Genomic DNA, 49,530 nt, shown 5'->3' with positions numbered 1-49,530 from the left:
AATTCTGACCTGTCAGGCTTAAAAACCTAACAGGTCTTTTTTTTAAGAAACTGCCAAATTAAGTTAGAAAACTAATTCCATTTTAATATCACTACGTTTATAAGGACTATTAGGTTCTATAGGAATTTCAATAAAACCATATTTTCTATAAATATAAATGGCGTTTTCTAAAACTGAGTTAGAATAGAGTATAAGCTTTGGTAAATTCATTGATTTTGCAAAATCAATGCTATATTGCATTAGTTTTTGCCCTATTTTAAAACCTCTGTGTTCTGGAGAAACAGCCATTTTTGTTAGTTCGAATAAACCTTCATTTCCAATTGGCATTAAAGCAACAGTACCAACAATCTGATTGTTTAGTTTTGCAAAAAATATATGACCACCTTTGCTTATTATATAGGTTTCTGGTTTGCTTAAAATACTTTCATCATAAGGTTCTACATGAAAGAACCTTTGTAACCATTCAATATTTAAATTATAAAAATTTTTAGCATATCTGTTTTCAAAAGAAACAATTTCAATGTCTTGAGATATTTTCATTTGTATATCGTTAATTATGGTTGTGCTAAAGCTTTTTTTACTAAGCTTATTTTCTAGAATATTTAAATGCTCGATTAAAGATGAAGAGCTTTCTAAAGTATATTCTTTTATTATTTTATCAATACTCTTCCATATAGGTTTTAATTTCTCTAAGGTTTTATTTCCTTTATTTGAAGGATATATTATTTTTTTACGTTTATCTAATTTATCATCTTTATAAATGATTAATCCTTTGGCACTTAGTTTATTAATAGATTGTGTTATTGCTGGTTGTGTAAATTGTAAAGCGCGTTGAATTTCTGAGTTTGTTACACCATCTTTATTTGCTATTATTTTAAACATGGGAAATAGGTAGGGGTCGAAATCAATATTAAAATGATTGTATACTAATTGAGTTTCTTTCATCATATATTCACTCACTCTTTTTAGTCTAGAGCCTAAACCTAATTCTCCGTACCCTCGTAATGCATCCATAACAATAGTATTTATATAAGTGCTTATGTAAAATTATGTATTAAAACATAAACGAGCAAATATTTTAAATTTTAATGAAATCTGTAATTAAATAGGTGATAAGTTTTCCAATTTGATTTGAGGTTTTCTTTTTTGGAGCAGCTTCACAAATGTGTAAATAAGTTGCATTCTTATGATTTGCAAAAAAACTAACAAATTGTCTAGTTTTGTTAACACTAAAACCACTTGATGTCATAGCACTACTTGGTATATTTTCAATGGCATCACAATCTATTTCAATGCCAAATGGTTTTTTATGAATATGATTTAATGCGCGATGCATTTCATCATTAAAGTTAATCTTATTTCTAATTTCTATATCTTCAAACGTATTGTAATATATAGTTTTAGTTTCATTGAGAGATTTAAAAATCGCATCAGAGGTATAATTTTCATGCAATCCAAAAACAAAATAGTTTTTAAGAAAACCTTCCGCGAAAGCGTAACTAAATCCATTACCACTATGTCTGCCTTCTTCTGGTCTAAAATCTGAATGCGCATCAAAATTAACTACATTAATAGGTTTATTTAAAGCCAACGATGTGCCTTTTATATTACCATAAGCATTGTTATGTCCGCCGCCAATAACGATGGCCTTTTTACCAGAAGCAATTATTAATTGCATGATATGTGTTACATAATCATCGATACATTCCACAATTTTTCTGGCTTTTTTAATATCGTTTTTTTTATTTTGATTAAGTTTTGAAATTTCTAATAATTCATCAGAAAAATCTAAATGTCCTAAAATTAAAACGGTGTTTGCCTTTGTAAATGCGTTACTCTGTATATTTAACAAAACTTTTAAAGTAGCTTCCCAAGCGCGCGAAGCACCCAATTTTCCTAGATTTGCAAACACACCAACATCTTCAGGTAAACCAATTATTATATGTGTAACATCCAAACTTTTAAGTTGTTCGTATATATTGGAAATGCAGGGTAACATTCTAACATGTTCGCCAAATTTGGATTCGCCAGAGCGTTTATTTAATAATTTTTTACGTGTAGTATTGTTAAATAAAACGAGTTTATCCATGTGATGATTAACTTTAATTTGAAATATTAAAATTAATCAATATTTATTAAAACGTTAGAAAATTAGAGTATTAAAAATTTAGTGTAACACAAAACATAAACAATTAAAACAAGTAAAAATTATGGAGAATAGCAAAACTAGTACAGGATTAAAAGTGGCTTTAGGTATCGCTTTAGTTTTATTTTTAGGAACATTATTTTACACTTTCAATTTAAAAAGTGAAAGTGATAAAAATAACAAGGAATTAACTGAACAAAAACAGTTAGTGATGAATGATTTAAATGCCATGGCTAAACAATACGACGAGGCTATTGGAGAAAATAAAGTAGCAAATAATAATTTAATTGAAGCTAGAACCCGTATTCAAGGATTGATAGATTCATTAAAAATATCTGAAACAAACGTAAAAAGCTTGTGGAGATACAAACAAAAATATGCTTCACTTCAAAAAGAAATGGATGTATTGTTAGCTCAGAACGATTCGTTAAGAGTAGAAAACTCATACTTAGCAACATCTTTAGATAGTACAAGAGTGCGTTTAGAAGAGCGTACTATGTTTACAGATTCTTTATTAGTACAAAATACAGCTTTGGCAGAAGTGGTTGAAAATGCAGCAGTTTTAAATACTGTAGGCCTAAAAGGATTTGGAGTTATTGAAAGAACCTCTGGTAAATTAATTCCAACTGAAAGAGCTAGTAGAGTAGATAAAATTAGAGTATGTTTTACAGTAGCTAAAAATGCTTTAGTACAAGCTGGAGATCAAGAATTATACGTACAGGTTATCGATCCTAAAAACAATACATTAGGTTCTAACGAGCAAGTTCAGTTTGGAGAGAAAACACTAAACTACAGTATAATTAGTAAGTTTAACTACGAAAACGGAAGCCTTAATATTTGCGAGTTTGTTGCATCTAAAGGAAAAGAAAGTTTTGAAAAAGGACGTTATACAGTAAACGTTTTTAACGAAAAAGATTTAGTTTCTAGCTCAGAGTTTACCTTAAAGTAAACTATATTATATAACACTTAAGAGCAAAACCTCAAGTTTAATACTTGAGGTTTTTTTATTGAAATAATAAATACACATAAACAAGTTTATTTGCAAATTATAGATAAACTAATTATTAATAGAGTAGAAGGCATTATATTAGGTTATACTAAATATCATGATAAGTAAATATGCATAAAAATTTTACTTTTTTAAATTCTATTTCAGACATATCAGAAGGCACTTTTTCTGAAATTCAGAAAATAACTACATTTAAAAGAATAAAAGCTGGGACTCAAATTGTAAAATTAGATGATGTGCCTTCAAAAGCATATATGATCGTTTCTGGAATTGTTCGTTGTTATTTGATAACCGAATCGGGAAAAGAATTTAATAAAAGCTTTTATTTACCAGTAAGTTTTGCAGCATCTTTAACAGCTTTAATGAAAAGAAAGCCGTCATCGTTGGTTTTTGAAACTTTAACAGATTGCAAAGTTTATGAGATTGATTATTATAAAGTAATGGGTTTGTGCGAAACTAATTCAAAGCTAAAAACATTATATACAAAAATTTTAGAGTTTCAATATATAAAGTACGAAAAGCGATTGATAGATTCTATATCGTTAAATGCCACAGAGCGTTATCTTCAGTTAAAAAAGCAAATACCAGATGTAGATAAGCTGATTTCTCAGTATCATATTGCATCATATTTAGGAATAACTTCAGTACAGTTAAGTAGAATAAGAAAAAAAATAAGTAGCTAATTAACAAATGTTAATTAATAAGAATATGTTAAATTATATATTTGACTCGATTTCTTTTGTTAATTGTAAAATACAAAGGATTAATAGCTAACCAACCAAAAAAACAGGTATAACTACCTGTTTTTTTATATAATATATTTAATGAAGTTTTATTTTAAAGTCCCTACCATATCTTCAGGTTTAACCCAAGCATCATAGTCTTCGGCTGTTACGTAACCTAAATTAATGGCTTCTTCTTTTAATGTCGTTCCGTTTTTATGAGCTGTATTTGCAATTTCGGCTGCTTTATAATAGCCTATTTTGGTATTTAAAGCCGTAACTAGCATTAAAGAGTTATTCAATAATTTAGTTATTATTTCATGGTTTGGTTCTATTCCAACAGCACAATTGATATCAAAACTTACACACGCATCTCCAATTAGCTGAGCAGATTGTAAAAGATTTGCTGCCATAACTGGTTTAAAAACATTTAATTCGTAATGACCTTGCATTCCACCAACGCTAATAGCCACATCGTTACCCATTACTTGCGCACAAACCATAGTTAAAGCTTCACATTGTGTTGGGTTTACTTTTCCTGGCATAATAGAACTACCTGGTTCGTTAGCTGGAATTATAATTTCTCCAATACCAGAACGTGGTCCAGAAGCCATCATCCTAATATCGTTTGCTATTTTATTTAATGATACCGCTAATTGTTTTAAAGCACCATGAGTCTCAACAATGGCATCATGCGCTGCCAAAGCTTCAAATTTATTTGGAGCAGTTACAAAAGGTAATTTTGTAAATTCTGCAATAAATTCTGCTACACGTTTGCTATAACCTTTTGGTGTGTTTAAGCCAGTGCCAACTGCTGTACCTCCTAAAGCTAATTCGCTTAAATGCGGTAACGTATTTTCTAAAGCTTTTATACCATGGTCTAGCTGTGCAACGTAACCAGAAAGTTCTTGCCCAAGTGTTAGTGGTGTAGCATCCATCAAATGAGTTCTACCAATTTTGACAACATTTTTAAAAGCTTCTGATTTTTTACTTAAAGTATCACGCAATTGTTTTACACCAGGAATAGTGGTTTCAACAACCTTTTTATAAGCTGCAATGTGCATTCCTGTAGGAAAGGTATCGTTCGATGATTGCGATTTATTAACATCATCATTAGGCTGAATTGTTTTTTCTCCTTCTCCAATAGTTTTTCCAGCTATTTGATGCGCTCTATTTGCAATAACTTCATTTACATTCATGTTGCTTTGTGTACCAGAACCTGTTTGCCAAATAACAAGTGGAAATTGATCATCGTGTTTGCCTTCTAGAATTTCGTCGCAAACCTGTGCTATTAAATCACGTTTTTCAATAGGTAATACTCCAAGTTCACAATTAGTATAAGCTGCCGCTTTTTTAAGATAAGCAAAACCGTAAACAATTTCTAGTGGCATCGAAGCTGGAACTCCAATTTTAAAGTTATTTCTAGAGCGTTCTGTTTGTGCTCCCCAAAGTTTATCAGCAGGTACTTTTACCTCGCCCATAGTATCTTTTTCTATTCTGTAACTCATGGTAATAATGATTTAATTTTAAGACACAAAGTTAATTGTTTTCGTCTGGTTATTATTATGATATTTGTTAGTTTTTACAACTTCTTTTTAACATATAAATAACGAATATTTTTGCTTATTTAATTTAAAATCTACTAATTTAGTAGGATATAAAATATAATTAAAAAAAATACAATTATGGCAACAATTAGATTAGGAGATGAAGCACCAAATTTTACAGCACAATCTTCAGAAGGAACTATTAATTTTCACGAATGGTTAGGCGATAGTTGGGGTATTTTGTTTTCTCATCCAGCAGATTATACTCCAGTTTGTACTACAGAATTAGGAACGGTAGCAAAATATAAAGATGAATTTAATAAACGGAATGTTAAAGTTGTAGCACTAAGTGTTGATGGTGTGGAATCGCATCATGGATGGATTAAAGATATTAATGAAACCCAAAACACAACAGTTAATTTTCCAATTATTGCTGATGAAGATAGGAAAGTTTCAGAACTTTACGATATGATTCACCCAAATGCAGATAGTAAACTTACAGTACGCTCTGTTTTTGTAATTGATAATAATAAAAAAGTAAAACTTATTATAACATATCCAGCGTCAACGGGTAGAAATTTTGATGAATTGTTGCGTGTTATTGATTCATTACAACTAACGGCATATCATAAAGTAGCAACACCAGCCAATTGGCAAAACGGTGATGATTGTGTAGTTGTGCCTGCAGTTGCTACAGAAGATATACCAAGTATATTTCCAAAAGGATATAAAGAAGTGAAACCTTATTTACGAATGACGCCACAACCTAATTTAGATTAGTTAAAAAGGCTGTTGATAATTTTTAATTTTGATATTGTATAACACAGCTCTTTATTATATCTTTGCGTAATATTTTTTAATAAGACACTTACAAATTATGTTTGATTTTGACCAATATTTAGGATTTTTAGCTTTTTTAACCATTTTAACAATCGGTTTTTGGTTAATGATATTTTTATTAACTTTTGTAATTCCTTATTGGATTGGAGGTTCATTAATTGAAAGATTAAAAGAAATTAGAGAAGAAAAGAAAGCGAAGCGTAATGCTGCTTAAAACATAATCATAATGTATATATAATAAAAAAGGAAGCTAATTTAGCTTCCTTTTTTTTGTTTAAGATTGTTTTTTACATATCCACATCTCCGCCACCAAAATCACGATTACGTTCGCGTTGTTTCTGTTGGTTAAACCTATAAGTAAAAGATAAATTATAAGTACGTCCACCTCTAAATTGAATTTCTTGATCAGAAGTAAACGTATCTGTAATAATATGGTTTTTAAAAATAGCACTATTTAAAACATCCCTAACATTAAATGCTATTGAAGCGTTATCTTTAAATAAATCTTTACTAAATGCCATATTTGCAGAAAAACGTCCTTTTCTATTATTTTGAGCATCATCGCTAGGGCCTCTATAATTCATATTGGTTTGCCAATCTATTTTGTACGGTAATGTTAACTTATTACTTAACCGCACAGACCAATTTAAAGCATCTGAACTTAAATCGATACCATTAAATTCGCCTTCTCTTTTTAATTTAAAAAGATTAAAATCAGTATTTACACGCCATTTACGTGTAGGACTATAGTTTAAATTAAACTCAAAACCAGAACGATTATCTGTTGCTAAATTTACTGGACCTCTTTGTATTACTGGAAATGCTTCATTATCAATAATAACGATTTCTCCAGTTTCTCTACTAACAAAAGACATGACATTTGTAGAATGCTCATAATATACGGCGGTGCTTAAAGTAAACTTTCCAAACCTATTTAAGTAGCCTAATTCAAACTTGTCAGAATAGGTAGGGTCTAGATCTGGATTACCTTGAAATACATTGGTTAAACTAGAGCGAGACGGAAAAGGGTTTAGCATAAAACCACGTGGTCTTCTTAATCTTCTATTATAACCTAGCGATAAGCTTTCGCTATCACTTAATTCGTAATTTAAGTTTGCTGTAGGAAATAAACCTGTGAGGTTCTTCTTTTTAAAATCACCACTTGTTGGTTGGTCTAAAGTAGTTCTTGTGTTTTCTAATCGTAATCCTAATAAATATGAAAACTTCTCAATTTTACTACCATATTGTGTGTAAACAGCAGTTATATGTTGTTTGAAGTTAAAAAGATTTGAAAGATCATCATTTATTTCGAATACCCCAGTATTAGGATTTAATAATTCTACTGTATAATCTGTTGAGCGGTCGCTAAAATCGCCACGAAATCCTATTTCTACTTGACTCATTTCGCCAATAGGTAATGTGTAATCAGATTGTAATAATACTTTGGTTTGATTATCTAGAGTCGTTACTAAATCGGTATCTGTACCATCAACATTTATTAATGAGTTATCGTCTTCATTAGAGTCTTCATATTGAAAATCGAAGGTTAATTTATGATCGGTTTTATCAAAATCTTTTGTGAAATTTAATGAGTATTGAATAGTTTCTCGATCTTCTATTTCAGGGTCTAATCGAACACTTTTACTAGTTGTGCCATTAACTTTATTAAACTGAACGAGATTATTAACCGAGTTGTTATCGCTGCCGCCATTACTGTAAACCACAGATGTTGTTAACGATGCCGAATCGTTTATATACCATTCTACACCTGCGTTTGTATTAAATCCTTTTCTTATATCTACCCAATCCCTTTTTTCATCTAAATCGGGTGTGTTAATATCATTATACTTTACGTCGTTATACCAGCGACCAATAGATTCTCTGTAGCTATAAGATGTAGTATTAAAAAAATTAACATTGCCCGTTCTGTAATTAATATTCCCAGAAATACCAGCAGCATCTGGATGACCAACATTTCCAGTAATCGCACCATTAAGTCCGAGTAGTTTACTACGGCGTAAAATAATATTTAAAATACCAGCAGTACCTTCGGCTTCGTATCTAGCCGATGGTGATGTAATAACTTCTACTTTTTCTATAGATTCGGCTGGTAATTGTTTTAAAGCATCGGTAGAATTTAAACCCACTAAGCCAGATGGTTTACCATTAATAAGAATACGTACATTATCGTTACCTCTTAATGCTACATTGCCCTCTGCATCTACAGAAACTGATGGCACATTATCTAAAACATCACTTACAGTTCCGCCACTAACCGTTAAATCTTTACCAACATTGTATATTTTCTTATCAAGTTTAATTTCTACTGTAGTACGTTCAGCAATAACTTCTACTTCTGCTAACGATTCGGCATCTATTTCTAATAAGAATGACCCAATATTTTCATTAGTAGTTATCTTTTTATTTAATATTTTTTGAGTTTTAAAGGCAATATATTCGATAGATATATCGTAGATACCAGTTTTCACGGGAATGCTAAAATCACCATTAGCATCTGTAATACCTCCAGTTACAATTTTGTTTTCTTTTTTACTAAAAAAGGCAATAGTAGCATATTCTAAAGGTTCTTGGGTTTCTTTATCAATAACTTTTCCAGTAATTACAACTTCCTTAATAATTGAAATAGATGACGTGCTTGGAATTTCTATATTTTCAGGTTGCGAAAAGCCATTTGCAACACATAAAAAAAAGGAGAGGGCAAAAATAAATAATTTGTTCATGGTTAGGTTTTACCGTTTTAGACAGCAAAAATAACCTATGGTTTAAGGTGAATAGGTTAAAGCTTTGTTAAAAAGCTTTAAGCATTTTAACTATATAATATCTAATATTAATTCTGGAGGTCTTCCAATTACAGCTTTGTTTCCGTTTATTACAATGGGGCGTTCAATAAGTTTCGGGTTTTCTACCATGGCTTGAATAATTTCGGCATCCGTTAATGTTTTTTTCTTAAAGTTTTCTTTCCAAATGGTTTCATTTTTTCTAACTAAATCTATTGGATTTATTTTTAATAACGCTATTATTTCTTTTAACGCTTTCTCGGAAAGATTATCATCTAAATATTTAACAATTTCGAATTCTTTACCTGAATTTTCTAGTATTTCTAACCCGCAACGCGATTTACTGCAGCGATTGTTATGGTATATTTTTATCATTATAAATTGATATTATAAGTTTTTAATTGTTTAATGAGTTGCTTTGGGGATTTAAAATGAATACCATTAATACCCAAATTATTGGCAGCCTCAATATTTCGTAAATTATCATCTATAAAAATAGAATGCTCTGCTTTTATATCGAAACGGTTTAGGGTTAAATGATAAATGGTATCAAAAGGTTTTCTAGTTTTTTCTTCGCCTGAAACTATAATACCTTCAAACCAATGTAGAAAATCAAACTTTTTTAAAGCAATAGGAAAAGTTTCTGCACTCCAATTTGTAAGTGCTACAACTTTATAATTGTTAGATTTTATGAGCTTATCGAGAATCTCCACCGTTTCAGAAATAGCATCACCTAACATATCTTCCCAACAGCCGTAAAACATTTTAATTTCGCTTTCCCATTCAGGAAAAAGAGCAATACGTTCTTCTGTAGCTTTAGCCATTGGGTAACCTGCATCTTGATTTTCGTTCCAATCGTTGGTGCAAATATTATCAAAAAACCATTGCATTTTTTCACGATTACCATTAAACACGTCTAAATAAACATATTCTGGATTCCAATCGATTAAAACACCACCAAGGTCGAAAATTATAGCATCTATTGTTTTCATAAAGTTGAAGTATCTTCTTCTTTTTGTCCCATCATCATTAAATACGCTTTTAAAAAGGCATTAATATCGCCATCCATAACCGCATCTACATTTCCAGTTTCATGAGCAGTTCTTACATCTTTTACTAGTTTATAAGGATGCATTACATAATTTCGAATTTGACTTCCCCATTCAATTTTCATTTTACCTGCTTCAATATCATCGCGTTGCGCAAGTTGCTTTTGTAATTCAATTTCATATAACTGTGATTTAAGCATTTGCATTGCACGAGAGCGATTATCGTGTTGTGAACGTGTTTCTGAACATGATATTTGAATACCTGTTGGTTTGTGTGTTAGTTGCACTTTGGTCTCCACTTTATTCACGTTTTGTCCACCAGCACCACTAGAACGTGCGGTTGTAATTTCAATGTCTGCAGGATTTATTTCAACTTCAATTGTGTCATCCACAAGCGGATAAACATAAACCGAAGCAAAACTGGTATGGCGTTTTGCGTTGCTATCAAAAGGAGAAATGCGTACCAAACGATGCACACCATTTTCACCCTTTAGCCAACCAAAAGCATAATCACCTTCAATTTCTAAAGTCACCGTTTTTATACCTGCCACATCACCTTCTTGAAAGTTAAGCTCTTTAACCTTAAAACCACTTTTTTCGGCATACATTAAATACATACGCATAAGCATACTTGCCCAATCACAGCTTTCCGTTCCGCCAGCACCAGCAGTAATTTGCAATACAGCACTTAGGCTATCACCTTCATCAGAAAGCATATTTTTAAACTCAATATCTTCTAATAGAGTGGATGCTTTATCAAAACGTGTTTGAACTTCTTCTGCAGTAGCTTCATCTTCTTTATAAAATTCATAAAGTACTTCTAAGTCTTCAACAAGTGTTTTGGCAGTATTATAGTCTTCTATCCACTTTTTCTTTACTCGAAGCGATTTCATAATCACTTCTGCAGCTTTTGAATCGTTCCAAAAATTGGGATCGAAAGTTTGTTCTTCTTCGTTTTGTATTTCTATAAGTTTTGCATCAACGTCAAAGATAGTGCCTTAGTTTGTCAAGGCGGGTATTTAGATTTTTAATTTGATCGGAAGTAATCATTTGTTAATTTATTTTGAACAAAAATAGAATTAATAAATCTATATTAAAACACAAATTTTGGTTAATAGGAAAATTCTACGTTTCAACGGATATATTTATTGTTTTAATTATTTATAAATTATATTTGATTGCTATTAATTTTAGACTAACCATTTTTTTGTAAAAATATCTCATTTCATTTTTTCAGAATATGATTACTTAAAAACTATATTTTCTTATGTTTTTAATTATAGTGATTAATGCTAGGTCTTAAAAATAAAACTATCCATTGAAATTAAGTATTATAATTCCTGTATATAATGTAGAACAGTATATTACTGGTTGTATTCAAAGTCTCTTAAATCAAGGTTTAAGTGATAATGAATATGAAATTATTATAGTTAATGATGGCTCAAAGGATAATAGTATAGGCATAGCTAAACAGTTTCAATTAAATCATACTAACATATTTATATTAGATAAAGAAAACGGAGGTGTTGGAAGTGCCAGGAACTATGGGCTTAATGCTGCTAGAGGTGCATATATTTATTTTATAGATCCAGATGATTACTTAGCAAACAATACTTTGAAGCCAATCTTAAATTGTATTGAAACTAGCAATTTGCAGGTGTTAACCTTTATATCAAAAGGCACTGTTCAAACAAATTTGCATGAGTCTACAACAAATATTAATAAGGATTATAATATATCTAAAACAAAAGGTACAGAATATATAGCCAGTAAAGGTTACAAAAATGAAGTATGGTGGTATGTAACTAGTAAAGAGTTTTTGGACGCTATTGATTTAAGGTTTATCGAAGGTCGCTGGATGGAAGATGCCATTTTTACTGCTAGTTTGCTAACAAAAGCAACTAGTGTTGCACATTTACCAATAGATGCACATAGGCATGTTAAAGTAAAAGGATCTGCTATGACAAGCAAAGAACCGAGTCATTATTTAAAAGTTATTTATGATAATGCAAATGCAGCATTAATGTTTAAGCCACTTATAGACGGAATAAAAAAGAATAAAGAAAATGAAGCCTGTATTGAACGTTTAAAAACTCGTCAACAATCATTTGTTTTTTTTTTAATGATTAGAATATTAAAATCGACTATTAAATTAAAGGAGGTTAAAAAAATAATAACTAGTATGCGTGAAATTGGAGCATATCCATTGAATTCATTTTTAGGAAAAGATTATAGTGGTTTTATTTACACATTGTTAGTTAAATTATTTAATATAAAAGGTATGTATTATGTATTATTTATAACATTTAATCCCATATTAAGGTTAAAAAAATAGAATTAAATTGATTATAGAATTTATATGAACAACATTTTAATAACGTCTGGCGGTAGAAGAGTTTCATTGGTTAGAGCTTTTATGAAAGAATTAAAAGCCATTTTTCCATCAGCAAAAGTGTATGTGGCTGATTTTAACCCAAATCTTTCTCCAGCGGCACAAATTGCTGATAAATCAATAAAAATATGTAGAGTTGATGATGCAGATTATTCAGATTATTTATTAAAAGCATGCATTGAAAATAATGTAAAACTTGTTATACCTACCATAGATACTGAATTATTAATTTTATCACAAAACAAAGAGAAGTTTTTAAGACATAATATAACTATAATAATATCAAACAAAAATTTGATAGAGGCTTGTATAGATAAAATAAAAACACACACTTTATTTGAAAAACTAAATGTTAATGTTGCTAAAACATATTCTAAGAGTAATTATAAGCTTCCAATATTTATAAAGCCATTAAATGGTAGTGGTAGTAATAATAATTTTATTGTAAAAAGTAAATCACAAATTTCTGAATATCAATTAAAAAACGATTCATTAAAGTTTTTTGAATATTTTGATGCTGAATTATATGACGAATATACCTGCGATTTATATTATGACAAAAACAGTAATTTAAAATGTGTTATACCGCGTAAACGTATTGAAACTCGTGCTGGAGAGGTAAGTAAAGGTGTTACAAAGAAAAATAGATTAATAACCTTTATAGATCAAAATTTTTCGTTTTTAGAAGATGCAATAGGATGTATTACTGTCCAGTTTTTTTTACACAAAAACACGAATGAAATTAAAGGGATAGAAATTAACCCTAGGTTTGGAGGTGGTTTTCCATTATCATATTTAGCTGGAGGAAATTATCCAAAATGGATTATTCAAGAATATATGTTGCATGAGGAATTAAATTACTTTGATGCTTGGGAAGAGAATCTATTAATGCTACGATATGATGATGAAATTTTAATAAAAAATCATGAAGATTAATACAGTAGTTGTATTTGATTTAGACGATACACTCTACAAGGAAATAGATTTTTTAAAATCTGCTTATAACGAAATTTCATTAAAAATTAGTAAAGTGGTTTATGTAGAATCATCAGCTATTTATAATCAAATGCTCGCATGTTTTTATAATAAAGAAAATGTATTTGAATCTATAATTAAAAAGTACAATTTATCAATTAGTATCAATGAGTTACTTGATATTTATAGAAATCACAAACCAGAAATAAAATTATCTAAGGATAGAGTAGAAGTGCTAAATGAATTGAAGTGTAGAGGTATAGTGCTGGGACTTTTAACTGATGGCAGAAGTAAACAACAAAGAAGTAAAATTGAAGCTTTAAAGTTAAACACCTGGATATCAGAAATATTAATTTCAGAAGAATTTGGCAGCGAAAAACCAAACGCTAATAATTATAAATATTTTGAAAACTTGTTCGGCAAAGCAAAATACTATTACGTTGGCGATAATGTTAAGAAAGATTTTATAACGCCAAATAAACTTAATTGGACAACGATATGTTTAAAAGATAGTGGTCAAAATATTCATAAGCAAAACGATTCGCTTTTAGGTAAAGAATATCTAGCTATATATACAGTTAGTAACTTTAAAAGAATATTAGATTTAATTTTTAATTAAAATAGTTTTATGGCGTACTTATAATACCCTTTCTTTCAAGTAATCTCAAAGGATATAATAATATATATAATAAATATTTATGGTTAAATATATATATAGCTAATCTAATTTTTGGATGACTAAACTCTTTGTTTAATAAATTTGTATCCATGGGGTATGCATTAACAAGTTTTAATTTATTTATTACTTTATTAATGTCGTTAATAGTATAATTTGAAGAGACTATTTTAAAAAACATGTACATAGTATTAGCACTAGATCTGTATTTTATGTTTTCTATAAATTTTGCGCTATAAATCTCAGGTAAACTACTAATTTTAGTAATTATTTGGTTTAAGTTAAGAATTAACTTAACGTAAGACTTAACTAATTTATTTATGTGTTTTTTGTTTTTATTTCTCATAGTTGAAGACGGACTTGTTATATATCTATGAGCATCTAACGGAATATGAGCAAACCGTTTGGCATTTAAAAGAACTTTTATAGTAAAAATGGCATCTTCTAAAAATACACCTTCTTCAAATGCAACACCAATCTCTAATAAATACTCTCTTTTAGTAATATACCACCAAGGCTCTAAACGATGATGCCTGTTTTCTGTAATATAGTCTATTCCATTGGTTATGCTTATTTCAGAATTAAGTGCTTCATTGTTTAATTTAAAAAGGTTATAGTTTTCAGTAATGATAGTGTTGAAACCAATTAAGTCTAAATTATATTTTTCAAGATAATTTAGCAATAAACTTAAAGAGTTATTTGCAATGTAATCATCTACATCTAAAAAGTATACGTATTCTCCTTCTGCCAATTTTAAGCCATAATTTCTAGCAACGCCTTGACCTTGATTTGGTTGTTTATGAAAGACAATATTTTTAGTAGATGCCTTTAACCGTTCTATTATTTTTGCAGTGTCGTCTTTTGAACCATCATCAATTAGTATAATTTCATATTCTGAAACTTTTAAGTTCTGATTTATTAAATTTGTTAAACATCTCTCAATATGTTCTTGGGCATTATAGCAAGGTATTATAACACTTAATTTCATTAAATTAAATTTAAAAAACTAAAATAGTAATATTAATTTTTGCAATGTTAATTTTTAGATTAAAAGCATGTTTTTAAATTAAATTATTGATTTTAATTAAGTGAACTTTTAAAATTTACTATATTGCTTTAAAATAAAAACGTATATATTGTTAAGTTATATTTTTAAAAGCAACTCTTCTGCATTATCTAAGAATTTAAAAATAATTATTTTTTGTTTTCCTATATTATTAGTTTGTTTTCAAGCTTTTTTGTTTGCTTATCCTCCAGCAAGAGATTTTGGTATATGGTTAGTTTTAGAAAACAACCCAATAGAATTATTAACATTTATTGTGTTCTTATTTGGTGGTGTTTATGGCGTTTGGTTGTCTTTTAAAATATCTAAATCTGAAAAAAAATATGTGGTTTTATTTTATTCTTTTTTCTCTGCCTGCTTATTATTATTAGCAATGGAAGAAATTTCTTGGGGACAGTCATTTTTTCATTTTGAAACTCCAGAGAAATGGAAAACCATGAATTATCAAGGAGAAACCACTTTGCATAATTTGAATTTTATGCAATCCAGTAGAGATAACCTTTTATTAATTTTTGGAGTATCTGGACTTGTAGGAATCATTTTAAGAAATCATTCCAAATTCCAGAAAATTGGAGTTCCAGTAATCTTATTGTCTTGGTTTTTAATGATAGTGTTTCTAGCATTCCTCGATGTTTTTGTGGATTTTGTAGAAATTAATAAACAGTTATCGAATGGTATTGAAAGATTTGCTGAAATCACAGAATTGCTTATTGCCGGAAGTTCGTTTTTGTATTTATGGTTAAAACAAATTCAGTTAAAAAAACTTAGCTTGGTTGATTAAGTTATCTAATACATTAAACTATAAGCCTTTATAAGTAAAATGAAAAATAAGTTTAATTCATTGCTTTCAAGTAGCGATTATAAAATATCAAGAAAGCTAGCAGCAATTTTATTTTTTTTGCCAATTGTATTGACTTTTATAATGACTTTACTAATAGCACTACCAAATTGTAGAAGGCTATATTTTTGGTTATTAGAGGAAAATAACCCCGTTGAGTTATTAACTTTTCTATTATTTTTAATTGGAGGATGTTATGGAGTGTATTCTTCACTTAAAATCTTCAAATCGGTAAAAAAGTACGTTTTTGGTTTTTATATTTTTTTTTCAATTTGCTTAATTATTCTAGCAATGGAAGAGGTTGCATGGGGGCAGTGGTTTTTCTTCTTTGAAACTCCCGAAGAGTGGAAAAAAATGAATTATCAAGGGGAGACAACGCTTCATAATATTGGAGCACTACAATTTTATAATGATAATCTTCGACTTATCTTTGGAATATCAGGATTAATAGGAATATTTCTAAGAAGATTTTCCAGCTTCAGAGCTATCGGTGTACCAACTATTTTAATAGTATGGTTCATTATAATTACTTTCCAGTCTGTACTTGATGTCATTGTTGATTTGTCACAAATTAATAATAAGTATGGTTATATTATAGAACAAGCTTCAGAGTTTATTGAAATGCTAATTGCAGGAAGTGCTTTTCTGTATTTATGGTTAAATTACCGATTCTTAAAAATAACCACTACTGCATCATAACTTTGGCATTAAACACAAGTATTTAAAAAGAGCTTAATTTAACTCAATATGTAACGTGTTTTGGTCTGTTTTAATATGGCAAAGAAGCGCATAAATAAATAAATTAACACCAAACATCTCCATAAATTCTTCACAGCTAGCTAATAAATAGTATTTAGTATTTAGTTGCCTAGTGGTAAAGTGAATATTCGATTCGATTAACTCGAAACCAATAGCTCCAGTTACAAAAATAGCTCCAGATATAATAAACAAATAGCGAATTCTTTTATCTAAGCCCATCAAAAACCTAGCATATATTAAAAAAATTAATACAGCACCCAAAAAATATGGAATTACCCAAGCAAACCAGAATATTCCTGTAGTATTCAAACGGTTTTGAACTACCCAACTTAATTTCTCATGTATTTGTAATATTTCATCTATTGCTAAAAAAGTAAAAATTAAAGATAATCCCAACCACATATAAGATTTAAGCTTATTAACTTTACTGTTATTAAAAATGAAAAATAATAATAGGGCAGATGTAAATAATGCAACAAACGAATAAAGTGTTGGTATGCTAGCTTCTTCGTTAAAGTTAAAATACACAGATAGTTTGCTAATTATTCCACTAGAACCTAAGTGAATTCTTAATAAAATATCAAATAGATTTAATATCAATAGCAAAGAAATAAATAGAGTTAACTTTTTAAAGAAGTCTTTCAGATTAATATTTATAGTCATATAAATTATAGTTAAAATTTAGTGTTTTGAAGTAAATAGCAAATAAACTTAAAATAAAGATTTACTATAACACTAATTTTTAGACCAAATTCTTTTATTTTCGTTGGGGATGTCATTTTATATATGTTGTCTAAAAAATTATATAGAAAACTTTTATTTGTATTGTTTAGCTAATTACCTAATTTATGTTTGAGTTATGAAGTTGAGTATTTTAATTCCAGTGTATAATGCAGAAGCCTATATTGAAAGATGTCTCAATAGTTTGATTAAGCAGAATATTGATAAAAATGAATATGAAATCATAATAATTAATGATGGTTCTACAGATAATAGTTTTAAGATTATTGAGAATTTTGCAGAAAATCATACAAATGTTTTTCTTCATTCTCATAAAAATAAAGGGGTATATCAAACCAGAAATGAGTTATTAAAACTTGCAAAAGGTACTTATATATACTTTGTTGATGCAGACGATTACTTAGCATTTAATTCGCTAAATATAGTGTTAGACCATGGCTTAAAAAACAAATTGGATATTATAGGGTTTGATGTACTTTTAACCAAGGCTTCGGATGCGTATGATGTTGAAACTTTGCCTAAAGATTATGAATTTCCCAGAGCTATAACTGGAACACAATTTTTAGAAGAAAATGTAAATATTAGATTTGAGATTTGGTGGTATATAATAAGGAAAGATTTTTTAGAAGCTTCAAATATTAACTTTTCTAGAATAAATTTAGCAGATGTTGTTTTTACTGTACAACTATTTTTAAACGCTAAAAAAGTAACATACTTACCTGTTTCTGTGTATCGATATTTTCAATCAGAAGAATCAACGATGCGAACTGAAAATTCTGAATCAAAATTAAAAATCATTGATAATTTTGAAGAATTAATTATAAGTTTTAGTTATTTAATAAATAATCTGAATGATTACAATGTTTTGAATGCTAGTGTTATAAAGAGTAATATGGAGCAAAGAAGAGATGTTTTTACTTTTTTTACAATAACCAAAATGATTAAATCAAAGTTAAGTCTAGAAGCTGTTAAGCAAAAAGTTCAAAGTTTTATAATTAATGATGCTTATCCAATAAAATCCTTCAATAACAACAAAGGTTATAATACTTTTAAGCATAGAGTTTTAGTTGCTTTATTTAACAAGAAAATTATACTTTTTGGAATTGTAAAAATCAATAAAATTTTAGCCTAAAAAATTGAATATAAAGTAATTATTATAAATGACAATAGACCTAAGAAGCGACACTGTAACAAAACCATCAAAAGGTATGTTAGGTGCTATGATGCAAGCCCAAGTTGGAGACGATGTTTATAAAGAAGACCCAACAGTTAATGCCTTAGAAGAGCGCATTGCAAAAATGTTTGGAAAAGATAAAGCATTGTTTTTTCCAACAGGAAGTATGGCAAATCAAGCGGCAATAAAACTACACACCAACCCAGGAGATCAGGTGATTTGTGATAAATACGCCCATATTTATAATTACGAGGGTGGAGGGGCCTCATTTAACAGCGGTGTGTCTTGCAAGTTAATAGATGGTAATCGTGGTATGTTTACAGCAAATCAAGTTTTAGCTGCTATAAATCCGCCAGATTTTTACCATAGTCCGTTAACGTCTTTAGTAGAAATTGAAAACACAACAAATAAAGGAGGTGGTGCATGTTGGGACTTTAATGAAATTTTAAAAATCAGAGAAGTTTGTGATGTGAATAAACTAGGTTTTCATTTAGATGGTGCGCGCTTATGGCATGCTTTGGTAGCAAAAAATGAAACACCAAAACAATACGGCGAAGTATTCGATACTATTTCGGTATGTTTAAGTAAAGGTTTAGGCTGCCCAATAGGGTCGGTTTTAATTGGTAATGAGACTATTATGAGTAATGCCATTAGAATTAGAAAAATATTTGGTGGCGGCATGCGGCAAGTAGGTTATTTAGCGGCAGCAGGACTTTATGCTTTAGATAATAATATTAAAAGACTAAAAGAAGACCACAAAAAAGCCAAAGAAATAGGCGAGGTATTAAGTAAATTATCAATGGTGAAAACCGTTGAACCTATTGAAACAAATATTGTTATTTTTGAATTGAATCAAGATGTTGATGAAATTAATTTTACACAGAAACTAGCTGATAAAAGCATCAAGATTATAGGTATGGGTAGCGGCAAATTACGAATGGTTACACATTTAGATTATACAGATGTGATGCATAATCGTTTTTTAGAAATTTTAAATTGTATCTAATTTAAAAGCGCAGTGGTCTAAAAATCTTTATTTGAACAAATCCATCCCCGGAATATTAGGCATACCTTCTTTAGCAACCGCAGCTAATTCAGCTTCATTTATATTGGTCGCTTTTTCAATCGCTTTATTCAAAGTTAAAACAAGGTAATCTTCAAGTTGTTCTTTATCTTCAAGCAATTCATCAGCAATTTCAATAGATTTAATAGCTCTATTTGCCGTCAATGTTACACTTAGCAATCCGTCGTTGCTTTTTTCATCAATTAAAACCGTGTTTAAACGCTTTTTAGTGTCTTCAACTTTTTGCTGGGTTTCTTTAAGTTTTCCCATCATACCCATCATATCTCCAAACATAATTTTAAGTTTATTAATTAAGTTACAAAGCTATTTAATTTTTCTATTTTTCTTCTGTAAAATTTAATTTTGTATTAAAAAGCAACAAAATTTAATTTCACATTAGTAACCACTGTGTTAGTTCATAATTTTTTTTCATTTAGTTTTTGTTAATGTCTAAATGAAAAAAAATCATGTACTTTTGAAACCTTAATTTTAAGAATAAATACACCTTCAATTGAAATCAGATATAAAAGCTCCAAAAGCTAAAAAGATACCAAAATCATTACAGATTCATAACGATACTCGAATTGATAACTATTATTGGTTAAATGATAAAGAAAACCCCGAAGTAATAGACTATTTGAATGCTGAAAATGCCTATACAAAACATGTTATGCAGCATACAGAGGAGTTTCAAAAGGATTTGTTTGAAGAAATGAAAGGACGCATTAAAGAAGATGACACCAGTGTGCCTTACAAACTTAATGGGTATTGGTACATAACCCGTTTTGAAAAAGGAAATGATTACCCCATTTATTCAAGAAAAAAGGAGAATTTAGAGGCAACCGAAGAAATTTTGTTTGACTGTAATAAAATGGCTAAAGATTTAGCTTATTTTAATTTAGGAAGCATTGCTATTAGTCCAGATAATAAATTAGCTGCTTTTTCAACCGATACAATAAGTAGGCGACAATACAACATTCAAATTAAAAACTTAGAAACAGGTAAAATTTATGCTGATAAAATTTTAAATACCACTGGCAGTGTAACGTGGGCAAACGATAATAAAACCTTGTTTTATGCTATAAAAGATGAGGTTACGTTGCGTTCTCACAAGATTTTTATGCACAAACTACATACCGATACCAAAGAGGATATTGAGGTTTACCATGAAACCGACGAAACCTTTAACACCTTTGTTTACAAATCAAAATCTAAAAAATATATTATTATTGGATGTTCTAGTACTTTGAGTTCAGAATACCGAATTTTAAATGCTAATATGCCTTATGGTAAGTTTAAAATATTTCAAAAAAGAATACCAGATTTAGAGTATAGCATAGCACATTATAATGATAGCTTTTATATCATTTCAAACGCTGATAAAGCTACTAATTTTAAACTATCAAAAACTAAAGAGACTTCGACTGAAAAAGAAAATTGGACAGATGTTTTGCCACATAGAAAAGATGTTTTAATTGAAGATATTGAGATTTTCAAAGACTATTTAGTAGTTAACGAACGTGAAAACGGATTAAATAAATTGCGTATTATAAACAGGAACGGTAAAGAAGATTATTATTTGCCTTTTAATTCTGAAACTTACACCACTTATATTGGTAATAATCCCGATTTTAATAGTGATACTTTACGCTATGGTTTTAGTGCGCTCACTTCACCAAATGCAACAATCGACTATAATTTAAAAACCAAACAAAGTCAAATTAAAAAAGAACAAGACGTTTTAGGCGGAAAATTCAATAAAGAAAATTATGAATCTAAACGTATTTGGGCAACTGCTAGAGATGGTGTAAAAGTGCCTATATCATTAGTTTATAAAAAAGGCATCAAATTCGATGGTAATAATCCGTTACTGCAATACGCTTATGGTTCTTATGGCTCAACTATCGATCCGTCTTTTTCAACCATCAGATTAAGTTTGTTGGATCGTGGATTTATTTATGCTATTGCTCACATTCGAGGTGGTGAATATTTAGGGCGACATTGGTACGAAAACGGAAAGCTTTTAACCAAAAAGAATACGTTTACTGATTTTATTGACTGCTCTAAATATTTAATTGAAAAAAAATACACATCCAAAAAGCATTTATACGCTTATGGTGGATCAGCAGGTGGTTTATTAATGGGAGCTATTATTAACATGAACCCAGAGCTATACCATGGAATTCTGGCTGCAGTTCCGTTTGTTGATGTCGTTACAACTATGCTAGATGATACTATTCCACTAACCACAGGAGAATATGATGAATGGGGAAATCCTAATGAGGAAGTGTATTATGATTATATGAAGTCTTATTCGCCATACGATAACGTTGAAGCCAAAGCCTATCCAAACATGTTAGTTACAACTGGTTTACACGATTCGCAAGTGCAATACTGGGAGCCTGCAAAATGGATAGCTAAATTAAGAGAATTAAAAAAAGATAATAATAAGTTGTTACTACATACCGATATGGATTCTGGTCATGGTGGAGCATCAGGGCGTTTTGAGACTTTAAAAGAAGTAGCTCTAGAATATGCTTTTATATTAGACCTTGAAGGAATTAGTGCATAATAAAAAATTTACTTATTTTTGCCAAGTTTTAAGTTACAATTATTTTTAGTAATATTACAGTAGCTTATAAAAAGCATTTATGAAACACAACAATCAGGTTTTTGATAATGTATTAGACTTAGTAGGCAACACTCCGCTTATTAGACTTAATAAAATAGCTTCAAAATTTAAAGGTAACTTTTTTGCAAAAGTAGAATCCTTTAATCCAGGTCATTCTTCAAAAGATAGAATCGCTTTACATATTATAGAAGAAGCAGAAAGAAAAGGTATTCTAAACCCAGGAGATACTATTATAGAAACAACCTCAGGTAATACAGGATTTAGTATTGCAATGGTTAGCATAATTAAAGGCTACGAGTGCGTTTTAGCAGTTAGTTCTAAATCGTCGGCAGATAAGATAGACATGCTTAAAACTATGGGTGCAAAGGTTTACGTTTGTCCAGCACACGTTAGTGCAGACGATTCGAGGTCTTACTATCAAGTTGCAAAGCGTTTACATGAAGAAATTAATGGTTCAGTTTATATTAATCAATATTTTAATGAATTAAATATTGATGCACATTACCAATCAACTGGTCCAGAAATTTGGAATCAAACCGAAGGTAAAATCACCCACTTAGTGGCTTGTAGTGGTACAGGAGGTACTATTTCTGGAACTGCAAAATATTTAAAAGAGCAAAACCCTAATATTAAAGTTATAGGCGTTGATGCTTTTGGTTCGGTTATAAAAAAATACCACGAAACTAGAGAGTTTGACGAAAAAGAAATTTATCCATACCGGATTGAAGGTTTAGGTAAGAATTTAATACCTACCGCAACAGATTTTGATACTATAGATGAATTTGTTAAAGTTACAGATGAAGAAAGTGCACATACTGCAAGATTAATTGCAAAAACTGAAGGTTTATTTGTAGGTTATACTTCTGGAGCAGCAATGCAAGCTGTAAATCAATTAGCAGAACAGGATGAATTTAAAGAAACGGATAATGTTGTTATTATATTCCCAGACCATGGATCCCGTTATATGAGTAAGATTTATAGTGATAAATGGATGAATGAACAAGGCTTTTTTGATAGCATTAATGAAGCTGCTTCTGAAACCATACAGTACATAAAATAGTACGATTAAAATATATATGAAAGAGCTTTATTTTAAAATAAAGCTCTTTTTTTGTTTTATACCATTTCTTGTTTAAAATTTATTGAAAAAGAAAATGATTATTTTTTGTATTAAACAATAATAAAAAAATCAAGTATAGCTATAGTTCTGGTACCTTTTTTATTGAAGTAGAAATTGAAAAGTGTCTTTTGTTACCATTATTTTGAAAGAGAAATGGTATTGCAAATAATTGAACCCTAAAAATTATGTACAAACAATATAAATATTTAATTTTGCAACATCTAACTAAAGAGTTAAGAGCGATAGTTGTATACTTTTAGAGTGTGCAAATAGTTGTTTTTTGATAGCAAAAAGATTTATAATAAATGAAAGATTTATTCGAAAAAATTTATAGAGATAAAGGGCCATTGGGTAAATGGGCTTCTCAAGCTGAAGGTTATTTTGTATTTCCAAAATTAGAAGGAGAGATTTCTAACCGTATGAAGTTTCAAGGAAAGGATGTAATTACTTGGAGTATTAATGACTATTTAGGTTTAGCAAACCATCCTGAAGTACGTAAAGTTGATGCTCAAGCAGCAGCAGATTATGGTTCGGCATATCCAATGGGAGCTAGAATGATGTCTGGTCATACAGATTTGCACGAAAAACTTCAAAACGAATTAGCTTCATTTGTTAGTAAAGAAGCAGCTTATCTTTTAAATTTTGGATACCAAGGTATGGTGTCCACAATAGACGCTTTAGTTTCTAAAGATGATATTATAGTTTATGATGTTGATGCACATGCTTGTATTATTGATGGTGTGCGTTTGCATCATGGTAAACGTTTTACATATAAGCACAATGATATTGAGAGTTTAGAAAAAAACTTAGAAAGGGCTACAAAAATGGCTGAACAAACTGGAGGAGGTATTTTAGTTATTTCTGAGGGTGTGTTTGGTATGCGAGGAGAACAAGGTCGTTTAAAAGAAATAGTAGCATTAAAAAAGAAATTTAATTTTAGATTATTTGTTGATGATGCACATGGTTTTGGGACTTTAGGGGCTACTGGCGCAGGTGCTGGAGAAGAACAAGGTGTTCAAGATGATATTGACGTGTATTTTGCAACGTTTGCAAAATCTATGGCAAGTACAGGGGCTTTTATCGCTGCAGATCAAGAAATTATAGATTATTTAAAATATAATTTACGTTCGCAAATGTTTGCTAAATCGTTACAAATGCAACTTGTTGTTGGCGCATTAAAACGTTTAGATATGTTGCGCACTATGCCAGAATTAAAGCAAAACCTTTGGACAATTGTTGATGCATTACAATCTGGATTAAAAAAACGTGGTTTCGATATTGGGACAACCCAAAGTTGTGTAACGCCAGTATACTTAAAAGGTAGTATTCCCGAAGCTATGGCTTTAGTTAGAGACCTCAGAGAGAATTATGGAATATTCTGTTCTATAGTTGTTTATCCTGTAATACCTAAAGGATTAATTTTGCTTAGAATGATTCCTACGGCGACACATACATTAAAAGATGTTGAAGAAACTTTAGATGCTTTTGATGCTATTAGAGACAGATTAGAAAATGGAACTTATAAACGATTATCTGCGGCAGTAATGGCAGCAATGGGTGAATAATCAGTTTAGTTAAATGAATAAAAAAAAATCCGATTCAAAAGAATCGGATTTTTTAGTTTACACCACTTTACGAGATAGTGTCGATTTTTATGTATAAAAACGAAACGACCGACTCTATGATATTTTACAAAATATCTTTTCTAAATGTACAGCGCCTTTTATGAGTTACAGGTTTAAAGTTTTTCCAAAGTTTATGAATAGCTTCATTATCATCTAGCTCAGGACCTCTAACGCATAATTCAATACCTTTTTCTTTAAAGGTTTTATAAAATTCTTCAAAAATAATGGCTGTAATACCCTTGTTTTGATATTCTGGTAAAACTCCAATCAAATAAAAAGTTACAGTTTTTGCATGCTTTTTAGCGTGTAATAAATGTCTAATTCCAAAAGGAAATAGCTTACCTTTCATTTTTTGCAAAGCTTCGGCGTAAGATGGTGTTACAATGCCAAACCCTATAAGTTTATCATTTTTGTCCAATACAAACTTTACGTATTCAGGATTTAAAAACCCAATAAATTTCTTTTTAAAATAGGCTTTTTGTTCATCGTTTATTTCTACAAAAGAAGAAAGTGTAGCATGCGATTTTGAGAAAACCTCAAACATTTCATCTGTATAAGGCATAATATCCTTATTCTTAGTAAAATTTAAAGCCTTTAATTTATAGCGCCTTTTTATTAAATCTTGAATTTTAGAGAAATACTCAGGAAGAATATTTTTAAACTCCATTTTATTCTCTGAATATGTTTTTGCTATGGTATACCCAAGTTTTTCAAAATGTGTTGCATAATATGGATGATTGTGCCATGTAATCATACTACCAATTTGGTCGAAACCATGTGTTAATACACCAACTTTATCCAAATTAGAAAAACCCACTGGTCCTTCAATAAATTCTAAATTATTAGCTTTACCTATGTCGTTAACTTTTTCTAATAATGTTTTAGTAACATCTATATCATCAATAACATCAAACCAACCAAAGCGCATTTTCTTTTGACTTTGCTTGTTAACTTCTATCCAATTGATAATACATGCAATCCTACCAACAATCTTATCATTTTTGTAAGCTAAAAAAAAGCGAGCATCTGCATCGTTAAAAGCAGGATTTACATTTTTATCTAATGCACGTACTTCTTCAGAAATGATAGGTGGCACCCAATATTTAGAATCTTTGTAAAGTTTAAAAGGAAACTTGACAAAGGTTTTTAGTCCTTTTTTTGTGGTTACTTCTTTAAGTTCAATCATACATAAATGATGGATTTCGATTTGTTAATTATCAAAATCGGTATCTTTTCGTTTTTGTTTTTTCTTTGAATCTTCGGTATCTTTTTTCTTGTTCTTCTTGCCTTTATTTCTTCTCGACTTTCTTTCCAATTCTTCTTCTGCTGAATTTCCGTTATCAATTTCTTTGTCTTTATGAAAATCTAGCCTGTACGATGCTCCAAAATTCACACTAAAAACAGATGGTGTGTCTTTTGTGTTAAATGTAAGTGCGGTATCTAACTGAAAGTCTTTGCCCCATAAATAAGCGCCTCCAAATCTAAACAAATTATCGGCATAAAAATCACTTTTAATACCTTGGGTTTCACCAAATATTACCCATTTTGGATTAAAGGAGTGTGTTAAAGTTAGTATATATTGAAAATCGGATTGATCTGTGCCAATTCTGTCTTTTATTAAATTCATTACAAAAACCCAGCCACCAGAAAAATTATTTTGTGTGGCTACCATTACTTTGGGGCTAAAGCCTTCAATTTCTGGAGCTGTATAAGGGTTTTGTTTTGTGTCATAATTCGCTCCTAAATAAACTGAAATAGCAGGAATTAACGATTTCCACTTAAAGCGATGGTTTGCTTTCCAACTGTATAAATTAGGCTTGTCATCTTCAGAATTTTTATAGGGATCAAAAACCAAATATTTCGCACCAACACTTATAAATTTAAAATTTGAACGTGAATCTTCAGCAGCAAAATTTGAGGTATATGTTTTAGTGTCGTTTTGATAAGTACCTTCAATATTTAACTCTAATTCTTCCCAAAGTAAACCATATCGTGCTGCAAAATCTACTCCAAAACCAGAAACTTCAAATGCTGTGGCTGGTGTTCTTTCTTCTTTTATAATGTATGGGCCAATTTCAAATTGTGCAACATTTGTTCCTACAGAAAACGCGCTACGTGAAACACCTGGTCGATTTGAGTTTATAACATCTGTGTATTGGCTAAAAGCTTGTGTGGTAATTAAGCTAAGTAGTAATATTAAAGTAGATTTGATTGGGTTCATAATGAATGTTTTAGGGTGTATATATAATTTATAGTTATGCATTACTTCCACTAAGTATTATTTATACGATGCTCAAATATAGATATTTTATACTTTTTTTATCATTTTTGAACGTTTTTTAAATGTTTAGAATTGTATTTTTGTGTAAATTTTTAAATAAGAGTCTATAATGGGTTTATTAAGAACCATACTAATAATTGCATTGGTGTATTATGGTATTAAAGTGCTTTCAAGGATTTTTGCACCTTTTTTGATAAAGTATGCAGCTAAAAAAGCCGAACAACGTTTTGGGGGTCAATTTGGACAATTTCAAGGAAAACAACAACAAGAAACACCAAAGCGAGAAGGTGAAGTAACTATTGATAAAATGCCAAATACTAAAACTTCAAGTAAAGATATTGGCGATTATGTGGACTACGAAGAGGTTGAATAAACTTCTTTTGTTGTTTTTATGAACGAGGAAATATTACGAATAAATTTTGGTTGTTTGTAGGTTAGGTATATCTCGAAAATAATAGTTAATTTCACAATCATTGTTTTTAATACATTTTCATGCAATTTTCATTTAAAAAAATACTTCCACACTTACTTATTTTATTAGGATTTGTAATACTTTCTTTAGCGTATTTTAGTCCGGTTTTAAAAGGAAAACAAATTTTGCAAAGTGATATTGTGCAATATATTGGTATGAGTAAGCAGCAAAAAGATTTTCGTGCTGAAACTGGCGAAGAAACCTATTGGACTAACAGTGCGTTTAGTGGTATGCCTACCTATCAATTAGGCGCAAAATATCCGCATAATTATATTAAAAAATTAGATTTGGCGTTGCGATTTTTACCACGACCAGCCGATTATCTATTTCTGTATTTATTGAGTTTTTATGTGCTTTTACTCGTTTTAAAAGTCGATTTTAAACTCGCAGCCATTGGTGCTATTGCTTTTGGGTTTTCAACGTATTTAATAATCATTCTTGGTGTTGGACATAATAGTAAAGCCCATGCTATTGCCTATATGCCATTGGTTTTAAGCGGAATTTTACTCACGTTTCAGCGAAAATATATAGCAGGGTTTCTGCTTACCGTAGTGGCGATGGGTTTAGAAATTGTAGCAAATCATTTTCAAATGACTTATTATTTAATGCTTCTGGTTATTATTTTAGGAATCGTTTATTTAATTGATGCCTATAAAAAGAAGGTGTTGCCACATTATTTTAAATCGGTTGGTATTTTATTTGCAGCTGTTTTTCTTGCCTTAGCTTTAAATGCCACTGGAATTTTAGCTACCAAAGAATACGTAAAAGAAAGCACACGTGGTAAAAGTGAGTTAACTATTAATCCTGACGGATCGCCAAAAGAAGTAACTTCTGGGTTAGATAGAGATTATATTACGCAGTTTAGTTACGGTATTTTAGAAACTTTTAATCTTTACATTCCGCGTTTTATGGGTGGTGGAAATGGAGAGAATGTTGGTAAGGATTCTGCTACTTTCGAAGCTTTTAGAAAGTTGGGAGCGTCACCAAGTCAAGCTTTGCAGGAATCTAAACGTGCGCCCATGTATTGGGGCGATCAACCTATAGTTGAAGCACCTGCTTATATTGGAGCCGTAGTGTTGTTTTTGTTTGTATTTGCCTTATTTCTAGTTAAAGGGCGTTTAAAATGGTGGCTCGTAGGCGGAACATTGTTATCGTTATTATTATCTTATGGGAAAAACCTAGGGTTTCTAACAGATTTTTTTATTGATTACGTGCCTCTTTACAATAAATTTAGAGCAGTAAGTTCTATTCAAGTTATTTTGGAGTTATGTGTTCCAGTTCTAGCTATTTTTGGATTGGTAAAATTGTTTAATGATTTCGAAAAGAAAGAGGAGAAATTAAAAGCTTTAAAACTTACTGCGATAATTACTGGAGGCATCGCTATTTTGTTTTTGCTATTTAAATCTTCTTTTGATTTTGCTGGTGTTAATGATGGGTTTTATCGTCAGAATTACGGACAAGCTTTTATTGATGCTATAAAAGAAGACAGAAAAACGGTTTTCACCCAAGATACGATTCGTTCATTAATTCTAGTATTACTTTCTGCAGTAATAATTTGGGCTTTTTTAAAAGAGAAACTAAAAGAGAAATGGGTTATGGTGGCTTTTGCTGCACTTATTCTATTTGATTTAGTTGGTGTTAACAAACGCTATGTTAATAATGATGATTTTGTTTCTGCAATGCAAGTTAATCAGCCTTTTCAAAAAAATGAAGCTGATAAAGAAATATTAAAAGACACCACGCACTTTAGAGTGTTCGATTTGGTTTCGGGTCCATCAAAACCTTCATATTATCACAATTCCTTAAACGGTTATAATGCAGCAGAATTGAAGCGTTACAGAGAGGTTTTTGATTGGTATATTTCTAAAAATAACATTAATGTGCTAAATATGTTAAATACAAAATATATTATTATTCAAGATGATAACGGAAACTTAGTTCCGTATACCAACGAAGATGCTAATGGAAATGCTTGGTTTGTTGAATCTTTAGAAAAAGTAGATTCAGCAAATGAAGAAATGAAACGTTTAGATAGTTTGGATAATAAAAATAAAGCGATTTATACTTATATTAACAAACCTAAGCATTTATTAAAAGAAAGCAGAGGCTTTCAATCGTTTGAAGTTGATTCCTTGGCTTCAATCAAATTAATAGGACATCAACCAAATTATTTAAAATATGAATCAAATAATTCAAATAATGGATTTGTGGTGTTTTCTGAAGTATACTATGAAAATGGTTGGAAAACGTTTCTTAATGGAGAAGAGGTGACGCACATGCGTGTAAATTATACGTTACGAGGTATGGAAATTCCAGCAGGAAAGCATGTTGTTGAGTTTAGATTTGATCCAGATGTTGTTAAAACTGGGAGTAAAATCGCATTGGCAAGTTCCATCGTTTTTGGATTATTGCTTTTGGCTGGGTTGTTTTATGAGTTTAAGAAAAAAAGAAGCAAAAGTGCGTAAAAGGGCACTTATCATTACTTATTATTGGCCACCAGCAGGTGGTCCTGGTGTACAACGCTGGTTAAAGTTTGTTAAATACTTACCAGAATTTAATGTCGAACCTATTGTTTATATTCCAAAAAACCCTAATTATCCTTTAGTTGATGAGGGTTTAATGTCTGAAGTTTCAGATGATTTAACCATTGTAAAGCAACCCATAAAAGAACCTTATAAATTAGCAAGTTTATTTTCAAAAAGTTCTTCAAAAACTATAAGTAAAGGGATTATTTTAGAAAAAAACAAACAAAGTTTTATCGAAAAAGTAATGCTTTACATACGTGGAAACTTTTTTATTCCAGATGCTCGTAAAAATTGGGTAAAACCTTCGGTAGTATTTCTTTCAAAATATATTTCAGAACATAATATAAGTACTATTATTACTACGGGTCCGCCACACAGTTTGCATCTTATTGGGTTGCAATTAAAAGAAAGATTAGGAGTGAAGTGGTTGGCGGATTTTAGAGATCCGTGGACGACTATCGGGTATCACAAACAACTAAAACTCACTAAAAATGCACAACAAAAGCATAAAGTACTTGAAAAACAGGTCTTAAATAAAGCCGATCAAATTATTGTAACAAGTTCTGTAACTAAAAAAGAGTTTGAAAACATCACAAAAAAACCAATTGAGGTTATTACAAATGGATATGATTATGAATCTGTTGGTAAAGTTGAGCTAGATTCTAAATTTTCAATGGCACATATTGGGTCGTTATTATCAAAAAGAAATCCAAAAAATTTATGGCAAGTTTTAAGCGATTTAATTATAGAGAATGACAATTTTGCTATAGATTTTCAATTGAATCTTATTGGTGCTGTTAGTGAGGATGTGCTTCATTCAATCAAAAAATATAATTTAAGTAATTATGTAAATAATATTGGTTATGTTTCACATAAAGAATCTATTAAGTGTCAAAAAAAATCACAATTACTGTTGTTAATTGAAATTGATTCTGAAAACACCAAATGTATTATTCCTGGTAAATTATTTGAATACATGGTTTCAAACAGACCAATTGTGGCAATAGGGCCAAAAGGATCAGATGTTGAAAAAATCATCAAAGAAACCAATACAGGAAACTACTTTTATTATGACGACTACGAATCGTTAAAAACATCTATATTAATGCACTATAAAGCATTTAAAAATGGCACATTGCAATCGCATGCCATTGGTTTACAAAAATATAGTAGAAAATCGTTAACCGCATCTTTATCTAAATTATTATAATGGGCATTGTTGCATCACAATCATTTAAAAACGTAGTATCCACATATTTGGGGTTTTTAATTGGTGCGATAAATACACTATTTCTGTACACCGAATTTTTAAGCGACGAGTATTACGGTATGGTAGGCTATATGCTGTCTTTAGCCTATGTTATTATGCCAATAATGGCCTTTGGTGTACACAACACTTTGGTGAAATTTTATACCTCATTTAAAACACGCGTGTCGTTAAATAGCTTTTTAACTTTGATGTTGTTTTTACCTTTGTTAATCATTTTTCCGCTTATTATAATTACACATTTTAGTTATGAAATCATTGGTGAATTTTTATCAATCAAAAACTCTATCATAAAAAATTATTTATGGCATACCTTAGTTATAGCTATAGCTTTGGCGTATTTTGAAGTGTTTTTTGCTTGGACTAAAGTGCACATGCAAACCGTGTTTGGTAATTTTATGAAAGAAGTATTTCATCGCGTAGGTACTATGATATTGCTGTTTTGTCTGTATTTTGAAGTGGTTGACGTTGAGCAATTTATGATAGGTTTAGTTGTTGTTTATGTTTTAAGAATGCTAGTGATGAAGTTTTACGCATTTAGTATCAAACTTCCTGTTATTATCTTTAAGAGAGTTGCTAATTTAAGCCCTATATTAAAATATTCGTTTTTAATAATTATAGCTGGCTCAATTGCTACTGTTCTTTTAGATGTAGACAAAGTGATGTTGGGGCATTACATTTCTATTGAGCAAATTGCATATTACAATGTGGCTATTTTTATTGCGGCAGTTATTGCGGTACCACAACGCTCGATGCATCAAATATTGTTGCCATTATCTGCTAAATATTTAAATGAAAAGAGTTTTGACTCCTTAAAGGATTTGTACAAACGAAGTTCTTTAAACCTCTTTATTGTAAGTGGTTTTATCTTTTTATTGATTGTACTTAATATCAATCAACTTTATAATATTATTCCTGAAGAATTTAACGGCGGACTTTTTGTTGTTTTTATAATTAGCGTTGCAAAATTATATGATGCTATTTTAGGCAGTAATAATGCTATTTTATTTAATAGCGATTATTATAGAATGGTGCTGTTTTTTGGAGTAATTTTGGTGATTGTTATGGTTTTTCTAAACATAATTTTCATTCCACTATATGGTATTAATGGCGCAGCTTTAGCTACATTTTTGGCTGTCTTTTTATATAATTCGATTAAACTGTTCTTTGTTTATAGAAAATTCAAAATGCTGCCTTTTAGTGCAAATACATTAAAAATAGCAGGATGTATTGTATTAGGGGTAGTTCTGTTTTATTTCTGGGATTTTTCTTTTCATCCAATCCTAAACATCATTTTAAAATCGGCACTTATTACAATTTTATACGGACTTGCTATTTATATATTTAAGTTTTCAGAAAATATTACGGAGTTAATTGATAAAGTGTTGAAGCGCTAGATTGTTATTTAATTTGGTATTTATAAAGAGATCCTGAAACTAGTTCAGGATTAGTTCAACTATCAATATTTAATGCATTGTTTCACAATTTTTAAATATTAAGTTTCACTAAAAAGAAAACCCCACGAATTTGCTTTGAGGCAAACTTATCGCGGGGCTTTCCAACTAACCAACCAAAATTGTTATGATCTTCTTCTTGAAGTCGATCTTGTATTTTTATTACTAGAAGTATTTCTACTTTGTGTTGCTCTTGGTTTACTTTGCGTAGACCTCGAAACTGTTCTTTGAGCTGTTCTCGGTTTACTAGTTCTAGTTACCGTGCGTTGCGCAGTTCTAGGCTTGTTTTGAGTAGTTCTTGTAGCTACACGTTGTGTATTTCTAGCGGTATTATCTCTTTTATTATATGTACGAGTATTAGTGCTATTTGGTTTTCTGGTAACCGAAGTATTTCTATTTCTGGTTACTAACCTCGTGTTATTCACATTTGGTTTTGTAGTTCTAGTAACGTTTTCTCTTGTTCTTTTAGTATTGTTTACACCTGTATTATTTCTAGTAGCTGTGTTCGCTCTTGTATTCTCCCGATTAGAAGCGTTTCTTCTGCTAATATTTTTAGAATTTTCTCTAGCACTTCTATTTACGGTCGAATTATTACGTCTTGTTGAGTTTGCTTGTGCAACATCTCTTCTAGAATTTGCACGACTATTAATTTGTGTTCTATTTCTTGTACTTCTGTTTACAGTAGCATAGTTTCTGTTTCTGCTAATTTTATAACCACGCCTTGTTGCAATAGCTGTTCTTGGTCTATAATTGTTATAAAACGGTCTGTTATAAGTATAACGAATTGGATTATAATATTGTCTGTATGGTCTATTATAAACTACACAGTAATCGTAAGCTGGAACACTGTAATACCTGTGCCAAGGTCTGTATACATAATGTCTATTGTAAATGTTTATAAATCCAGAAAAGTGTGAGTAACGGTTGTAGCGGTTGTAATGTACATATAAACCACCAACACGCGAGATGTTTCCATAGCTGTTATAGTTAATATTTACGTTACCAACTTGACTTACACGTCCGTAATAATCATAATAAATAGGTGTGTTTTCAATTTGAATAATAGCACCATATTCATCGTATTGCACATAAGCGTTATAATCGTAACCCGAATTAAAACTGATATTTACGTTTGGAGAACCCACTGAAACATTTAAACGAGAATTACCTCTTAAAATATTAAAATCGAATTGTCCATCACGAAACACCGAAAACTCAATACCATCTTCTACAAAAATGAAAGAATTACCATAACCTCCAATAAATGTAGATGTTGTTGTGTTATTTACTTCGGTTGTGGTTGCGGTAGCAGTAAACCCTGTTAGGAATAAACCTGCTAATAAGAATATAAAATTTTTCATAATTGTGTGTTTTAATTGTGTTACGATTAGATAATTACAAACAACGTGCCAAAAAATGAAAGCATAGTTTAAACCCTTGTAAATCAATAAATAATCGTTGATAACTTTTTTTAAGTTGAAATGGATTTGATTGATTTTGTGGGAAAAATTTGTGATTTTTTTATAGATATTAAAACGAAACCATGCCTAAGTATAGGTAATCTGGTCAAAATAAATGGAAGAAATAAAAAGAGGTAAAAAACAATATTAAAACAGACTCTAAAAAAGTTATTTCTGAACTAAAAGAAAACACTTTAGAGCCTAAAATTTAGGAAATAAGCTCGCATGATAAATTTCTAGAAACTTTAATTGAAAAAAAGAATTAGAAATTCTATAAAATTAATTACTAGTTCACTACTTACAAAATTCTTTATGAATTTTATTGGCTAAGTTAGTTGCTTAATGCGTCTGACTTTTCATTTTTAACTAATAACCACAAAATCCAACCAATCAATCCCAACAAATAACTATTAACATATGTCAAAAAAATATTTGTATTTAAAAGCTAAAATTAAGTAACTTTAAAAATTCAATTTCGCTAAAATCATAAACGTATAAAATTATATTAATGAAAAATTTAGACAGAAGAAGTTTTATTAAAAAAACATCACTTACAGGTGTTGCTTTGGGCCTAGGAAGCATGTTACCGGCTTATTCATCAACAAGTAACCCACTTTTTGATCATGAAGGTAAGTATATGGGCGGATTTGCTGCGCCAAAACTAAATAAAGTACGCATTGCTTTAATAGGTGTTGGCGCTCGTGGTAGTGGACATGCAAGACAATTAGCATCCATTGAAGGTACAGAAATAGTAGCAATAAGTGATTTATATGAAGATTATGCTAATAGATCTGCCGATAAATGTAAAGCAATTGGGAAAGGATCACGTCATAAAAATATTGCTGTGTACCACGGTGCAGAAGATAAATGGAAATTGATGCTTGATGAAGTAAAACCAGATGCTGTTTTTATTTCTACAAACTGGAAAAACCATGCACCAATGGCTATTGAGGCTATGAAGAAAGGGGCACATGCCTTTGTTGAAGTGCCAATTGCAGTTACTTTAGAAGAAATGTGGGATATTGTTTTTACTTCAGAGCAAACCCAAAAGCATTGCATGATGATGGAAAATGTGAATTACGGAAGGGAAGAACTTTTGTATTTAAACATGTGCAGACAAGGTGTTATTGGCGATCTTTTGCATGCTGAGGCTGCTTATATTCATGAGTTACGATTTCAAATGCAAGAGCAGGAAAGAGGTACAGGTTCTTGGAGAACACCTCATTATGCGCACAGAAATGGAAATCTTTATCCAACACACGGATTGGGACCAGTAGCGCAATATATGAATCTCGCTAGAGGGGAAGATAACTTTAGCAGCTTAGTGTCTTTTTCAACGCCTGCAATGGGTAGAAAACAATATGCTGAAAAGAATTATGACAAAGACCACAAATGGAATAAGCTAGATTATAAAGGTGGTGATATGAACACCTCTATTATTAAAACCACTTTAGGTAGAACGATTATGATTCAATGGGACGAAACGAGTCCTAGACCATATTCGCGTCATAATTTAGTACAAGGTACTAAAGGAACTTTAGCTGGTTTCCCAACACGAGTTGCTCTTGAAGGAGGCGTAGAAGGTGTTACTGAAAATCATCATAGTTGGGCACAAGGCGAGCAGTTAGAAAAAATTTACGAAAAGTACGAACATCCATTATACAAGCGATTAGGCGCATTAGCCAAAAAAATGGGTGGCCATGGTGGTATGGATTTTATGATGCTTTATAGAATAGTGGAGTGCTTACGTAATGGTGAACCATTAGATCAGAATATTTATGAAGGCTGTCATTGGAGTGCAGTTGCACCTTTAAGTGAACATTCGGTGGCTCTTGGTGGAGCACCACAGGCTTTTCCAGATTTTACAAGAGGTAAATGGAAAACTACTGAGCCACTGGCTATATTGAAATAATGCATTTTAAGTATTTATAAAAAATCCCCTTAACTATTATTGTTATGGGGATTTTGTTTTAAGGACAAAAAAAGATTAGTGCTTTTTCTTTTTATGCTTTTTCACTTTACCATTATGTTTGTAATAGTAATGGTTGTCGTCATCATTATTGTAAATGTCATCATACCAGTCATTGTTGTCATCATCATAGTATCTATCTCTTTGGTTATGATCTATTCCACAAGAACTAACACCGCAAATATTACAACTATTGCTAAAATGGTTTACTTGTCCACGAGTATGTACAATTTCTCCCCAATGGTTGTATTTCACTATTAATCCACCAACTTGGGTTAAAGTGCCATTACGCTTATAATTCATATATATAGAACCAGCACGCTTAAGTCTTCCTCGTCTATCATAGTTTAAAAATATGTTGCCAATACGTCTTACTTTACCATCTCTATCGTGCGAGATTGAAACACCTCGGTTTCTGTGTCTGTACGATGTATACTTAACACGTTTACCTGGAGCACCATAAGTTGTATTAACATTACTACGTTTAGAAGTTCTTTTTCTATAATAAGAATCATTGTAAAATGTATTCTCATAGTTTGTATTAAAATCAAAACTTCCATCAGGAAAAACTAAGAACTCAATACCGCGCTCTACAAACATAATTGGTTGTGCGTAACGGTAACGTTTTGTTTTTTCTAACTTGGTTTTTTGGTCTTGGTAGTTTAGCTCTGTTGCTGATACTGTTGTTAATCCTATTAACAAGCCTGTAAATAATAGTAATAATCTTTTCATAATCATATAGGATTTAATTTTGCCTACTCTTTAGCTTTTCGGCTTACGCTATTGTTTTGTAGTTTTCAATTAATGTGCCAAAATTGTAAATAGTTAATTGTTAGGTTTTTACTAATGTGAAATTTGTAATTACTTTTTTTTACTTTTATAGAAACCAATCTTTTTAATGGAAAAACAATACGAAACTTGTAAAAATTGCGAAGAGGATTTTGAAAAAGACTTTAGGTTTTGTCCGCATTGTGGTCAAAAATCAAAAGATGAGCTTACTATTGGCGTTTTATTTTACAATACGATAACCAACTATTTTTCGTTTGATGCACGCTTTTTTAAAAGCTTTTTTCCTTTACTATTTAAACCAGGGTATTTAGCTAGTCGTTTTATTGAAGGAAAACGCTTGTTGTATTTACATCCTGCGCAGATGTATTTGTTTATTACTGTAGTATTTTTCTTTTTGTTTTCCTTTATTCAAAAAAGTCAAGTTCAAATACTTGATGAAAGTCTTGCTAAAACACTTAAGACTGAAAATATAACTGATAAGAGAGAAGATGAGCATGTTAGAGATTCTATAAAAGCTGTTCAATTGGCAAAACAAAAAGTAAAAGATTCTGTAGCACGTGCTGAACTCCGTAAGACTTTGAAGGATAATAAATTTATTCATGGATTTTCTGAAGAACAAATGGATTCTTTAGTTGAAGCTGAAGGTTTTAGAAAAAATACTATGGCTAGTTTTGATTTTAATACAAAATCTGTTGATTCTTTAATAGCTTTGGATGCGCCTAATAATGTGCTTTATAAAGAAATGGGAATGAATGATGATGCAGGTCTTTTTAAACGGCAATTATATAAACAAGCATTAAAGTTTTATAAATCAAGAAAGGGTGGAAGTATTTTGCAAACGTTTTATGATACAATTCCTATTGCCATGTTTTTTTTGCTACCGATATTTGCGTTAATTCTTAAAATTTTATATAGAAAACACGGGTTGTATGCTCATCATTTGGTGTTTAGTTTTTATTATTTTTCGTTTTTATTTACTGTTTTTAGTTTAATTATTGGGATAAACTTTATTGCAGATATTCCAGATTGGATTGATTGGTTAGTTGCGCTTTCTACATTTTTCTATCTGTATTTAGCATTAAAGTGTTTTTATAAGCAAGGTAAGTTTAAAACCTTTTTTAAAGCAAGCTTAACGTCGTTTCTGTTTTTGTTATTGGTGGCACCTTTAACAGTTGTTATTTTGGGAATGTTTGCTTTTATGTTTTATTGATTTTTATAAGTGTCCCCCACATGAAAGGGTTCGTGAAGTAGTAATTTTGTTTTTATCTAAGCGTTTTCCAGATATGTACTGATTGAGGTGCTAATGACTGCCAACTGCGGACTGGTTTGCGTTAGGGATTGAAACGGCATCCTTTTTAAAACTTGAGTGTAATAAAGGTTGATGAAACTAAAATTTTGTAGATTGTCATGTCCTTAATCCTTGCAATGACGTTTTTAAAAAGATATAGTGGAAAGCCCGACCCTTTTTGGGGTAACGCCCAAATAATTATGATACTAGTAAAGCTTTTCTTTTAAATATGCCCCCGTTTCTGAAGCTTTAATCTTTATAATAGCTTCTGGAGTTCCTGTGGCTACTAGATTGCCTCCTGTTTCACCACCTTTTGGACCTAAATCGATAATATAATCAGCACATTTAATAAGTTCTAAATTGTGTTCTACTACAATAATTGAATGTCCTTTTTCAATTAGCGCATTAAAGGATTTTAAAAGCTTTTGAATATCATGGAAATGCAAACCAGTTGTAGGTTCATCAAAAATGAAAAGGGCTTTCTCTTTATTATTTCCTTTACCTAGAAACGATGCTAATTTTATACGTTGTGCTTCGCCACCAGATAGGGTAGAAGAGCTTTGTCCTAAAGTTACATAACCCAACCCTACATCTTGTAATGGCTGGAGTTTGGTTTTAATTTTTGTTTGCTTATTAGCATCAAAAAAAGCAACAGCATCATCAATGGTTAGGTTTAAAACATCATCAATATTTTTGCCTGCAAAAGTAACTTCTAAGACTTCTTTTTTAAAACGTTTGCCTTTGCAGGTTTCGCATTCTAAATGCACATCTGCCATAAATTGCATTTCAATGGTTACTTCACCTTCACCTTTACAAGTCTCACAGCGTCCGCCATCTACATTAAATGAAAAATGTTTAGCTTGATAATTTCTTATGGTGCTCAATTTTTGCTTTGAAAATAAAGCACGAATATCGTCATAAGCTTTTATGTAGGTAACAGGATTTGAGCGAGAGGATCGACCAATTGGGTTTTGGTCTACAAATTCTATATGTTTTATATTACTAAAATTGCCTTCTAAACTTGTAAATTGTCCTGGTTTATCGCCAAAATCTGTTAGTTTTTTTTGTAATGCTGGGTATAAAATCTTTTTAACTAATGTACTTTTTCCGCTACCAGAAACGCCAGTAACAACGGTAAGTACACCCAGAGGAAAGCTTACATCAATATTTTTTAAATTATTTTCTCGAGCTCCAATAATATCGATATGATATTTAGATGTTCTGCGCGTTTTTGGAATTTCAATTTTTAAGGTTTCGTTTAAATATTGAGCTGTTAAAGAATCTGAAGCCAAAATATCATCATAGGTGCCATTTGCTACAACATGACCACCAAAAGTTCCTGCTTCTGGACCTATATCAATAATGCTATCGGCAGCTTTCATGATATCTTCATCGTGTTCAACTACAATAACGGTATTGCCTAAATCGCGTAATTGTTTTAAAACTAAAATTAAACGTTCGGTGTCTTTGGGGTGTAAGCCAATGCTAGGTTCGTCTAAAATATACATAGAACCAACCAAACTACTCCCCAAAGATGTTGCGAGATTGATACGCTGACTTTCGCCACCAGAAAGTGTATTCGATTTTCTGTTTAAAGTTAAATAATCTAACCCAACATTTGATAGGAATAGCAATCTATTATTAATTTCTTTTAAAAGCCTATTTGCTATTTGTGTATCATAATCATTTAATTCTAGTTGCTTAAAAAAGTTTGCCAATTTATCAAGTGGCATCTCTACTAAATCTGTAATCGTAGCACCAGCAATTTTCACATAATTAGCTTCTATACGTAAACGTTTGCCGTTACATGTTTTACATTTAGTTTTTCCGCGATAACGAGATAGCATCACACGGTTTTGTATTTTATAAGCTTTAGATTCTAACTCGGTAAAAAAGGAGTTTAAGCCTTCAAAATGTTCGTTACCAGTCCAAATAAGTTGTTTTTGGTTGTCGCTCAGTTCAAAATATGGTTTATGGATTGGGAAATTGAATTTATGAGAATTATTTACTAACTGGTCTCTGTACCAACTCATACTTTCACCACGCCAAGGAAAAATGGCGTTTTCGTAAACAGATAATCCTGTGTTTGGAATTACTAAATCATCATCAATCCCAATAATATCACCATAACCTTCACATTTTGGACAAGCTCCGTACGGATTGTTAAAACTGAATAAATGTACATTCGGTTCTAAAAAAGTAATACCATCTAACTCAAATTTGTTGCTAAATATGCGTTGCTCACTGTTTGATAAACTTTCTATAATGCATTCGCCTTTGCCTTCAAAAAAAGCAGTTTGTACAGCATCAGCTAAGCGATTAAAGAAATCTTCTTCGTTTCTAATAATAATTCTATCAACAACTAAAAAGATGTTTTTATCCTCAGAAATATCTTTTACTTCATCAATTCTAATAACCTCGTTATTTACTTTAATCCTCGCATAACCCTGTTGGTTTAAAGTTTTAAGTTTATCGCTCATTAATCGCCCCTCTTCTAAACGTATAGGAGCGAGGAGTAATAATTTTTCGCCCTCAGCAAAGGTTTTTAAATGTTTTAAAACATCAGTAACGCTATCTTTTTTTACTTCATTTCCAGAAACAGGCGAGTAGGTTTTGCCAATTCTAGCAAAAAGTAGTTTTAAATAGTCGTAAATTTCTGTTGTTGTACCAACGGTTGATCGTGGATTGGTTGAATTTACTTTTTGTTCAATAGCAATTGCTGGAGCAATCCCCTTTATATAATCTACTTTTGGTTTGTTAAGACGACCTAAAAATTGACGCGCATAGCTCGATAAGCTTTCAACATAGCGTCTTTGTCCTTCGGCATAAAGTGTATCAAAAGCTAAACTAGATTTTCCAGAACCAGATAATCCTGTAATAACTACTAATTTATTTCTAGGAATAACGACATCAATATTTTTTAAGTTATGCAATTTAGCTCCTTTAATAATGATGTTTTGTTTCGGGTTTACTTCAGCGATATTAGTAATCATAAGCTTTTAAAAGGAATAATTTCGCAAAGATACTATAAGTAAATCAGCTTAAAAAATAGATTATAGCTTAATGAATTGTTAAAAAAAAATCTATTTTTTTTGTTTTTTAGGAATGATTGTTGTTATATTTGATTTATCAATTAAAAACGACTCTCGCTTATAGCATAACATTACTTTAAAGAAATTAACCCCAGGCAATGAGGCATTTTGCTTTGCTGCATTAAAGTAATGATTATGAAATACAAACTTGTTTCTGATGCTATTTTAGTTAGCAACTATATTAAAGGAGATGAAAGTGCTTTGGAAATCCTTATAACAAGGCACAAACAAAAAATTTACAGTTTTATTTATTCTAAAGTTTACGACAGAGATGTTACTGAAGATATTTTTCAAGATACATTCATTAAGGTTATTCGTACGCTTAAACGTGGTGCATACAATGAGGAAGGAAAGTTTTTGCCATGGGTAATGCGTATTTCGCATAATTTAGTTATTGACTTTTTTAGAAAAAATAATAGAATGCCAAAATTTGATAATAGTGGTGATTTTAGTATTTTTTCTGTACTTAGTGATACTAGTTTGAATGCCGAAAAGGCCATTATTAAAGAGCAAGTAGAAAATGATGTAAGGCGTTTAGTTGATGAACTACCTGAAGACCAAAAAGAGGTGCTAATGATGCGAATTTATAATGATATGAGCTTTAAAGAAATCTCAGATCGAACGGGGGTTAGTATCAATACAGCTTTGGGACGCATGAGATATGCATTAATAAATTTAAGAAAAATAATAGATAAGCATAATATAGTTTTAACAAACTAGTACAATAAAGTAAATTTTGCTGCGTTACTTAATAAATAACCCATAATTTGTTAAAATGGCAAAACTTTACTCTGAAAAATCTATTAAAAACTTAAATGATCTAAAACCGAAGGAAGAAACGGTTAATTTTCTTCTAAACTATTCTAAGGCTTTAAGTGTTATAAATTGTAATAAAATGAAGTTTGAAGCGCTTCTAAACTAAATTTTGAAAAAGTCCTGATAAGTTTCATCAGGACTTTTTTAGTTTATAGTATTCTTTTAAAACAGACTTTCTTCCTATAGTTTTGGTAATAATGTCTTTTTCTAAATTCCAGCCTCTAGCTGGAGAATACTCTCGTCCATACCAAATAATTTGTAAATGTAAATCGTTCCATAGTTCTTTTGGAAATAGGCGTTTTGCATCTTTTTCAGTTTGTACCACGCTTTTACCATTACTTAAATTCCACCTGTACATTAGTCGATGAATATGTGTATCTACCGGAAAAGCAGGTACACCAAAAGCTTGAGACATAACTACACTAGCTGTTTTATGACCAACTGCAGGCAGTTCTTCAAGAGCTTCAAAACTTTGAGGCACTTTCCCGTTATGTTTTTCAATAAGAATTTTGGATAACCCATAAATGCCTTTGCTTTTCATAGGGGACAAGCCAACAGGTTTTATAATATCTCTTATTTCTTCAGCAGAAAGCTTAACCATATCATACGGATTATCTGCTTTTTCAAAAAGTAAAGGGGTTATTTTGTTTACACGAACATCGGTACTTTGTGCAGACATTAAAACTGCTATAAGTAGTGTATATGGATCTTTATGATCTAATGGAATGGGGATTTCTGGATATAACTTATATAGTGTATTAATAATAAAGTTAACTTTCTCTGTTTTAGTCATAAGTTGTATTTTTGATAAAAATCAAAGTTATAACTATGAACACACTAAAACAAGGTGATGCCGTTCCTAATTTTACGGCTAAAGACGAACAAGGAAATATAATTTCATTAAGCGACTACAAAGGAAAAAAATTAGTGGTCTTTTTTTACCCAAAGGCAAACACACCTGGTTGCACCACTGAAGCTTGTAATTTACGAGACAATTATGATGTTTTAAAAGAAAAAGGTTATGAGTTATTAGGTGTAAGTGCAGATTCTGCTAAAAAACAATCTAATTTTAAAAATAAATTTAGTTTACCTTTTCCTTTGTTAGCAGATGAAGATAAAACAGTAATTGACGCTTTTGGTGTTTGGGGGCTAAAAAAGTTTATGGGTAGAGAGTATGATGGCATTCACAGAAAAACATTTATTATTGATGAAAATGGGATAGTAGAGCGCGTTATTGATAAAGTAAAAACTAAAAATCACGCAGCTCAAATATTAGAGTAGATACAAAAAAAGGGCTTTGTTTAACAAAGCTCTTTTTTAAATACGTAATTATTTTTTTACCGTCCTTTTCTTAATAGTTATAGATTTTAAAGGCTTGCGTGTATAACCAAATAATCTATAATCTTTAATTAAATCTGCCGTACCTTCTGGCAACATATCTTCCCAACCACGTTCTCCATTTTCAATTTTCTGAAGAATTTCTCTAGAAAAAATGCTCATAATGCTAGTGTCGTAATCTTCAATGTCTATTACTTTTCCATTGTACTTAAAGAATTTGTAAAGTTCTTTCATACGCGGATACACCTTCAGGTTTTTGCTATTTATTAATTCTCCAGTTTCTGGATCTAGCATAGGGTATAAGTATACTTTTAAATCTTTGAAAAATAATTTACCAAATGCCTCAAGAATACCACCACTTAAATGGCGATAGTATTTTTCATCAAAAATATCAATCAAATTATTAACACCCATTGCAAGTCCCATTCTTGCTTTTGTATATGAAGAGAAATATTCAACGACTTTATAGTATTCTTGGAAATTGGAAATCATTACAGATTGCCCGAGCGAGCATAATAAATCTGCCCTATCCATAAAATCTTGTTCGTCTATTTCGCCTTCTGCCCGCAAGTTAGATAAGGTTATTTCAAATACTACTTCAGTTTTATCAGCATTTACCTTATTTTCTTTAATAAACATCTCATACGATTTCTCATACATAGCCATGTTCACCTTAGTTACAGGTCTAAAACTACCTCGTAATGCTAGAATATTTTTTTTATATAAAACTTTTGCAGGAAGTACATTGTTTCCATCTGGACCAAACATAACGGCATCAGTCATACCGTTTTTAACTAACTGTAAGCTCATCAGTCTATTATCTACATCTTTAAAAACAGGACCAGAAAAGTTAATGGTGTCAATTTCTAATTGATCTTTATCTAAATGATCATATAAATAACGCAGTAATTTTTTTGGTTCGTTATACTTGTAAAAAGCTCCGTAGATAAGATTTGTTCCTAAAGCACCTAAAGTTTCTTGTTGTAAACGAGCGTCGGTTTCTTTAAAACGAACATGTAATATTATTTCGTTGTACCCACCACCAGATTCAACTTGGTATTTAATTCCTACCCAACCGTGACCTTTAAATTTTTTTGCAAAATCTATAGTAGCAACGGTATTGGCGTATGTGAAAAATATTTTATTTGGATGTTTATCTCGTGTAATACGCTTTTCCATAAGACTCATTTCATGAGAAAGCATTTTACGTAAACGTGCTTCGGTTACATAACGTCTGTCGTCTTCAATTCCATAAATAGCATCACTAAAATCTTTATCGTAAGCAGACATTGCTTTTGCTATGGTTCCAGATGCTCCACCAGCTCTAAAAAAATGACGACACGTTTCTTGACCTGCTCCAATTTCAGCAAATGTTCCGTAAATGTTTTCGTTTAAATTTATACGTAGTGCTTTAGATTTTAATGACGGAATATCATCAAATTCTTTATCCCCCTTTATGGTAATTTCCATATTCTTTTTTGAGTTAGTAGTAATAGTTACAAAGGTATTAAATAACTATAGCAAACAAAAAAATAAGCTTATTTTTGTGATTTAATATTAGTTTTTTTGAAAATCACATTTCTTGGCACAGGCACATCTCAAGGTATTCCAGTTATTGGGAGTAAACATCCAGTATGCCTAAGTAAAAACCCAAAAGATAAACGGTTAAGAGTATCTGTATTGATAGAATGGAATGATTTTGCTTATGTGATAGATTGCGGACCAGATTTTAGGCAACAAATGCTACGTAGTAGATGTGAAAAAATTAATGGTATTTTATTTACGCATGAACATTCTGATCATGTTGCAGGTTTAGATGATATTAGACCTTTGTGTTACATGAATGGTGACATGAATATTTACGCTCACGAACGTGTTATTAAATCTATAAAAAACCGATTTGATTATATTTTTGAAACTGAAAACAAATACCCCGGAGCACCAACGGTGATAGCAAATGTAATTAAAAATAAGCCGTTTAGTTTATCAGGACTTGAAGTTATACCAATTAATGCAAATCATTATTTTGTCCAAGTTTTTGGTTTTAGATTTAATGATTTTGCGTATTTGACTGATATAAAAACAGTTGATGATGATGAGGTTGAAAAGCTTAAAAATCTTAAGATTTTGGTGATTAATGCGTTACGCATAGAGCCTCATATTTCTCATTTTAATTTAGAAGAAGCCTTGCAATTCGTTAGTGAAGTGAAGCCAGAAAAAGCTTATTTTACACATATAAGCCATTTATTAGGCTTTCACGATGAAGTGCAACGAAGTCTCCCAGAAAATGTTTTTCTTGCCTACGATGGCTTGCAATTAACCATATAAAAAGTAAAAGATGAAACAAAGAATTTTTATGTATTTATTTGTGTTTTCGGCATTATTAGTGCTGTTTCAGTATGTGAATTCTAAACGTGTATTTGAAGATTTGAACAATAAATTAGAAGACCAGAAATTGAAATCTGAAAAATATAAAGATTCCTTGGAGACAATGCAAAATGAAGTTTTAAATCTATCACATTTTAATTTAGACAGAAATGAAGATGCTATAAGTTATTTTGAAAATGATGGCTATAATGTAGATGAGTTAATTCCATTTATTAAAGATGAACTTTATAAGCTAAACGAAATCAAAGGAGAACATCCTATAGTGCCATATGCAGCAAGCGAAGGCAGAAAAATGCTGATTAACACAGTTAAAATGCTAAACCATAAATGGATTATTGCTGATTTTTCCGATGGTGAATTTTGGGGGGAATTATTTTTAACTTATGAAATAACAGAGGATAAACAATTAAATTTCAGTTTGATAGAATCATTTTTATATCCTTTCGATTAACTATTTAATAATCTTATAAGCAATTCCTTTTTGCTTTTTTGTTTCACCAACATAAGAATATTCAAAAGTATATGACGAATCTGTAGTCGTTAAAATTTTTAGGTGAACATCTTTTCTTTCAGCCATATTTTTGGGGTTAATAGTCTTGAAAATAACTTCACATTCGTTTATCCATCGTAGTTTAGATGAATCTATATTCTTGTTATAGGTTTCAATTTGTAAATCTTCAGTTCTTTCAAAAGTGGATTTGTATAACATATCATTTATTAATACCTCGCTATAAAACTTACCTGTTTTATAATCTTTACAATTCCTTGAAGTTTCGTAACAACTAAAAACGCTAAACAATAAAAGAAAACATAGTAAACGCATAAAAAATATTTTAAAGCAAAGCTACTAAAGAATGTTGTTAATTCTGAAAGTTTTTAAAACTTCCGTCTGAATAAAAAATGATTATGCGTTCAATTTCTTTATCTTTTTTAATTTCAGATTGAAATGAGTCTTCAATTTTTGAATCAGGATTTTTACTTTTAATACTTTCTAAATTTATATTTGAAGGAAATTCTCCTTTGCCATTTAGCAACCAATACAATTCAACTTCCGGAAAGGAGGAAAGCACTTTTAAAACAAAGTCTAAACTGGGTTTGTTTCTGCCCGACAAAATGTGAGAAATACTAGAACGCTGCACACCAATTTTTTCGGCAAAAGATGAAGCCGATTCACCGTAGTAATCTATGACTTTTTGGAGTCTTCTTGCGAAATCTTCGTTGTTTATCATTGTAAACTTTGAGTTAAAGCTAAATACGTTACAAATGTAACGATATATTTTATATAATGGTATTTATAATCTAAAAAAAAGAATATTAATTAATCTTTAAGTTTATATAGTGTTATTTAATATTCTGAAATAGAGAAGTATATTAATTAAATAATTAGTTGTTGTTGTGATTATTGATTTTGTTGAGTTCTATGTAGCTATTTTGTTTAATTATGTAAACAAATACAGGTGAAACCAATGTTTACATTTGTAAATTACTAAATGTTTACATTTGTATATTAAATAAATTCAATGGATATAGAGTATATTAGGTCACTGTTTTTAAAGCATAAAGAAAGCTATCTAAATCATAGGTATATTACTAACAATAATATTGAGCTTTTGCTAGATAATTTAAAGAAAAAAATAGCTATAAATACGATAGGAAAATCTGCTTTAGGTAACCCTATTTATTCAATAAAAATTGGCAGTGGTAGTAAAAAAATATTAATGTGGTCACAAATGCACGGAAATGAATCAACCACAACAAAAGCAATATTCGATCTTTTAAACACACTTTTAGATAAAGATTCTGCTCTTACCTATATTTTAGATGCCTGTACTATATATATAATTCCTATTTTAAGCCCAGATGGAGCTTTAGCGTACACTAGAGTTAATGCAAATCAAATAGATTTAAATAGAGATGCGCAAAACTTATCGCAACCAGAAAGTAAAGTTTTAAGAGCTGCCTTTAATGAGTTTAAGCCTCATTATTGCTACAATCTTCATGGGCAACGCACTATTTTTAGTGCTGGAAATACAAATAAATCTGCTACAGTGTCGTTTTTAGCACCAGCACAAGACAAAGATTGTACACTTACGACAAATCGAAAAATAGCTATGGAGATTATTGGAGTTATGAATGCTTCATTACAAAAGGTAATACCAAATCAAGTAGGTGTTTATGATGATGCATTTAATTTGAATTGTGTAGGAGATACGTTTCAAAGCGAAAATATACCAACTATTTTGTTTGAAGCTGGCCATTTTCATAATGATTATGGTAGAGAAAAAACGCGTGAGTATATTTATATATCTCTGTTAGTATCTTTAAATTATATAGCGAATAGCAATATTGATGGAAATAGATATAAATCATATTTTAATATTCCTGAAAATGAAAAATGCTTTTTTGATGTTATCATACGAAACGCAAAAACAGATGATGATAAGGTAGAAGATATAGCCATTATGTATCAAGAAAAATTAATACAGGGTAAAATAGAATTTATACCTAAAATTGAAAAGATTGAAAGACTGACAAATTATTTTGGACATAAAGAGTTTGACGCTAATAAATCGAAAGTGTTGGATGTACATGGTAATTGTGTAAAAGTTAATAACGAAAACGATTTCGTAATAATAAATAAAAAGAAAATTGCATTATTTTGACAATAAAAAGCAAAATTAGTATGTATTTTTTGTTGAAAATGTACTAATTTTGCTTTTTATTTAAGAATAATTAATTATGGGAAAAATTAAATTAGACGAAATCGATCACCAAATTCTTGATATGTTAATCGATAACACAAGGATTCCATTTACAGATATTGCTAAAAAACTATTAATTTCTGCGGGTACTGTTCATGTACGTGTAAAAAAAATGGAGGAGTCTGGTATAATAAGAGGCTCATCTTTAACATTGGACTATAAAAAATTAGGCTATTCATTTATAGCTTATGTAGGTGTATTTTTAAATAACACCTCTCAAACAAAATTTGTATTAGAACGTATCAGTAACATTCCTTTTGTAACTGTAGCCCATATAACAACTGGAAAGTTCAATATATTTTGTAAAATTAGAGCAAGAAGCACCGAACATGCAAAAGAAGTTATTTTTATGCTAGATGATATTGAAGGTGTTTACAGAACAGAAACAATGATATCTCTTGAAGAAAGTATAAATGACAAAAAACGATTGATGCACTCTATTTTTAATGAGTTGTAACTC

At 30.5% G+C, this 49,530-nt stretch carries 45 protein-coding genes; 26 read left to right on the top strand and 19 right to left on the bottom strand.

Annotation, left to right across the window (positions count from 1 at the left end):
• Positions 1-63 precede the first annotated feature (63 nt).
• Both AADI82_RS00735 and AADI82_RS00730 read right to left on the bottom strand, forming a co-directional pair.
• The gene (locus AADI82_RS00735) at positions 64-1,014 is read right to left on the bottom strand and encodes a bifunctional helix-turn-helix transcriptional regulator/GNAT family N-acetyltransferase (protein ID WP_341214555.1); all 951 of its coding nucleotides are present in this window, start codon (positions 1,012-1,014) and stop codon (positions 64-66) included.
• Between the two features lie 64 nt (positions 1,015-1,078).
• Complete coding sequence (locus AADI82_RS00730) at positions 1,079-2,089, bottom strand: formimidoylglutamase (RefSeq protein ID WP_341214554.1); 1,011 nt, start codon at positions 2,087-2,089, stop codon at positions 1,079-1,081.
• 121 nt (positions 2,090-2,210) lie between these two features.
• On the opposite strand from AADI82_RS00730, the gene AADI82_RS00725 reads away from it, so the two are divergent.
• Positions 2,211-3,095, top strand: coding sequence for a chromosome partitioning protein ParA (locus AADI82_RS00725; RefSeq protein WP_341214553.1), 885 nt, complete (start codon positions 2,211-2,213; stop codon positions 3,093-3,095).
• Positions 3,096-3,265: 170 nt separating this feature from the next.
• Complete coding sequence (locus tag AADI82_RS00720) at positions 3,266-3,838, top strand: Crp/Fnr family transcriptional regulator (protein WP_341214552.1); 573 nt, start codon at positions 3,266-3,268, stop codon at positions 3,836-3,838.
• A gap of 149 nt (positions 3,839-3,987) precedes the next feature.
• Here AADI82_RS00720 and fumC read toward each other — a convergent pair whose 3' ends face one another.
• Complete coding sequence (gene fumC, locus AADI82_RS00715) at positions 3,988-5,385, bottom strand: class II fumarate hydratase (protein ID WP_341214551.1); 1,398 nt, start codon at positions 5,383-5,385, stop codon at positions 3,988-3,990.
• Between the two features lie 177 nt (positions 5,386-5,562).
• Between fumC and AADI82_RS00710 the strand changes: the two genes are divergently transcribed.
• Together AADI82_RS00710 and AADI82_RS00705 are read left to right on the top strand one after the other, a co-directional pair.
• The gene (locus AADI82_RS00710; protein ID WP_341214550.1) at positions 5,563-6,204 is read left to right on the top strand and encodes a peroxiredoxin; all 642 of its coding nucleotides are present in this window, start codon (positions 5,563-5,565) and stop codon (positions 6,202-6,204) included.
• Between the two features lie 97 nt (positions 6,205-6,301).
• Positions 6,302-6,478, top strand: a complete 177-nt coding sequence (locus AADI82_RS00705; RefSeq protein ID WP_199099752.1) for a hypothetical protein — start codon at positions 6,302-6,304, stop codon at positions 6,476-6,478.
• 73 nt (positions 6,479-6,551) lie between these two features.
• On the opposite strand, the gene AADI82_RS00700 is transcribed toward AADI82_RS00705, so the two are convergent.
• The 4 genes from AADI82_RS00700 to prfB form a co-directional block, all read right to left on the bottom strand.
• Complete coding sequence (locus AADI82_RS00700) at positions 6,552-9,005, bottom strand: TonB-dependent receptor (RefSeq protein WP_341214549.1); 2,454 nt, start codon at positions 9,003-9,005, stop codon at positions 6,552-6,554.
• Positions 9,006-9,095: 90 nt separating this feature from the next.
• Positions 9,096-9,437, bottom strand: coding sequence for an arsenate reductase (glutaredoxin) (gene arsC, locus AADI82_RS00695; protein ID WP_341214548.1), 342 nt, complete (start codon positions 9,435-9,437; stop codon positions 9,096-9,098).
• Positions 9,437-10,054 (bottom strand): HAD family phosphatase, encoded by a 618-nt coding sequence (locus AADI82_RS00690; protein ID WP_341214547.1) that lies wholly within the window; start codon positions 10,052-10,054, stop codon positions 9,437-9,439. The genes arsC and AADI82_RS00690 overlap by 1 nt, the downstream gene beginning before the upstream one ends.
• Positions 10,051-11,161, bottom strand: a protein-coding gene (gene prfB / locus AADI82_RS00685) for a peptide chain release factor 2 (protein ID WP_341214546.1) whose coding sequence is annotated in 2 segments (ribosomal slippage) — positions 10,051-11,097 and positions 11,099-11,161 — 1,110 coding nt in all. Because the reading frame shifts where the segments join, the coding sequence is not laid out codon by codon here. The genes AADI82_RS00690 and prfB overlap by 4 nt, the downstream gene beginning before the upstream one ends.
• A gap of 268 nt (positions 11,162-11,429) precedes the next feature.
• Here prfB and AADI82_RS00680 point away from each other — a divergent pair.
• The 3 genes from AADI82_RS00680 to AADI82_RS00670 are packed head-to-tail and all read left to right on the top strand — an operon-like array spanning position 11,430 to position 14,097.
• The gene (locus AADI82_RS00680) at positions 11,430-12,446 is read left to right on the top strand and encodes a glycosyltransferase (protein ID WP_341214545.1); all 1,017 of its coding nucleotides are present in this window, start codon (positions 11,430-11,432) and stop codon (positions 12,444-12,446) included.
• A 24-nt stretch (positions 12,447-12,470) separates the two neighbouring features.
• Entirely contained in the window at positions 12,471-13,439 is a 969-nt protein-coding gene (locus AADI82_RS00675) for an ATP-grasp domain-containing protein (RefSeq protein WP_341214544.1), read from the top strand.
• On the top strand, positions 13,429-14,097 hold the full coding sequence (locus AADI82_RS00670; protein ID WP_341214543.1) for an HAD family hydrolase: 669 nt from the start codon (positions 13,429-13,431) through the stop codon (positions 14,095-14,097). The genes AADI82_RS00675 and AADI82_RS00670 overlap by 11 nt, the downstream gene beginning before the upstream one ends.
• A 7-nt stretch (positions 14,098-14,104) precedes the next feature.
• Here the strand turns inward: AADI82_RS00670 and AADI82_RS00665 are convergent, their stop codons facing one another.
• Positions 14,105-15,142 (bottom strand): glycosyltransferase, encoded by a 1,038-nt coding sequence (locus AADI82_RS00665; RefSeq protein ID WP_341214542.1) that lies wholly within the window; start codon positions 15,140-15,142, stop codon positions 14,105-14,107.
• 148 nt (positions 15,143-15,290) lie between these two features.
• On the opposite strand from AADI82_RS00665, the gene AADI82_RS00660 reads away from it, so the two are divergent.
• The gene (locus AADI82_RS00660) at positions 15,291-15,998 is read left to right on the top strand and encodes a hypothetical protein (protein WP_341214541.1); all 708 of its coding nucleotides are present in this window, start codon (positions 15,291-15,293) and stop codon (positions 15,996-15,998) included.
• A 39-nt stretch (positions 15,999-16,037) separates the two neighbouring features.
• Positions 16,038-16,754, top strand: a complete 717-nt coding sequence (locus tag AADI82_RS00655; RefSeq protein WP_341214540.1) for a hypothetical protein — start codon at positions 16,038-16,040, stop codon at positions 16,752-16,754.
• Between the two features lie 33 nt (positions 16,755-16,787).
• Here AADI82_RS00655 and AADI82_RS00650 read toward each other — a convergent pair whose 3' ends face one another.
• Complete coding sequence (locus AADI82_RS00650) at positions 16,788-17,477, bottom strand: hypothetical protein (RefSeq protein WP_341214539.1); 690 nt, start codon at positions 17,475-17,477, stop codon at positions 16,788-16,790.
• A gap of 196 nt (positions 17,478-17,673) precedes the next feature.
• Here AADI82_RS00650 and AADI82_RS00645 point away from each other — a divergent pair, with 196 nt between their 5' ends.
• Together AADI82_RS00645 and AADI82_RS00640 are read left to right on the top strand one after the other, a co-directional pair.
• On the top strand, positions 17,674-18,687 hold the full coding sequence (locus AADI82_RS00645; protein ID WP_341214538.1) for a glycosyltransferase: 1,014 nt from the start codon (positions 17,674-17,676) through the stop codon (positions 18,685-18,687).
• Between the two features lie 28 nt (positions 18,688-18,715).
• Entirely contained in the window at positions 18,716-19,735 is a 1,020-nt protein-coding gene (locus AADI82_RS00640) for a GntG family PLP-dependent aldolase (RefSeq protein ID WP_341214537.1), read from the top strand.
• 27 nt (positions 19,736-19,762) lie between these two features.
• On the opposite strand, the gene AADI82_RS00635 is transcribed toward AADI82_RS00640, so the two are convergent.
• Entirely contained in the window at positions 19,763-20,086 is a 324-nt protein-coding gene (locus tag AADI82_RS00635) for a YbaB/EbfC family nucleoid-associated protein (protein WP_341214536.1), read from the bottom strand.
• Between the two features lie 217 nt (positions 20,087-20,303).
• On the opposite strand from AADI82_RS00635, the gene AADI82_RS00630 reads away from it, so the two are divergent.
• The 3 genes from AADI82_RS00630 (at position 20,304) to AADI82_RS00620 (ending at position 25,109) form a co-directional block, all read left to right on the top strand.
• A complete protein-coding gene (locus AADI82_RS00630) occupies positions 20,304-22,364 on the top strand; it encodes a S9 family peptidase (protein ID WP_341214535.1) in 2,061 nt (686 codons plus the stop codon).
• Positions 22,365-22,443: 79 nt separating this feature from the next.
• Positions 22,444-23,484, top strand: a complete 1,041-nt coding sequence (locus AADI82_RS00625; protein ID WP_341214534.1) for a pyridoxal-phosphate dependent enzyme — start codon at positions 22,444-22,446, stop codon at positions 23,482-23,484.
• Positions 23,485-23,849: 365 nt separating this feature from the next.
• Positions 23,850-25,109 (top strand): aminotransferase class I/II-fold pyridoxal phosphate-dependent enzyme, encoded by a 1,260-nt coding sequence (locus AADI82_RS00620; RefSeq protein WP_341214533.1) that lies wholly within the window; start codon positions 23,850-23,852, stop codon positions 25,107-25,109.
• Positions 25,110-25,233: 124 nt separating this feature from the next.
• Here AADI82_RS00620 and AADI82_RS00615 read toward each other — a convergent pair whose 3' ends face one another.
• Positions 25,234-26,355, bottom strand: coding sequence for a GNAT family N-acetyltransferase (locus tag AADI82_RS00615; protein WP_341214532.1), 1,122 nt, complete (start codon positions 26,353-26,355; stop codon positions 25,234-25,236).
• Positions 26,356-26,379: 24 nt separating this feature from the next.
• Positions 26,380-27,390, bottom strand: a complete 1,011-nt coding sequence (locus tag AADI82_RS00610) for a transporter (protein ID WP_341214531.1) — start codon at positions 27,388-27,390, stop codon at positions 26,380-26,382.
• Between the two features lie 169 nt (positions 27,391-27,559).
• Here AADI82_RS00610 and AADI82_RS00605 point away from each other — a divergent pair, with 169 nt between their 5' ends.
• The 4 genes from AADI82_RS00605 (at position 27,560) to AADI82_RS00590 (ending at position 33,111) form a co-directional block, all read left to right on the top strand.
• Positions 27,560-27,823, top strand: coding sequence for a DUF4834 family protein (locus AADI82_RS00605; protein WP_341214530.1), 264 nt, complete (start codon positions 27,560-27,562; stop codon positions 27,821-27,823).
• A 119-nt stretch (positions 27,824-27,942) separates the two neighbouring features.
• Entirely contained in the window at positions 27,943-30,387 is a 2,445-nt protein-coding gene (locus tag AADI82_RS00600) for a YfhO family protein (RefSeq protein ID WP_341214529.1), read from the top strand.
• Positions 30,353-31,657: a glycosyltransferase gene (locus tag AADI82_RS00595; protein WP_341214528.1), complete on the top strand. Its 1,305-nt coding sequence runs from the start codon at positions 30,353-30,355 to the stop codon at positions 31,655-31,657. The genes AADI82_RS00600 and AADI82_RS00595 overlap by 35 nt, the downstream gene beginning before the upstream one ends.
• Positions 31,657-33,111 carry a polysaccharide biosynthesis C-terminal domain-containing protein gene (locus AADI82_RS00590; protein WP_341214527.1) on the top strand — a complete coding sequence of 485 codons (1,455 nt, stop codon included), beginning with the start codon at positions 31,657-31,659 and terminating at the stop codon, positions 33,109-33,111. The genes AADI82_RS00595 and AADI82_RS00590 overlap by 1 nt, the downstream gene beginning before the upstream one ends.
• A gap of 182 nt (positions 33,112-33,293) precedes the next feature.
• Here AADI82_RS00590 and AADI82_RS00585 read toward each other — a convergent pair whose 3' ends face one another.
• The gene (locus tag AADI82_RS00585; RefSeq protein WP_341214526.1) at positions 33,294-34,529 is read right to left on the bottom strand and encodes a hypothetical protein; all 1,236 of its coding nucleotides are present in this window, start codon (positions 34,527-34,529) and stop codon (positions 33,294-33,296) included.
• A gap of 607 nt (positions 34,530-35,136) precedes the next feature.
• On the opposite strand from AADI82_RS00585, the gene AADI82_RS00580 reads away from it, so the two are divergent.
• Positions 35,137-36,540 carry a Gfo/Idh/MocA family oxidoreductase gene (locus tag AADI82_RS00580; RefSeq protein WP_341214525.1) on the top strand — a complete coding sequence of 468 codons (1,404 nt, stop codon included), beginning with the start codon at positions 35,137-35,139 and terminating at the stop codon, positions 36,538-36,540.
• Between the two features lie 75 nt (positions 36,541-36,615).
• On the opposite strand, the gene AADI82_RS00575 is transcribed toward AADI82_RS00580, so the two are convergent.
• On the bottom strand, positions 36,616-37,329 hold the full coding sequence (locus AADI82_RS00575) for a hypothetical protein (RefSeq protein ID WP_341214524.1): 714 nt from the start codon (positions 37,327-37,329) through the stop codon (positions 36,616-36,618).
• 166 nt (positions 37,330-37,495) lie between these two features.
• Here AADI82_RS00575 and AADI82_RS00570 point away from each other — a divergent pair, with 166 nt between their 5' ends.
• The gene (locus AADI82_RS00570) at positions 37,496-38,596 is read left to right on the top strand and encodes a DUF3667 domain-containing protein (RefSeq protein ID WP_341214523.1); all 1,101 of its coding nucleotides are present in this window, start codon (positions 37,496-37,498) and stop codon (positions 38,594-38,596) included.
• Positions 38,597-38,880: 284 nt separating this feature from the next.
• On the opposite strand, the gene uvrA is transcribed toward AADI82_RS00570, so the two are convergent.
• Positions 38,881-41,667: an excinuclease ABC subunit UvrA gene (uvrA, locus tag AADI82_RS00565; RefSeq protein ID WP_341214522.1), complete on the bottom strand. Its 2,787-nt coding sequence runs from the start codon at positions 41,665-41,667 to the stop codon at positions 38,881-38,883.
• A gap of 234 nt (positions 41,668-41,901) precedes the next feature.
• On the opposite strand from uvrA, the gene AADI82_RS00560 reads away from it, so the two are divergent.
• Positions 41,902-42,486 (top strand): sigma-70 family RNA polymerase sigma factor, encoded by a 585-nt coding sequence (locus AADI82_RS00560; RefSeq protein ID WP_341214521.1) that lies wholly within the window; start codon positions 41,902-41,904, stop codon positions 42,484-42,486.
• A gap of 229 nt (positions 42,487-42,715) precedes the next feature.
• On the opposite strand, the gene nth is transcribed toward AADI82_RS00560, so the two are convergent.
• Positions 42,716-43,375 carry an endonuclease III gene (nth, locus tag AADI82_RS00555; RefSeq protein ID WP_341214520.1) on the bottom strand — a complete coding sequence of 220 codons (660 nt, stop codon included), beginning with the start codon at positions 43,373-43,375 and terminating at the stop codon, positions 42,716-42,718.
• Positions 43,376-43,410: 35 nt separating this feature from the next.
• On the opposite strand from nth, the gene bcp reads away from it, so the two are divergent.
• A complete protein-coding gene (gene bcp / locus AADI82_RS00550) occupies positions 43,411-43,863 on the top strand; it encodes a thioredoxin-dependent thiol peroxidase (protein ID WP_341214519.1) in 453 nt (150 codons plus the stop codon).
• 48 nt (positions 43,864-43,911) lie between these two features.
• Here bcp and AADI82_RS00545 read toward each other — a convergent pair whose 3' ends face one another.
• Positions 43,912-45,390 (bottom strand): TonB-dependent receptor, encoded by a 1,479-nt coding sequence (locus AADI82_RS00545; protein ID WP_341214518.1) that lies wholly within the window; start codon positions 45,388-45,390, stop codon positions 43,912-43,914.
• Between the two features lie 96 nt (positions 45,391-45,486).
• On the opposite strand from AADI82_RS00545, the gene AADI82_RS00540 reads away from it, so the two are divergent.
• Together AADI82_RS00540 and AADI82_RS00535 are read left to right on the top strand one after the other, a co-directional pair.
• A complete protein-coding gene (locus tag AADI82_RS00540) occupies positions 45,487-46,248 on the top strand; it encodes an MBL fold metallo-hydrolase (RefSeq protein WP_341214517.1) in 762 nt (253 codons plus the stop codon).
• 10 nt (positions 46,249-46,258) lie between these two features.
• Positions 46,259-46,759: a hydrolase gene (locus AADI82_RS00535; RefSeq protein WP_341214516.1), complete on the top strand. Its 501-nt coding sequence runs from the start codon at positions 46,259-46,261 to the stop codon at positions 46,757-46,759.
• Here the strand turns inward: AADI82_RS00535 and AADI82_RS00530 are convergent, their stop codons facing one another.
• Positions 46,760-47,131 carry a DNA topoisomerase IV gene (locus AADI82_RS00530; protein ID WP_341214515.1) on the bottom strand — a complete coding sequence of 124 codons (372 nt, stop codon included), beginning with the start codon at positions 47,129-47,131 and terminating at the stop codon, positions 46,760-46,762.
• 37 nt (positions 47,132-47,168) lie between these two features.
• A complete protein-coding gene (locus tag AADI82_RS00525; RefSeq protein ID WP_341214514.1) occupies positions 47,169-47,537 on the bottom strand; it encodes a helix-turn-helix transcriptional regulator in 369 nt (122 codons plus the stop codon).
• A gap of 291 nt (positions 47,538-47,828) precedes the next feature.
• Here AADI82_RS00525 and AADI82_RS00520 point away from each other — a divergent pair, with 291 nt between their 5' ends.
• Positions 47,829-48,971, top strand: coding sequence for a M14 family zinc carboxypeptidase (locus AADI82_RS00520; RefSeq protein ID WP_341214513.1), 1,143 nt, complete (start codon positions 47,829-47,831; stop codon positions 48,969-48,971).
• A gap of 76 nt (positions 48,972-49,047) precedes the next feature.
• Positions 49,048-49,527 carry a winged helix-turn-helix transcriptional regulator gene (locus AADI82_RS00515; RefSeq protein WP_034045454.1) on the top strand — a complete coding sequence of 160 codons (480 nt, stop codon included), beginning with the start codon at positions 49,048-49,050 and terminating at the stop codon, positions 49,525-49,527.
• The last annotated feature ends 3 nt before the right edge of the window (positions 49,528-49,530 follow it).

It is taken from the genome of uncultured Wocania sp. (assembly GCF_964021735.1).
In the GTDB taxonomy this organism is placed as follows: domain Bacteria; phylum Bacteroidota; class Bacteroidia; order Flavobacteriales; family Flavobacteriaceae; genus Wocania_A.
This window is presented reverse-complemented; position numbering and strand designations above follow the sequence as displayed.

Bases quoted from the DNA above. Each gene is read 5' to 3' on its own strand.
- AADI82_RS00735 (WP_341214555.1), bottom strand. From the start codon at position 1,014: ATGGATGCATTACGAGGGTACGGAGAATTAGGTTTAGGCTCTAGACTA.
- AADI82_RS00730 (WP_341214554.1), bottom strand. From the start codon at position 2,089: ATGGATAAACTCGTTTTATTTAACAATACTACACGTAAAAAATTATTA.
- AADI82_RS00725 (WP_341214553.1), top strand. From the start codon at position 2,211: ATGGAGAATAGCAAAACTAGTACAGGATTAAAAGTGGCTTTAGGTATC.
- AADI82_RS00720 (WP_341214552.1), top strand. From the start codon at position 3,266: ATGCATAAAAATTTTACTTTTTTAAATTCTATTTCAGACATATCAGAA.
- fumC (WP_341214551.1), bottom strand. From the start codon at position 5,385: ATGAGTTACAGAATAGAAAAAGATACTATGGGCGAGGTAAAAGTACCT.
- AADI82_RS00710 (WP_341214550.1), top strand. From the start codon at position 5,563: ATGGCAACAATTAGATTAGGAGATGAAGCACCAAATTTTACAGCACAA.
- AADI82_RS00705 (WP_199099752.1), top strand. From the start codon at position 6,302: ATGTTTGATTTTGACCAATATTTAGGATTTTTAGCTTTTTTAACCATT.
- AADI82_RS00700 (WP_341214549.1), bottom strand. From the start codon at position 9,005: ATGAACAAATTATTTATTTTTGCCCTCTCCTTTTTTTTATGTGTTGCA.
- arsC (WP_341214548.1), bottom strand. From the start codon at position 9,437: ATGATAAAAATATACCATAACAATCGCTGCAGTAAATCGCGTTGCGGG.
- AADI82_RS00690 (WP_341214547.1), bottom strand. From the start codon at position 10,054: ATGAAAACAATAGATGCTATAATTTTCGACCTTGGTGGTGTTTTAATC.
- AADI82_RS00675 (WP_341214544.1), top strand. From the start codon at position 12,471: ATGAACAACATTTTAATAACGTCTGGCGGTAGAAGAGTTTCATTGGTT.
- AADI82_RS00670 (WP_341214543.1), top strand. From the start codon at position 13,429: ATGAAGATTAATACAGTAGTTGTATTTGATTTAGACGATACACTCTAC.
- AADI82_RS00665 (WP_341214542.1), bottom strand. From the start codon at position 15,142: ATGAAATTAAGTGTTATAATACCTTGCTATAATGCCCAAGAACATATT.
- AADI82_RS00655 (WP_341214540.1), top strand. From the start codon at position 16,038: ATGAAAAATAAGTTTAATTCATTGCTTTCAAGTAGCGATTATAAAATA.
- AADI82_RS00650 (WP_341214539.1), bottom strand. From the start codon at position 17,477: ATGACTATAAATATTAATCTGAAAGACTTCTTTAAAAAGTTAACTCTA.
- AADI82_RS00645 (WP_341214538.1), top strand. From the start codon at position 17,674: ATGAAGTTGAGTATTTTAATTCCAGTGTATAATGCAGAAGCCTATATT.
- AADI82_RS00640 (WP_341214537.1), top strand. From the start codon at position 18,716: ATGACAATAGACCTAAGAAGCGACACTGTAACAAAACCATCAAAAGGT.
- AADI82_RS00635 (WP_341214536.1), bottom strand. From the start codon at position 20,086: ATGTTTGGAGATATGATGGGTATGATGGGAAAACTTAAAGAAACCCAG.
- AADI82_RS00625 (WP_341214534.1), top strand. From the start codon at position 22,444: ATGAAACACAACAATCAGGTTTTTGATAATGTATTAGACTTAGTAGGC.
- AADI82_RS00620 (WP_341214533.1), top strand. From the start codon at position 23,850: ATGAAAGATTTATTCGAAAAAATTTATAGAGATAAAGGGCCATTGGGT.
- AADI82_RS00615 (WP_341214532.1), bottom strand. From the start codon at position 26,355: ATGATTGAACTTAAAGAAGTAACCACAAAAAAAGGACTAAAAACCTTT.
- AADI82_RS00610 (WP_341214531.1), bottom strand. From the start codon at position 27,390: ATGAACCCAATCAAATCTACTTTAATATTACTACTTAGCTTAATTACC.
- AADI82_RS00605 (WP_341214530.1), top strand. From the start codon at position 27,560: ATGGGTTTATTAAGAACCATACTAATAATTGCATTGGTGTATTATGGT.
- AADI82_RS00600 (WP_341214529.1), top strand. From the start codon at position 27,943: ATGCAATTTTCATTTAAAAAAATACTTCCACACTTACTTATTTTATTA.
- AADI82_RS00595 (WP_341214528.1), top strand. From the start codon at position 30,353: ATGAGTTTAAGAAAAAAAGAAGCAAAAGTGCGTAAAAGGGCACTTATC.
- AADI82_RS00590 (WP_341214527.1), top strand. From the start codon at position 31,657: ATGGGCATTGTTGCATCACAATCATTTAAAAACGTAGTATCCACATAT.
- AADI82_RS00585 (WP_341214526.1), bottom strand. From the start codon at position 34,529: ATGAAAAATTTTATATTCTTATTAGCAGGTTTATTCCTAACAGGGTTT.
- AADI82_RS00580 (WP_341214525.1), top strand. From the start codon at position 35,137: ATGAAAAATTTAGACAGAAGAAGTTTTATTAAAAAAACATCACTTACA.
- AADI82_RS00575 (WP_341214524.1), bottom strand. From the start codon at position 37,329: ATGAAAAGATTATTACTATTATTTACAGGCTTGTTAATAGGATTAACA.
- AADI82_RS00570 (WP_341214523.1), top strand. From the start codon at position 37,496: ATGGAAAAACAATACGAAACTTGTAAAAATTGCGAAGAGGATTTTGAA.
- uvrA (WP_341214522.1), bottom strand. From the start codon at position 41,667: ATGATTACTAATATCGCTGAAGTAAACCCGAAACAAAACATCATTATT.
- AADI82_RS00560 (WP_341214521.1), top strand. From the start codon at position 41,902: ATGAAATACAAACTTGTTTCTGATGCTATTTTAGTTAGCAACTATATT.
- nth (WP_341214520.1), bottom strand. From the start codon at position 43,375: ATGACTAAAACAGAGAAAGTTAACTTTATTATTAATACACTATATAAG.
- bcp (WP_341214519.1), top strand. From the start codon at position 43,411: ATGAACACACTAAAACAAGGTGATGCCGTTCCTAATTTTACGGCTAAA.
- AADI82_RS00545 (WP_341214518.1), bottom strand. From the start codon at position 45,390: ATGGAAATTACCATAAAGGGGGATAAAGAATTTGATGATATTCCGTCA.
- AADI82_RS00535 (WP_341214516.1), top strand. From the start codon at position 46,259: ATGAAACAAAGAATTTTTATGTATTTATTTGTGTTTTCGGCATTATTA.
- AADI82_RS00530 (WP_341214515.1), bottom strand. From the start codon at position 47,131: ATGCGTTTACTATGTTTTCTTTTATTGTTTAGCGTTTTTAGTTGTTAC.
- AADI82_RS00525 (WP_341214514.1), bottom strand. From the start codon at position 47,537: ATGATAAACAACGAAGATTTCGCAAGAAGACTCCAAAAAGTCATAGAT.
- AADI82_RS00520 (WP_341214513.1), top strand. From the start codon at position 47,829: ATGGATATAGAGTATATTAGGTCACTGTTTTTAAAGCATAAAGAAAGC.
- AADI82_RS00515 (WP_034045454.1), top strand. From the start codon at position 49,048: ATGGGAAAAATTAAATTAGACGAAATCGATCACCAAATTCTTGATATG.